Raw genomic sequence first — 43229 nt, 5'->3', positions numbered from 1 at the left:
TCGGCGAACTCCACGACCTCGTCGAACTTCTCGTCGACCTCCTTGGGCGTCATGCCCAGGGCGAGGCCCCCGATCTCGATGTTCTTCGAACCGGTCATCTGCGGCATGAGCGCCGCGTTCACGCCCAGCAGCGCCGGCTCGCCGTCGACGTAGACGGCCCCGGAGTGGGGCGGGATGAGCCCGGTGATGGCGCGCAGCAGCGTCGACTTGCCCGACCCGTTGATCCCGACGATCCCGATCGACTCACCGTGGCGGGCGGTGAACGACACGCCACGCACGGCGTGCACCTCGCTCACGGCCCCGACGTGCTGCCGCCCCGCCCCGAGCAGCCGCTTGACGATGCTGCGCTTGACGGGAGCCGCCTTCTGGACCTTCACCCCCGAGCGCTGCGCCCGCGCACGCTGCTTGCCGCCGAACACCCGGAAGACGATGTGCAGGTCGTCCACCACCAGGCAGGGATCGCCCAACGGGATGCTCTGCGCGTGCTGGCCGGCGTCGTCCTCCTCGAGCTCCATGTCGAAGTCGAGGTGGGCGTCGGCCTCGCTCACGTCCTCAGTCACGTCCGTACCTCTCTTCGCCACGCCAGAAGATGATGAAGCCCGCCACGAAGAACACGACCGCCCAGACCACGCCGAGGATCCACATGATCGGTTCCTGGACGAACGCCTCCTCCTCCATGAGGGACGAACGCCCCAGATAGAGGTAGACGGCGATCGGCTGGTACGTGAGCACCGGCTCCAGCCAGACCTGCACCGAGTCCGGCAGCCGGCTCACGTAGTGCGCCAGCGGGAAGATCACGCCGGAGCCGTACATGGCGAAGCGGAGGACGAACGAGATGATGTTGTCCAGGTCCGGCGTGATAGCCACGGCGCGCGCCATGACGAAGGCCAGCCCCATGTTGAAGACCCACATCAGCGCGACCGCGGGGATCAGCAGCAGCCACTGCCAGGTGACGTGCACCGGGTCGTAGCCGGGCAGCAGGCCCGACGCGAGGACGATGAGACCCATCACGAAGAGCGCGGGCACGAGCGTCGCGAGGTGCGACACCACGTTGGAGATCGGCAGCACCGCGCGGGGGAAGTGCAGCGAACGGATCAGGTTGGTCCGCTTGTTGATGGACTGCGCGCCGCCGTTGACCGACTGCTCGACGAACCGGAACAGGAAGACGCCGATGACGATGAACGCGATCGTGTTCTCAACCCCGCGGCTCGTCTTCAGGATGATCCCGAAGATGATCACGTACACCGTGGCGTTGAGCACCGGGTTGAGGATCGCCCAGAGCTGCCCGAGATAGGTGTTCTGGTTCTTGGCGTACGCGGTCGCCGTGCCGAGCACCCGGATGAAGGCCCACCGCGAGGCGACGTCCTTGATGTACGACCACAGGGGTGGCCGCACGCCCATCTTCGTCAGGCCGTACCGGTCGGCGAGCGCCCGCCTCTCGGCCGACGACATGGTGGGAGTGATCGGCTCCGGTGGCTCCGGCGGGCTGGGCCGCTCGTCGGGGCGGTCCGGTGTCCCACGGTCACCAGAGGTGGCCCCTGCGGTGATGTCGGTGGTCACGAAGGTTTCTTACCTGTCCTTGGGAGGTGGGGCCGTGGTCTTCCGGCCCCGTCGATCGTACCGTGGCGCCGTCGGTGGCCGACGCCGGTCAGCGTGGAATACTCGGTGTGCCCTCGGCCCCCGCCCCCTCGGAAGGAACGGATGTCCCCCGTCAGCCCGCCGCGTCGCTCGCTCGTCGATCGGGGCCGCGCACGCCTCGGCCGCCTCCTGCTCAAGGTCGGGAGCCTGGCCAACCGCCTCGTCCGGCAGTCGGTGGTCGGTGAGCCTCCGCTGTTCGACCCGGAGCTCGACGAGCTGCCCCGCTACCCCGTCGTCGTCTACTTCGCCGACCCGCCGGAGCTCGGCTACCAGATCCAGCAGTGGTTGCCCGTGCTCGAGCAGGTGGCGCAGCACCGCCCGCTCGCGATCGTCACCCGGAACTGGGCGACGACGACGCTGCTGCGCGCCTCCACGAGCCTGCCGGTGCTCTTCACGCGCAAGCTCGACGGGCTGCGCCGCATCTACGACCAGGTCGACGCCAAGACGATCATCTACGTCAACAACGGCATGCGGAACTTCCAGTCGCTCATCTACCAGCGCGGCCTGCACGTCCACGTCAACCACGGTGAGTCCGACAAGATCTCCATGGTGTCCAACCAGGCCAAGGCGTACGACCACGTCGTGGTGGCGGGTCAGGCGGCTGTCGAGCGGCACCGGCGCGCACTCATCGGCTTCGACCTCGAGCGCCTGGTCGTGTGCGGCCGGCCGCAGCTCGACCTGCAGGTCGAGCCGATCCTCGCGCCGTCCGCCGGGCGCCGGACGGTGCTCTACGCGCCGACGTGGTCGGGCGAGGACGACGCCAACAACTACACGTCGCTCGACAGCTACGGGGTCGCGATCGTGCGCGCGCTGCTCGCGCGCGACGACGTCCGCGTGATCTACAAGCCGCACCCCCGCGTGCTGACGACCGACGACAAGCCGGTGGCGGCCGCCCACAGCGCGATCAAGCGGCTCCTGGCGGAGCAAGGCCCGGCGGCCGGTCACGCCATGCCCTTCGACGCGGACATCCTCGGGCTCTTCGACGGTGTGGACCTCCTGGTCACCGACATCTCGTCGGTGGGCCTCGACTTCCTGTACCTGCGCCCGGACGCCCCGATCGTGCTGACCGACCGGCGCTCCGACCGTGAGCGCCTGCTCGCCGACGCGCCGGTCGCCGGAGCCGTGGACATCGTCGACGCCAGCACGGTCGACGACCTGCCGGCGCTCCTCGCCGCCAACCTGGCGAGCGACCCCCTCCACGAGGCCCGAGCCGGGATGCGCGACCACTACTTCGGGTTCGCTCGTGGTGAGAGCAGCCGCCGCTTCCTGGACTTCGTCGTCGGGTGCGTGGACCGCCGGGACGCCCTGCTCCTCAGCGACTGAGCTCGCGCCCGATGCGAGCGACCTCACGGTCCCGGACGGTCATGAGGTCCTCGCAGGCCGTCACGAACCGCCGCGTCGCCGCGCCGGGAGCGGTGTCCCCGAGGTAGTGCTCGCGCAGCCGGAGCCGTTCGTCACGACCCGGGTCCTCACGGAGCTCTCGGTCGACGAGATCGAGGGCCCCCGCAAGCCCTGCCACGGGCAACGCCGGGGCCAGGTCGAGCAGGGGGCTGGCGGCGATCACGGCCGCGCCGGCGGGCCGGGTGACCACGATCGGCGCGCCCGTCGCGAGCCAGTCCATCGCGACGCCGGAGACGTCGCACACGAGCAGGTCTGCGGCCGCGAACGCCGGCCCGACGTCGCGGTGGGTGTCGGTCGCGTGCGGGCTCCCGCCCGCCGGCGCCTCCGCGCCGTCCAGGAACTCCCGGATCGCTGCGTCGGCGTCGCCGTACGCGGCGTCGCGCACCCCGGTCAGCGGGTGCGGCCGGTACAGCACGCGGTAGCGGCCCGACTCGACGAGGGTACGGACCAGCCGCAGGCCGTGCGAGGCCACGGTGCCGTACTCGGCGGACGGCTGGCCGCCCTCCCACGTCGGCGCGTAGAGGACCGTCGGCACCGGGCCTCGTCGGGTCTCCGCCCGGAGCCGTAGCTGAGCGTCGAGCTGGGGCCGCCCGACCGGCACACAGCGGGCGTGGGCGTCGTACAGGGTGCTGAACCGCGCCATCCGTTCCACGGCGGCCTGGCCCGCGACGAACGAGAAGTCGTAGGCCTTCGTCTGGTTCGACACGGTGACGACCTTGTCGCTGTCGCCGTGCATGAGCGACGCGTGCACCATGCTCCCGAACCGCAGGCAGGTGAAGTTCTCGGGGTTGTGGTTCACGTACAGCGCCAGCCTGGTCGTGGAGCGGCCCAGGACGTCGTCGAGCGTCGTGTAGTGCGCCACCGTGCGGACGGCCAGCCCGGAGTCCCGGCGCACCGCGGCCGCGGTGCGCGAGTCCCGCGTCACGACGACGACGGGATGCGCGGCGTCCAGCGCGCGCAGCGCCTCGTACCACTGCTCGAGCTGGTAGAGCGCCTCCGGGGTGTCAGCGAAGTACACGAGCACCTCGTAGGGCCACGACGTGCCGAGCAGCGCCGCGTCCTCACCACGACCGTCAGGGGTACCGGCGGGCAGCAGGCCGAACCGGCGGATGATCCGGCCGCCGGCGGACCTGACGCGCCGTCGGAACGTGGCACCACGAGGGGTGGCGGGCATGGGACTCCTGAGGTCGGCTCAGCGGGGGGCGCGCCGCAGCATACCGGCCACCCGCCGGACCAGGCTGCGGTCGGCGTCCGGCGACGACGTCGCGGCGGGCGCCGACGCCGGCCGGGGGCGGCGACGCTCGATGTCGGCGAAGACGCCGGCCCACTGCGACACGACCGCCGGGGCGGAGTATTTCTGCGCCGTGTCCATCGCAGCACGCCGCATGCTCTCCATGGCGGCGTCGTCGAGCGTGACGAACCGCTCGATCGTCGCGGCCAGGGCGTCGATGTCCCCCTGCGGCACGAGGAACCCGTCCACGCCGTCGGTGATGATGTCCGCCGGGCCGTACCGGATGTCGTAGGCGATCGGCACGCAGCCCCGCGCCATCGCCTCGGCGAAGACGAGCGGGAGCCCTTCTGCGCGGCTGGTGAGCAGCAGGAACGACGCGTCGGCGAGCCGGTCGGCCGCGCCGCGGACGTAGCCGTGCATCGTCACGCCGGGCACCTTCTTGGCGAGCCGCGTCAGCTTGTCACGATCGGGCCCGTCGCCGTACACGTCGAGCGTGACGTCCAGGCCGGTCCGGGCCGCCGCTCGCTGCACGCCTCGGATGGCGTGCGGCACGCGCTTGCGCCCGTTCAGGCTGGCCAGCATCGCTCCCCGGAGCCGGTCGGGCCGCGCCGTCGTGGTGTGCGACGGCAGGTCGGTGCTGTTGGGCACCACGAACGTGTTGTCGCGCTCGCCCACGCGGTCCAGGACGTCGCGTCGCTGCCCCTCGGTGAGGAACACGACCGCGTCGTAGTCGTCGACGTGCTGCACGAGGGGCACACGTGTCCGGGAGAGCGGACCGTGCGGATCGGTCGCCCCAGCGGTCAGGTGGGCACCGTGCACGAGGTGGGCCGTGTAGATGCCCGGTCGCCGGAGCGCGGCGAAGAACTTCGTCAAGGACTTGCTGTCGACCACCACGTACGCGGGCTCGTCCGCGAGCACGTGGTCGATCCACTTGCGGTACACCGCCCAGACCGAGCTCCACGAGCGGCCCTCGCGCCCGTCGCGGGTGTACAGGGTGACCCGCCGCCCGGAGAGGCGTCGCTCGTCGACGGCCGCCAGCGTGCCGTCCCGACGGAAGTGCAGCTCGCGCAGGGAGCTGCCGTCGTCGTCCTCCTCGACCCGCACGAGCTCGCCGGGGGCTCCTTGCGTGCGGACGGTCGCGACGGCGCCCGGCTGGGGCGCGACCCGCTCGTCGGGCAGCGCGCGGATGTCCTCCCACACGTTGTGCAGCGTGACCCCCGGGACCAGCTCGCCACGCTCGAGGAGCGTGGTCTGCATCGCCTCGACGTCGAGGGTGGCGGAGAAGGTCAGGATCTGGACCGGGACCCCTGCCTCCTCGACGAAGGTTCGTGAGCGGCGCAGCAGCGCCGACGTCATGCCGCCGTAGTCGGACGGGATCGACCAGGTGGCGGCGGCGTAGCTTCCCTGCGGGAACGGGGCGTCCGTGCGGCGTCCGGAGGTTCTGGGCACCGCACCATCGTAGTGGCGGGCCGGGCAGGGCAGCACGAACGCGACCCGGGTGTTCATCCGGGCTCAACCCGCCGGCCACCACGCCGTCGCCCCTGCGTGCTTCCCTGGCCGGGTGAGCGCACTGGTCGAGTCCCCGCTGCAGCTGCTGTGCGCCGTCGAGGCGTACGCGGCCGGGCACGTCACGCCGCCCGCCGCGACGCAGGCCCGGATCGTGGCCCGCTCCGACGTCCCGACCCTCGCCACCGCCGTCGGCGCCGTCCGGGACCTCGGCCTGCCCGACGGTCTCGACGTCACCGTGGGGCCCGTGAGCCGGACGCTCGGCGGCGACCCCGTGCACCTGGTCGGCGACCCCTTCTCCGGCGTCTTCCAGACCGCCCTGGCGCGCGGCACCGCCCCGGGTCGCATCGTGGTCGTCGACGACGGCCTGGCGACGCTCGACATGGCCCGGCGGCTCGTGGAGGCCGAACCGATGGTCCGGCTGTCCACCCCGACGGGCCCCCTGCGCTACACACTCGGCGCGGTCACCACGCGGCGGCTGCGCCGCCTCGCGCGGGCCGGCCGGCTGACGGTGTGCACCATGCTGCCCCTGGACGACGGTCTCACCGCGGGGCTCACCGCGCTCGGCGTCGAGGTCGTCGAGCACTCCTTCGGATGGCTGGCTTCACGGTCCGACGCCGGCGCACCGCCCGCGATCGAGGAGCCGACCGTGGTGGTCGGCTCCGGGCTCGTCGCCGACCGGCTGGTGCACGCCGACCAGTACGCCGCCTGGCTGGCGGGTCTCGCCGCCGACGGGCCGGTCCGCTACATCCCGCACCGCCGCCACGACGCGCTGGTCACCGCGCTCTTCGAGCGGCTGCCCGGGGTCCGGGTCGACGTCCCGGGCGCCCCGGTGGAGATCCGGCTGCGCCGGCTCGGCACCGACCAGCGGGTCGTCTCCCTGCCGTCCACGTCCGCGGTGACCCTCACCCGCCTCCTCACGCCGCGCGGCGTCGCCGTGCTGCCGCAGGACGTGCCCGACTCCTGGTGGACGCCGCGGGCGACCCCTGCCCTGCGCGAGCACCTCAGCGTCGCTGCGGGCCTCGCGCGGGCGGCCGACGCCGGACGCTCCGCCGAGCGCCCGGCCCGGCCGGCCGGCCGGCCGGGGCGGCGCACCAGCCCCGTCGCATGACGGTGCGTGTCCTCGCGGTCGCCGACTCCGACTCCTACCTCAAGTGGGCGGCGTGGAGCCTGGCCCGGCTCCGGGACGACGGCGGCACCCCGGCCCTCGAACCGGCGGCGGTCGTGGTCCGGTCTCCCCTGGCACCGACGCCCGAGCAGTCGGCGGCGGCGGTCGCCAGCACCGGGCTGCCGGTTCCCCCGGTGCTGTCGCCGGGCGCGCTCGCGCGGCTCGTCAGGGCACGCCGGCCGGACGTGGTGCTCGTCGCCGCGACGGGGCCCGTCGCCGAGCTCGTGGCGCGGCGGGTGCAGCGGGCCACGCGCTCCGGACGGCGTCCGGCACTGGTCACGGGGCTGCCCGGCATGGCGCTGCCTGCCACGCAGCACGGCACCGGGTGGCGGCGGTGGGCCGACGCCTTCGTGGTGCACGGCCGCCACGAGGCCGAGCCCTACCGGACCGCGTTCGCCCGGCACGGCGCCGCCCCGCTGGTCCTGCTGTCGCGGCTGCCGTTCCTCGACGTGCCGAGCGCGCCCACCGACCACGCCCCGCGGCCCGACGCCCCGCACCGCGTGGTCCTGGCGGCCCAGGCGAAGGTGCCGACCACCCGCGACGAACGGGTCCGGCTGCTCGACGGCCTGGCACGCCTCGCCGACGACGGCTTCGAGGTCACGGTCAAGCTGCGGGCCCGCACGGGCGAGCGGCAGACGCACAACGAGCCCTACCCGCTCGACGCCCTGTGGACGGCCGAGCACCAGCGGCTGGGGCGGTCGGGCGGCGAGGTGGGCTTCGCCGTCGGCCCGATGTCCGACCACCTCACCCCGGGCACCGCCCTGCTCACCGTGAGCTCGACGGCCGGGCTGGAGTCGCTCGCGCGCGGGCTGCCGACGGTCTTCCTCACCGACTTCGGGGTGGGGCCCGAGCAGCTCAACGAGGCCTACGTCGGCTCCGGCTGCCTGGCCGCGCTGGACGAGGTCGCGGCGATCCTGCGCGCCGGCGGCCCCACGCCCGAGCCCGGCTGGTGCGAGGCCGGCTACCTGCACCGCGGTGACGAGCTGGGCCCGGCGGTGCGCGCGCTCGCCGAGCGGGCCCGGGCCGGCACGCTCGAGCCGCGGACCGCCGTCGTGCCCTGGTCGTGGCCGCGGTACCTGTGGTCGACGACGCGCTCGGCGCTGCCCGTGACGCTCTCCGCCCGGCTCACCCGCTGAGGGTCAGGCGCGGTGGTCGGCGGCCGCCCTGGCCGTCAGGCCGCGCACGAACCCGGAGCCCCAGCACACGTGCATGACCACGAGCACCACGGGCAGCACCAGCGCCGCCCGGCGGCGCAGCACCGGTCGGCGCGACGCCGCGTGACCGGCCGCGACCAGCACGCCCAGCAGGTAGGCCGCCGGTAGCGCGACACCCGCGCCCACCACCACGGCCGAGCCGACGGCGGCGCCGCACGCCACCAGCAGCAGCGACAGGCCGAGGAACAGGACGAGCACCGGTGGGGCCAGGTAGCGCAGGCCCGCCGTGGAGGGGTCCCGCCGCACGACCTCGCGCCGCCACATGCCCGTGCGCCAGAACTGCTTCGCCACCGCTCCCAGCGTGCGCCGCGGGCGGTACTCCACCACCAGCGAGGGGTCGAACCACAGCAGGCCACCCGCCCGGCGCAGGCGCAGGCAGAGGTCCCAGTCCTCCGCCCGGAAGAGGGTCGGGTCGTAGCCGCCCACGGCTTGCACCGCGGCCCGCCGGAACGCGCCGAGGTAGACGGTCTCCGCCGGACCGGCGCGGCCGCCCGTGTGGAACGACGCCGGGCCGATACCGGCCGGGTGGCTCATCGCCCGCGCCGCCGCCTCCTGGACCGTGCCCTCACCCACGGGGGTCATCACCCCGCCCACACCCACCGCACCGGTGGACCGCAGGAGCTCGATGCAGCGCCGCACGTAGTCCGACGGCAGCTCGGTGTGGCCGTCGACCCGCACGACGACGGGGTGGTCGGACGAGTCGTCGGCGCCGGTGCCGTGCTCGATCGCCAGGTTCAGGCCGATCGAGCGCGACCCCGTCGGGTTGTCCACCACGGTGATGCGGTCGTCCTCCGCGGCGAGCCCGGCGGCGATCGCGGCCGTGGCGTCGTGCGAGGGGCCGACGGCGAGCACGAGACGCAGGTCGCCGTCGTGGTCCTGCCGCAGCACCGACCGGACGGCCGCGGCGAGGTAGGCCTCCTCGTCCCGGACGCACGCGACGACGGTCACGCCGCACGTGGGCGACAGGTCCTCGGCGGCCCGCAGCAGGACTTTCTCGTCGGGTTCAGCCATCCATCTCGCCCTTCACGGCGGCGACAGCGGCCCGCAGGTCGTCGCCCGCCCCGGCGTACCGCCGTCGCACGAGCCGTCGCAGCCGGCCGCCCAGGAGGCGCCGGTCCACGGCGTCCGCCATCGCGACGACCCGCGGCGAGCGCCAGCGCGGCACGGGCAGCCCGCCCGGCAGCCCCAGCGCGGTGAGCCGCTTGCGGCGGAACCACAGCCGCAGGCTGGTGTCGTCCAGCTCGCGCAGCAGGTCGGCCGTCTCGTCGCGGAACCGCGCCAGGAGCTGCGGCTGCTGGCAGTAGGAGACGGCGCGGACCAGCCGCTGCATCGCCGCGGGGTCCGCCCACCGCCCGCCGGGTCGGCCGAGCGCGTCGATCGCGACGGCGGGGACCCGGTTGGAGTTCGGGTACGGCTCGAGGCGCTCGAGCAGCATGCGGGTACCGACGTTCTGGGTCGGCACGTCGTAGAGGGCGCCCGCCGTGGCGAGCGCCGTCGAGAAGCACGACACGACGAGGCCGGGCACCGACTCGCCGTACAGGGACTCGGCCAGCACCGCCGCCGGGGCCACCTCCAGCTCGACGCCGAGGGACCGAGCGTGCTCGACCAGCTCGGCGGTGCCCTGGCGGGGTGCCGACGGGTGCGGCTTGAGCAGCACCCGGGTGAACCCGCGGTCGGCGGCGACCTGGACCATCCGGCGGTGCAGCGCGGCCTCCTCGGCCTCGGTGAGGAGGCCGATCGCCGCCATGTACTGACCCAGCAGCAGGGCGTACGAGCCGGCGTCGGGCAGCCGCTCGGCGAGCGTGCGCGGCACGACGGCGGAGTGGCCGTTCGTCGGGCCCTCGCGCTCGGCGCGGGCGACGTCCGCCGCGACGGCGTGCTCGGTGAGCGCACCGACGATCTTGCGGAACGACTCGCCCGGCACGACGACGCCGGGGACGTCCCACTCGGCGAGCAGCGTCGGCCGCACCCCCGGCAGCAGGTCGAGGTGGAGCAGCCGCTCGATCCTCCCGCCGACCTCGTGCCGCAGGTCGAACCGGGTCGGGCCGTACACCATCAGGCCGTCGGCGTACACGGTGACGGCGGCCGAGGCGAAGATCGCGACCAGCGCACCGGTCGGGGGCGTGGCCACGGACTCCCCGACGATCTCGAGCGGACCGGCGCCGAGCTCCCACCGCTCGCGCAGGAGGCGCTCCCACAGCGGTGCGTCCGCGGGTCGCGGCTTCCACTCCTTGGGGTGGAACGGCGTCACGACGTCGTTCCAGGCGACGACGTCGTCGAACCGGTCGGCGAGCGCCGCGAAGGCCGGGCCGGCGGTGAAGGGGTCGGAGCACTCGGGTGCCGGCACGTTGTGCTGCACCACCAGGACGGTCCGCTCCCGCCGGGGCAGCACGCCCGCGTCCCAGGCCGCGGCGACCGTGGCCGCACCGAACAGCGTGGAGGCCGTCACGACCTGCGTGGTCACGTCGCTCACAACGGCACCCCCTGCTTGCGGACGGCGCGCACCCGCTCGGGTCCGAGCGCGGCGACCTGCCGGGCGACGACCTGCTTGTCGAACCGCCCCACCGTCTGCCGAGCCCGGGCGGTCATCGCGTCCCAGACGTCGGCGGGGTAGGCGCTGCGCCGCGAGACGTGGTGGTGGAGCACCGCGAGGACGTCGCGCAGCACCTTGGGCTCGTACTCGTCCAGGCCGTCCCGGCGCAGGCGTTCGAGCACCGTGTCGTAGGCCTCGAGGAAGCCGAGCTGGCGGGCGTCCCCGACGTCGGTGAGCGATCCCGTCACGGCCCGTCGGTACACGTAGCCGGGTGCGTCCACCACGGCGTACCGGTGGGTGCCGAGGAGCAGGCGCCAGGCCCACTCCCGGTCCTCCGCCGTCGGCAGGTGCTCGTCGAACACGGCCAGGCCGTCGTCGACCACCCGTCGGGAGAGGAACCGGGACGACACCTGCACGTAGTTGACCATGGTCGACCGCGAGGTGGGCATGATCCCCGTGCGCGGGTCGAGCGGCACGTGGCGCCGGGGCTCGGGTGCCCGCACCCGGCGACGCTCATGACCGTAGGCCTGCACCTGGTCGCACACGAGGAAGTCGACGTCGTACCGTTCGGCGGCGTCGAGCATCGCGGCCAGGTGGCCGGGGAAGTACCAGTCGTCCGGGTCCAGGAACGTGACCCAGCGGCCCCGCGCCTCGCGGACGCCCCGGTTGCGTGCCGCCGACACCCCCTGGGGGGTGCGGTGGTGGACCCAGCGCAGCGCCGGGAGCCGGGACGAGGCCTCCTCCAGCACCGCGAGGGTGTCGTCGGTGGACCCGTCGTCGACGACGACGACCTCCAGCTCGCACAGGTCGAGGTCCTGGCGCTGCAGGCTCCCCAGGGCGTCGGGCAGGTGCCCGGCGGCGTCCCGCGCGGGGACGACGACGGACACCTGCGGTCGTGAGACGGTCATGCGCTCGGCGTCCCCTTCGGTCCTTCGGTGCTGGTGAGGGGGGAGCTCAGGCGCCGGTGCGGCGCAGGCGCGACATCGGGGCGAGCTCGCCCGGCATGACCTTCTTCTCGCCGTCGCCCAGGGCCTCCTGGAGGATGCGGATGTCGCGCACGAGGTTGGACAGGCCCTTCGGCTCGAGCGACGCGGCGTGGTCGGAGCCCCACATCGCGCGGTCGAGGGTGATGTGACGCTCGACGGCGACCGCGCCGAGCGCGACGGCCGCCAGCGAGATCTGCAGGCCGGTCTCGTGGCCGGAGTAGCCGACGGGCACGCCGTACCGCTCCTGCAGCGTGGTGATCGTGCGCAGGTTGGCCTCCTCGGGAGGCAGCGGGTAGGTCGACGTGGAGTGCAGGATCACGAGGTCGTCGGTGCCGAGGATCTCCACGGCGGCGTCGATCTGTTCCAGGGTCGACATGCCGGTCGACAGGATGAGCGGCTTGTCGGTGTCGGCGAGCGCCCGCAGCAGCTCGTGGTCGGTCACGGACGCCGAGGCGATCTTGTGCGTCGGCACGCCGAACTCCTCGAGGAACGCGACCGAGGGCACGTCCCACGGGGAGGCGAACCACTGCACGCCCTGCGCCTTGGCGTACTGGTCGATCTCGGAGTACTGCTCGTGCTCGAACTCGACCTTGTACTTGTACTCCAGGTAGGTCATCTCGCCCCACGGGGTCTGGCGGATCTTGTCCCGCTGGTCCTTCGGGGTGGAGATCTCCGGGGTGCGCTTCTGGAACTTCACGGCCTGGCAGCCGGCGGCCACCGCGACGTCGATGAGCTGCTTGGCGATCTCGACGTCACCGTTGTGGTTGATGCCGATCTCCCCGATCACGTACACGGGCTCGCCGGTAGCCACGGCGTGCTCTCCGATGTGGACGGGACGTGCCGGGGCGGTGGAGGTGGCGGTCATGACGGGGTCCTTCCGGTGGATGGTGATGCGGTCGCAGATCTCGCGGACGGCGCCGTGGCCGCCTCGCGCTTCGGTGACGACCCGCGCGGCGGCGAGCACGTCGGGGTGGGCGTCGGCGACGGCCACGGGCCAGCCGACGACGCGCAGGGCAGGGAGGTCGTTGACGTCGTTGCCGACGTAGGCGACCCGGTCGGGGTCGAGCCGGTTCGCGGCGCACCAGTCGCGCAGTGCCGTCGCCTTGTCGTCGATGCCCTGCAGGACGTCGACGCCGAGCTTGCGGGCCCGCGCGGTGACGACGGGGTTGGTCTCCTTGGACAGGATGAGCAGGGGGACGCCGGCGGACCGGAGGTGTCCGACCCCGAGCCCGTCGCCGCGGTGGACGCGCACCTGCTCGACGCCGTCCTGGGAGACGTAGACGCCGTCGTCGGTGTGCACGCCGTCGAAGTCGGTGACGAGGGCGTCGACGTCCATCCCCTCCGGTGCCGAGCGTCGAGGTTCTGACCGCTTTGCGCGGTCAATGCGGTCAGAACCTCGACGCTCGGCGTCGGTGGGCTGGTCGAGGAGCGTGCGGGAGAGCCAGAGGTCGCGGGGCTCGTCGATCTCGACGGCCCACTCGGGGGCGACCGGCTGCAGCCCGACCGAGCCGAAGAACCGGGTGCCGTGCTCGCGCAGGCCCGCGGTCCGCATCACGTAGAAGGCCCCGGTCTCGCGGTAGTGCGGCGCGCGGTCCTGACGGCGCGGCCGGTGGTCGGTCGTGTGACCGACCGGCACGGGGCCGTCCGGGTCCATCCGCCACTGGAAGTCGTGGGTGGCCGCGACGGCGACGACGACGTCGTGGGTGCCGTCGAGCACCTGGCGCACCGCGCCGTCGAGGTCGGCCGGGTCGACGAACGGGCTGGTCGCCTGCAGCAGCACGGTGACCGCGGGCTGCGGGGCTCCGTCGGCGGCGAGACCGTCGAGGACGTGCAGCACCGCCGACTCGGAGCTGGCCGTCGCCCCGGACAGGTCCGCAGGGCGTTCGACCACCCGGGCGCCGTGCCGGGCAGCCTCGCGGGCGATCTCGGCGTGGTCGGTCGAGACGACGACGTCGGTCACCGCCGGCGCAGCGGCCGCCGAACGCACCGCACGGGCCACCAGGGAGCTGCCCCCCACCCGCTGCAGGTTCTTCAGCGGCACGCCGGCCGACCCACCACGGGCGGGGACGACGACGAGCACGGATTCGTTCATGGCGGCGACACTATGAGCCCAACACGGCGCATTCGGCCATATCCCGGAAACTGTCGAGGAACACTCCGTGACCCGTCGGTGAACACTTTCCGCTATCTGTCGCACAATGCGATCGGGCGCCATGAAGATGTCACTTCCGACGCATCGAGGGACTAACCTTCCAGCGTCCAGGACCTGGCAAGAAGGAGCCCGAAAGATGCCCGAGGCGCCCCCTCCGGTGGCCGTCCATCTCGGCACCCACCGTCCGACGGTGCGTGCCGTGCGCGCGTGGTGCGGAACGCACCGCGACGTGCTCGCCGAGCGCCACGTGACGACCCGGACCTCCTGGTCCGACCTGCGCGCGGCGGTGCCCGGGCTCGACTGGCGCTCGGACAAGGGGCGTGAGCGGCTGCGCGGGCACCTCGTGGCCGACGAGTCGGTGCTGTTCTCCTCCTCCGCCCCGCTCGGCCCCGCCTACCTGCCCCGCGGCGGCACGCTGTTCCCGCACGCCGACGCCGGCATCGACGGACTCGCCGCGGCGCTCGCCGGCGTGCCCTGGAGCGTGCAGCTCACCCTCGCCGCGCACGCCGACGTCGTCACGTCCGCCTGGGTCGCCACCGTGCGGCACGGCCACCTCGTCGACCTCGACACCTACTGGTCGGCGCTCGAGGCACCCAGCTGGGTCCCGATCGTCCAGCGCCTCGTGGCCACGGTCGGTGCCGACCGGGTCAGCGTCCACGACGCGTCCGCCGTCCGCACCGCGGGCGATCCCGCGGGGACGACCGCCGCCGTCGGGCGCTCCGTGCTGACCTCTGCGTTCGACCGCCTCACCGGCCGGACCGACGACCTGCCGCTCGCGGACGTCACGGGCGTGGCCGACACCCGCTGGAGCGCCCGCCAGATCGAGGTGGCGCTCACCGCTCTGCCGCACCTGCGCTCCCACGACGAGCGCCGCGCGCTGACGCACTTCGTCGACCGGCAGGTGGACGACGGCGGCACGCCGGCCCAGCCCCTGACACCCGACCAGGAGGCCGCGCTCGCCGCCCGCGACGAGGCCGACCTGGCTCGGGTCCGCGACCTGGTGGAGGTCCGATGACCATCGTCCAGCGCCTGCGCGGCGCCGTCGCCGCCCGCCGCCCCCTGCCGCCCGGCCGGCAGGTCGTGCTGCACCTCGGCTCGCAGAAGACCGGCACCACCGCCGTGCAGTCCTGGTGCCGCGAGCACACCGCCGAGCTCGCCGCCGCCGGCGTCGTCACCCGCACCACCCAGCCCGAGATCCGTGCCGCGCTCGACGGCTGGTACGACGTCGCCCGGCCCGGTGCCGACGACAACCTGCGCGACTTCCTCATGGCCGCCTGGCGTGCGTCCCGCGCGCCGGGGCTGTTCTACTCCTGCGAGTCCAACACCGGCCCCGCCTTCGCGCCCGGCGTCCCCGGGCTGTACCCGCGGATCACCGAGAACCTCGAAGGCATCGGCCGGGCGACCGCGGGCGTCCCCCGGCACGTGCAGTTCACCGTGCGGGGCTACGGCGACTTCCTGGAGTCCGCCTACCAGCAGCAGCTCAAGCACGGCAAGACCGTGCGCTTCGAGGAGCTGGCCGAGCGTGTCGTCGCGACCATGTCCTGGCGCGGCGTCGTCGAGGAGCTCGTGCGCGTCTTCGGCGCCGAGCACGTCACCGTCTACGACTACGACCGCGACCGCGCCGGTACCCGGCCGCTCGTCGGGCAGATCGTCACCGACGCGCTCGACCGGCTCGGGGCCACGGGCGTCGAGGTCGGCGACGAGGTGTCACGGCGCACCAACACGCGGTACACGCAGCGCATGGCCGACCTGTCGCTGGACGTGCTGCCGCTGCTGCGGGACGCGGACGAGCGGGCGGCGTTCCACCGGTTCGTCACCGACGCGCTCGGCCGCCACCCCGCACCGGGCGACGTCCCGGCGTCGTTCCTGGACGGCGGCACCGCCGCCGCCCTGGCCGAGCGCTACGCCGAGGACCTGACCGCCATCGGCTCGCTGGTGGAGCTGCGATGACCGTCGTCGTAGCCGAACACCTCCGTGAGCAGCCGCTCGCGTGCGGCCACGCGCCGTCGGGCGTCCGCGGGAACCTCGAAGGCGCCGTCGTCGTCGAGACGACGGCTCGTGTTCAGCCGGCGCTGGGCGCGCAGCGCACCCAGCGCGGCCTCGCGCGACGGGCGCCACGCCAGGTCCTCACGCAGCACGAGCGCCTCGAGGTCCTCCGTGAGCGACTCGTTGCGCAGCACCACGTCGACCACGGTGTGGCGGCGGTAGAGCGCGACGAAGTCCTCCGGGGAGGTCGCCTGACGGATCCAGCGCTTCGAGCGCGGGCTGGACAGCCGCGCCACCCGGAAGGACAGCAGGCCCGTGTGCGCCGCGACGCCCGAGCGGTGGTAGGTGCGCGGGTTGAGCGCCGGGGCGTAGGCGGGGTCGAGCACGACGTCGAGCCAGCGGTCGAAGCCCGCCGCCGTGCCGTCGTACAGGTGCCCCAGCCCGGCCTCCCGGACCGTGCCCGAGAGCCCGCCCTTGCCCTGGCAGCCGTACGAGTACAGCGAGAGGTACGTGTCCAACGGGTCCCGCACGGAGATCACGTGGACCCGGCCCGACGGCGGCCGGTCCTCCAGCTCGACGTGCTTGCGGAACGCCACCTCGTCGTCGTCCAGGAAGTCGCGCAGAAAGTGCGAGACATACGTGGAGCCGGACTTCTCGACGTCGAGATAGGCCAAGGAATGAAAAGCGTGCACGAATTCTCCGGTCGGTCGTCGAGGCGCGAGGATCGAGCGCCGAGTGAATCACATCAACGAGCGGAAAGTCGATGAAATGCTGATGAACACGTCACCAACAACGGCCGTCGACCTCGCCGCCGCCCACCGGCTCGACAACACGGTCCAGCCGTACGACTGGGGATCCCACGACCACATCCAGGGCCTGCTCGGGCTCCCGCGCGACGGCCGGCCCGCCGCCGAGCTGTGGCTCGGGGCGCACCCCTCGGCGCCGTCACGCCTCGGGACGGGCACGTCCCTGGCGGAGCTGGTCGCCGACGCCCCCGCCGAGGTGCTCGGCCGGCGGGTCGCGGACCGGTTCGGCCCCCGCCTGCCCTACCTGCTGAAGGTCCTCGCCGCGCGCCGCGCGCTCTCGCTCCAGGTGCACCCGCGGCCGCACGCCGCCCGGGCCGGCTACCACCGCGAGGCCCGTGCCGGGCTGCCCGTCGGAGCGCCGCACCGGTCGTTCCACGACACGGAGCACAAGCCCGAGATGCTCGTCGCCCTCACGGCGTTCGAAGGCCTCGCCGGCTTCCGCAGCCCGCGAGCCGTGCTCGAGCTGCTCGACGGCCTCGACGGCGAGCTCGTCGCGCGGGTGCGCGGAGCGCTGGCGGGCACGCGGTCGTCGGCCGGGCTGCGGGCCGCCATGGAGCTGATCGTCGCCGCCCGCTCGACGCCGGGGTGCGCGGACGACGTCGCGGCCACCGTCGCGTCGGTGCGGGACCGCGCCGCGCAGGTGTCGCCGTCGGCCCGCGCGGACGCGACCGTGCTGCAGCTCGACGCCGAGCACCCCGGCGACCCCGGCGCGGTCGCGTCCCTGCTGCTCAACCGGGTGTCGCTCGAGCCCGGCGAGGCGATGTTCGTCCCGGCCGGCGAGGTGCACGCCTACCTGTCCGGGCTGGGGGTGGAGGTCATGGCGGCCTCGGACAACGTGCTGCGGGCCGGCCTGACGACGAAGCACGTCGACGCCGACGCCCTCGTCGAGTGCGCGGCGTTCGCCCCCCGCCCGCCGGTGCGGCCGGACACCGTCGTCGCCGGCAGCGAGAGCCTGGTGACCAGCTACCGGGCGCCGGTCTCCGAGTTCGCGCTCATGACCGCCGACGTGCACCCGGCCGAGCCCGTCGCGCTCGCCCCCGACGGACCGCGCATCGTGCTCGTGCTGGACGGCACCGTCCGGCTGCTGACGGACGCGGGCGAGACCGAGCTGCGCCGCGGCGAGTCCTGCCTGGTGCCGGACGCCGCCGGGCCCGTCACGGCCGACGGCACGGGCCACCTCGTCTGCGCCTGGGTCCCCTGACTCCCGCCCTTGGCCGCCGAGTGTCGAGGTTCTGACCGCAATGGCGTCCCATAGCGGTCAGAACCTCGACGCTCGGCGCGCAGAGAGGAAGCGGGAGACATCGCGGCCCACCACGTCGCGGCGGACGTGCTCGGCGGCGAACCTCAGGACGTCGACCCCGTGGCGGGCGAAGTCGTTGTCCCGGTCACGGTCCCGCGCAGCACCGCGCGCGCTGCCGTCGTGCCAGTCGAACCCGTCCATCTCGACCACGAGCACCCGACCTCCGCCACGGAACCAGGCCAGGTCGCCCACCCCGAGGAGCCGGCCGTCCGGGTCGAGGACCGGGAGCTGCAGCGTGTCCGGCAGCACGTCCCACTCGTGGCACTGCCAGCGGCCCGCGGACTCCAGCGGCGAGGCCGACCTCCCGTCCGCCAGCTCCCAGGCGACGTGTCTCGCCGCGACCCCGCGCCGTCCGCGGGCGTGGTCGTGCGCACGCTCGAGCCCCGCCCGGTCGAGCGCCTCCAGCCGGAGCGCCGAGTCGAGCACCGCGAGCGCACTCGCCGGCCACAGCTCGGGCACGCTCTGGGCGAGGGCCCACTCCACCGAGGCGAGGTGGCGTCCGGCGGAGCGGTCGTCACCGAACGGGACGACCGTCATCCCGTCGTCGAACTGACGCAGGACCACGCCGGGGTGCTGACGCCGGGCGGACGCGTCCGGCAGCGTGACCTGTGGCGTGATCCTCCCCGGCACGCCCTCGATCCCGTGCAGCGCCAGCGCACTCGTGCCGACGGCGATCGCCGCGCCGCCGTAGGCGAGCAGGCCCGCCCACGCTGCCCGCCGTCGTCGGTGGTCGTGGAGCAGGTCCGCCGGCGACCGTCGGCGCAGGGCCGCTTCCCGGGCGGTGCGCGACCGTCCGGGAACGTCCTCGCTGACCAGCAACGGAGGGACCGGCCGCGCCGGGACCAGCTCGACCGTGCGCTGCGCGGGCCGGACCGCGCAGGTGTCGAACACGCCCCGCGTCACGGCCAGCCACCGCCCGGATCGCACCAGGCGGCTGCGGCGCGAGCTGCCCACACCGTGCTCGTCGCACTGGCGGCCGGCGACCAGGCCCTCCTGCGCCTCGGCGACGGCGAGCAGAGACTCCGGGATCGGCGCGAAGGTTCTCATGCACGGATGCCAGCAGAACGTCGCCGGTGGGCACGGGGCGATGGGCAGCACCTGTGGACGCCGCGCCCCGAGCGCGCCGCCCGGGCCGCCGAACGTCAAGGTTCCGACCGCTATGGCCCCGCAAACCGGTCCGGAGCTCGACGCTCGGCGACAGGAGGGGGCGCTCCGGACGGAGGGCGGAGAGAGTGGGGAGTCAGGTGAGCTGGTTGTCCACCATCGACAGGGCCGCACCGATCGCCATGTGCATGTCGAGGTACTGGTAGGTCCCCAGCCGCCCGCCGAAGTGCACGTCCGCCTCGCCGCCCATCAGCTCGCGGTAGCGCAGCAGCCGCGCCCGGTCCTCCGGGGTGTTCACCGGGTAGTACGGCTCGTCCTGGCGCGCGGCGAAGCGCGAGTACTCCCGCATGATGACGGTCTTGTCGCCCGGGTAGTCGCGCTCGGGGTGGAAGTGCCGGAACTCGTGGATCCGCGTGTACGGCACCTCGGCGTCGGCGTAGTTCATCACGGTGGTGCCCTGGAAGTCCCCGACGTCCAGCACCTCCGTCTCGAAGTCCAGCGTCCGCCAGGACAGCTCGCCCTCGGCGTAGTCGAAGTACCGGTCCACGGGCCCGGTGTAGACCACGGGCACCTGCCCCACCACGGCGTCCTTGTGCACGGGCTGCGTGGCGTCGAAGAAGTCCGTGGACAGCCGCACCTCGATGTTCGGGTGGTCGGCCATCCGCTCGAGCCACGCCGTGTACCCGTCGACGGGCAGGCCCTGGTGCCGGTCGGAGAAGTAGCGGTTGTCGTACGTGTAGCGCACCGGCAGCCGCGAGATGACCGACGCCGGCAGCTCGCGCGGGTCGGTCTGCCACTGCTTCGCGGTGTAGTGGCGGATGAACGCCTCGTACAGCGGGCGGCCGATGAGCCGCACGCCCTGCTCGTCGAGGTTCGTCGGCTCCGCGTCCCCCAGCTCGGCGGCCTGCTCGCGGATCAGCGCCCGCGCCGCCTCCGGGCCGTACGCCGAGCGGAAGAACTGGTTGATCGTGCCCAGGTTGATCGGCATGGGGAACACCTCGCCGCGGTGCGTGGTGTACACCCGGTGCTGGTAGTCCGTGAAGCCGGTGAACCGGTTGGCGTACTCCCACACCCGCTCGTTCGAGGTGTGGAACAGGTGCGCCCCGTACCGGTGCACCTCGATGCCGGTGGTCGGGTCATCCTCGGAGTACGCGTTGCCCCCGAGGTGGTCGCGGCGGTCGATCATCAGCACGCGACGGCCCGCGTGGGCCATGCGCTCGGCCACGGTGAGACCGTAGAACCCGGTCCCGACGACGACGAGGTCGGCGTTCATGGTCACTCTCCTGAGGGTGGGTGCTAGAGGTCGTCGGGGACGTAGCCGCCGCGGCTGCGGGTGTAGCGGCGGTAGCCGGCCTGGCGCACCCGCTCCGGGACGAGCCGGTAACCCGCCCGGACGACGACGTTGCGCACCATCTGCGGCGTCGACACGAACCCCTCCTCGTGCAGGGTCCGCTGCAGCGCCAGCTCGGAGGCGAGCAGGCGGCGCCCGCCACGACGGGCGTAGGCGCCGGCCCCCACGCGGTAGAGCACGAGCGGGTCGGTGATGTTCTGGGCGTGCGCGCCGGCGGCGAGCATCCGCGCGAACAGCAGGTAGTCCTCCATGAGGTCCAGGTGCTGGTAGCCCCCGACGGCGGCCACGGCGGACTTGCGGTAGACGACGGACGGGTGGTTGAACGGGTCGCGGAACCGGGCGGCCGCGGCGATGCCCTCGCCGGTGGGCGGGACGCGGACCATGCCGCGCTCGTCCTCGTCGTCCTCGAACTCCCAGATGGCCGAGCCGACGATGTCGTAGCCCTTGGCCACGAGCGGCACCTGCACGGCGAACCGCTCCGGCAGGGAGATGTCGTCGGCGTCGGCGCGCGCCACGATCTCGTGGCGGCAGACGGCGAGCCCCTCCTCCAGCGCCCGTGCCAGGCCGAGGTTGTGCGGCAGGGGGACGACGGTGACGGGGACGTCGGTCAGCTCGGGGAGCCGTTCGAGGACGGCCGCGATCTCCGCGCCGACCGGCCCGTCCCGGACGACGACGACCTCGTCGGGCCGCAGCGTCTGGTCGACGGTCGCGGACCGGAACCCGCGCTCGAGGTGCGCGGCGTCGTCGCCCCGGTACACGGGCAGCAGCACGGAGAAGCGCTGGCCGTCGAGCGGTTCGCCGGTCCCGAAGCTTCCCGTCGACGCGGCGGTGCGGTTGACGTGCACGGGGGCGGGCAACGACGCGCCCGCCTCGAGCCGCGCGACGGTGAGGGCCGCGTGCCCGACGCCGGAGAGCACCTCGGTGTCGGGGCGCGGTCCCCGGGTGATCCCGTGCCAGAACCCCCGCCACCCGGCTCCGGCGAGGGTGCGCCGGTCGCTGGAGCGGACGAACGTGCGCAGCCAGCGCCGCACCGTCGAGCCGCCGTACAGCACGCGCTCGCGGAAGGACAGCGCGTCGGACCGCGAGAACATCCAGATCTTGTTGCGCACCTCGTAGTAGAAGCGCGGGCCGGGGTCGGCGTCCGTCGCGCCGAGCTTCTTGGTGCGGTGCTCCACGACGCTGCCGGGCACGGACAGCCCGACGCGGTGCCGCAGCAGGCGCGTCGCGTACTCGAAGTCGTCGTTCCAGATGAAGTAGTCGGTCACGGGCAGCCCCGAGCGCTGCACGGCCGCGGCGTCGATCATCATCGACACGAACGACATGGACCGGACCGGGATCGCGCCGGCCTCCTGCGCCCGCTCGACCTCGGCGGTGCTCGCTCCGGGGCGGCGGCGCGGCGTGTTCATCGGGTGGTCGGAGCCGTCCGTCCACACCACCCGGCTGCAGAGTGCCGCGACCTCGCCGTCGTAGGCGTCGCGGGCCGCGAGCAGCGCGGACAGCGCCGTCGGCGTCGGGATCGTGTCGTCGTCCATGACCCACACGAGGTCGGCGCCCAGCTCGGCCACGGCCGTGGCGATGCCGACGGCGAACCCGCCCGCTCCCCCGGTGTTGCGGGCCAGCGCGACGACGTGCGGCGCGGTGGGGTGCTGCCGCGCGACGGCGAGCGCGTCGTCGGTCGAGGCGTTGTCCACGACGACGACGCGGTCCACGGGGCGGCTCTGGTCGCCGAGGGCGTCGAGCGCGGCACCGAGCAGCTCGGCTCGGTTGTACGACACGACGACGGCGACGACTACGGGGACGGACATCCGGAACATCCTAGTCGGCGTGACCAGGTGCGAAGTCCGCCCGCCAGGTCTCGGTCGAGACCAGGTCGGGGGCGGCCGCGCGCCACGTGCGGGCGAGCGAGCGCCACCTCCACGCGAGGTGGGCGTGGCCGACGACGGCGGCACCCGCCAGGCGCCAGAACCTGCGGCGGTCGCGGCGCAGCCACACACCGCTGGTGGCGTCGGCGTCGAGCACCAGCACCGAGTCGTACGCGGGCACCTGCCACCACCCGGCGTCGGTGCGCGCCAGTGCCGCGGCGGGCTCCCGGCGGGCAGCGGCCGGCACCGGTCGTAGGGTCCGGAGCAGCCCGCGCGCCACGAACGCGGCGAGCCCCAGCGCACCGGAGGGCCGTGCCCCGGGCCGGGCTGCCGCCGTCGTCCCCGCGACCGCGTCGAACGCCGCGTCGCCCGGCCGGTGCCGGACCGTCTCGGGGTGCTCAGCGCCGACGGCGCGCACCTGCCCGACGACGGTGCCGAGCTCCGGGTGCAGCCGCCCCGGCCCGGCGAGGACCTCCCGCAGCGCGCGCACGTGCAGGTCCACCGGGTAGTAGCGCATGGCCAGCAGCAGCTTGAGGTCGGTCGCGAGCAGCGCCGCAGGCAGCAGCCCGGCCCCTCGTGCGTGCACCAGCGCGGTGATCACGCGGTTGCGCACGTGCAGGTAGGCCTGCCACTCGACGGAGTCGTCCTTCTCGGTCCAGGCCATGTGCCACAGGCAGGCGCCCGGCAGGGAGACCGTCGGGAAACCCGCCTCGCCCCCGCGCAGGGAGAACTCGGCGTCGTCCCACTTGAGGAACAGCGGCATGCTGAGACCGACCTCGCGCAGGGCGGCGGCCGGGATGAGGCACATCCACCACCCGTTGAAGTCCGACTCGGCGCGCGCGTGGAGCCACGGTGTCGCGCGCAGACCGCCGGCGAGGTCGTGCCACTGGCGGTCCAGGACGGGCGGGCCCCAGTTGAAGGTGCGGCGGTGGATCACCTCGCTGAACGAGTTGAGCACCGTGGGGCGCGCCAGGTCGAGCATGTGCCCGCCCACGATCACCGGGGTGGTCGCCGACCGGTGGAACCGCACGGCCCGGAGCAGCGCCTCGGGTTCGACCTCGACGTCGTCGTCGCAGATCAGCACCGCGTCGGCGCCGGCGTCGAGCGTCTCGAGCATCCCGCGGGAGAAGCCCCCCGAGCCGCCGAGGTTCGGCTGGTCGACGATCCTCAGCCGGTCCCCCAGCGCCGCGGCGACGTCCGCGAACCCCGGATGCTCGGCGACCTTGCGCGTGCCCTGGTCCACGACCTGGACGCGGACGTCGGCCGCCGCCAGCTCCGACGAGCCGGCCAGGGTCGCCAGGGTGGCGACGCAGTACTCGGGCTTGTCCATCGTGGTGATCGACAGGAGCACCTCACCGTCGCGCCGGGGCGGCACGTCGACGGACCACTCACCACCGGCGACGACGACACCGCCCGATCCGCCGGGACCGTCGGCCGCCGCGGCGCTCACCTCGCACCACAACCAGCCGCCGTCCGGCGACAGGTCCGCCTCCAGCGGTTCGTCGAGCGACCCGGAGGCGACCTCGGTCACGCGGCCCTCGGCGTCGGACCGCAGCAGCCGGACCGTGCCCGCGCCGGACGCGTCCAGGGTGAGCCGGGCCCGCGTCGCCCCGGTCCAACGGGCCCAGTACGCCGCCGGGAACCCGTTGAGGTAGGTGCCCAGGCCCTGCGTGGTGCCGGGGGCCAGGTTCAGCGCGCCGCCGTCGAGCACGCCCGGGCCGTCCTCGACGACCAGCGGTCGCCGTGCGGGGAGGTCGGAGAGGATCAGGCGGTGGGCACGATGCACGACGGCGAGCCTAGTGGCACTCCCCTGCGCCCCGGCGCACCCGTTCGAGATGCCGCCGGCCGACGCCTGATGCACAGTGGCCGAGGGGGTTTCATCATGCAACAGCGTCACTGGTACCACCGGGCCGTCTCCGTGCTGGCCGCACTGTTCGTCACCGCCGCGGGAGGGCTCGCCGCGAGCGCACCGGCGTCGGCCGCCGACCTGCCCGAGAAGTTCACCATCTCCGGGTCGGGCTACGGGCACGGCGTCGGTATGAGCCAGTACGGCGCGTACGAGCTGGCCCGACAGGGGTTCGGCGGCATCAAGATCCTGCAGCACTACTACACCGGGGCGAAGGCGCCCTACACCACGACGCCGAAGCGCATCCGGGTGCAGGTCTACGGGCCCGACCCGTACAGCTTCTCCGGCTACGGCGACTCCGGGCGCACGACCTGGGTCACGGTCTCCGGCGGCGACTGGCGCGTCAACAAGCCGGGCAAGGGCACCGTCGCCCAGGGCAGCAGCAAGGTCACCATGAAGGTCCGGATCGGCGACCGCGGCCCGGTGCGCGTCAAGGTGAACGGCAAGGTCTACAAGGGCGACATGATGCGCATCCAGTGGTCGGGGACCAACCACTGGCGCCCGAACGGCAAGGAGGCCGTCGCCACGATCGACGGCGCGCACGGCGCCTACCGGCACGGACGGCTGACCATCGTCAACCGGGACATGACGCCCAACATCACCAACGACCTGCTGCTCAACACCGAGTACCTGTACGGCATCGCCGAGATGCCGTCCTCGTGGGGCCTCAACGGCGGCAGCCGCGCGCTCCGCGCCCAGGCGATGACCGCTCGGTCGTACGCGATCGCCAAGCACGACGGCAAGCCGGACTGCCGCTGCCACATCGTCGACGACGTCCGCGACCAGCACTTCACCGGCTGGAAGAAGGAGAACGAGGGCTCGGGCGGCCGCTACGGGGCCGTCTGGACCAAGGCGGTCGACCAGACGACCCAGGGCAAGACCCGGGCGCGGGTGCTGCAGGTCGGCGGCCGCCCCGTGACGGCCCACTACTTCTCCTCCAGCGGCGGGCGCACCGCGAACTCCGAGGACGTGTGGTCCTCCCGGCTGTCCTACGAGCGCAGCGTCGACGACCCCTACAGCCTGCGGGCGCCGGGGAACTCCTACGCCTCGTGGACGCGGACCATGACGCAGCAGCAGGCGCGGGACCTCTTCGGGCTCGGGAACGTCGCCTCCATCAAGGTGACCCGCACGTGGTCCAGCGGTCAGGTGCGCACCCTCACGGCGACGCAGCCGAACGGGCGCACGGCGACACTGAGCGGCAAGGCCGACCAGATGCGCGCGTGGGTGGGCCGCGCCACGACCCAGGGCAGCATGCCGGCGTCGTGGATCACGAGGATCCGGGCAGAGTGACCTGACGTTCATCTGACGTTCACCCCGGTCACGGGTGTGGGCGCGCCCTGGGGCGCTAGCGTCGACCGACAGCCTCGCGCTGAGGCCGTCCGACGCAAGGAGGGTTCCAGGTGACGAGACGTCGAGCGTGCGTGCTGAGGATGCACGAGGCGCAGACGAGGGTGAACTGGGGTGGACGTTCCACCAGCCTGGCTCTCGCCGAGATCCTCGAGCGGCACGCCGGACGCACGGTCGTGTCGACCATCGGCGCTCCCCACATCCTGGGCCAGCTCGGTGACACCGACGTCCGCACCGACGGCCACAGCGTGTTCGAGGTGGTCGAGGAGCTCGCCGTCGAGATCGCCGCCCCCAGGCCGGCGACGACGAAGCTCGCCGAGGTCCAGGCCGCGATCTCGGCGGCCGACGAGCTGGTCGTCAACGGCGAGGGCGACTTCATCCTCACCGAACGGCTCACGCTCGTGCGGACCATGGCGATGATGCGTGCGGCCACGCTGCTCGGCAAACCCGTCTACCTCGTCAACAGCATCTTGTCCTACGCCCCGGGACGCACCGACGCGGACGCGCTCGCGCTCGACGAGGTGGGCCGCACGCTCGCCTGCTGCGACGCAGTGGTCTACCGCGACCCCGCTAGTCTCGCGCTCCACCAGGAACTCTATCCGGACGTGTCCGCCTCGTGGCTGCCCGACGCGCTGTTCGCCTGGTCGGCACACGTCCAGGACACGCCCGCAGGTCGTAGTGGCTATACGCCGGAGACCGAGGGCCTCCCCTTGCCGGTCCATCGGCTGCTGGCCGACGGACGGCCGTACGTGGTGCTCTCCGGGACGTCGCGGTTCGGCATCGACACCGAGGTCCTCCGAGAGACGATCGCGGCGCTGCAGGAACGGCTGGCGACGGCTGGCGTCGACGTCGTGTTCGCCGGCTCCGACAAGCCGGACCGGCGTCTGGCCGACGCTCTCGAAGGCCTCCACATCCACCGGGTCGACCCGCAGATCCCGCTCAGCGCGGCGACACGGCTGCTCTGGAGCGCCTCGGCCATGGTCTCCGGCCGCTACCACCCCAGCATTCTCGCCTCCCTGGGAGGGACTCCGTTCCTGCTCATGGAGTCGAACTCGCACAAGACGCGCTCGCTGCTGGACGTGGTGGACAACTGCTGGCGACGTGAGGAGCAGCCCTTCTTCTCCGGGGGCGTCGCCCAGGCGGCCGATCTGGCGGACGCGGTGACCGAGGTCCGCAGCCACCGCGGGGCACGCTCCGTGGTACGGCGCAGCGCCGTTGCCAACGGTGTTGTCGTCTCCGAAGGGATCGCCGCCGTCCTCTCCGGCTAGCTCGGGACGGGTTGTCCATCCTGGACCGAGGCACTCGCCAGGAGGTCGACGGCGGCCTGCTCGATCGGCTCGTGCAGCATCGCCTGCAGATCCGCAACATCAGCCCGATAGCGCTGCTCGTGCTGAAGCACGTCCCTGGCCCGAACCGTGAGAGCGTTTCCCAGGTCCGGGCGGTCGACGTCGAACGCCCACTCCGGCCGGCCGATGTCCTCCAGGAAGTACCGCATCTTCGGGTGCGACACGATGCTGAGGATCGGCGTGCCCAGACCGAACGGGATCATCGAGGCGTGCCCGCGCATGCCCACCACCAGGCTGGCGCGGCGGTAGTAGGCAAAACCCTCCTCCGGGGACATGAGATTCAGGCGGTCCACCGGCAGCTCGCGTCCGTGCTGAGCCGCGATGTCGCGCACGAATCGTTCGTCGCCCGGCAGGTGCGAGGCGAACCGGACCTCGGCCCCGGACGCCGAGAGCTGCGCGATGAAGGACTCCATCCCAGCCAGGAACGACTCGTAGCCGCCGCCGAACCGCCGCGACGACCGGTCGTAGGCGGCGTTGACCAGCACCCGGCCGGTCCCGGCCTCGGCCGGTGGGAGCCCCGTTCGGGTCCGCTGCAGGACCGTCGTCGGGCACGGCACGAATCGCACCTTGTCCTGCAGGCGCGGCGGTAGCATCTCGCGCACCCGGCCGACAGACCCGTGGTTGCGCAGGCCGAGGAACTGGACCTGTTCGGCGAACGCCTCGAGGTTGGAGCGGAACAGGTCACCGTGGAAGGTCTGACCTTTGAAGAGGTTGAAGCCGACGGCGTACGCCGCCACCGGGACCTCGATGCGTTCGAGCATCGCTCGCGGGACGTTCCACTGCCAACCGGAGTTGCCGTTGGGAGAGGTGTCCGGCAGGAACAGGCCACCACCCCCGACGACGAGGGCGCGTTGGGCGTTGGTCAGCTCGAGGCGCTCTTCGTCGAAGAGTTGGTGCACGTGCACGGGCAGCCAGTCGACAGGCCCCCGGGCGTCGACGAACGCCGCCCTGACGGCGACCGGCAAGGCCAGGTCACCGAAGTTACCTCCGTCGGAGACGTAGAAAGCGGCGTGAGCAACGCCGCCCGTCGGGGCCGACGCACGCGACGGCGTGATCGGCGCCTGCACCCGGCGCAGGACCGCGTGTGCGGCTGCGTTGCCCGGGTTGGCCCGGACGGCGTGCACAGCGTGCTCGACACCCTGCTCGTACTGGTGACGGATCCAGGCGATCTGCGCGCGTTCGGTCTCGGCTCGGCTCACCAGGAACGCATCCCTGCGGAGCAGTGCGAGCACGTCGTTGGCTGCGTCGTACCGGCTCGTCGCACGGAGCACGCGGGAGAGCAGGAAGACGTAGCGCGAGCTCGCGAAGACGCCGGGCCGGCCGGCGAGCACCGCGAGAACCTCGAGTGCGCCCTCGTAGTGAGCGTCCTGCGAGAGCTCGTCGGCACGGTCGAGCAGTTCGGCGAAGGGTGCTCCGTCGGCGGTCATGCGGCGGTCCTCGTCTTCTTCATCGAGATGACATGGGCATCGACTGAGGCTGCGTGTGCCATGATCCACTCCTTCTCGGCGCTGGAGTCGTGCCCGGGCGAGTGCGGAATGGCCTTCGCGCCTTCGACGCGCAGCATCCCGGACCGATAGAAGTCGAACCCGATCAGGTCGACGACCGGGCACACGTCCAGATGCAGGAGCAGGCGGAGCAGGTTGAAACCGGCGGTCGGGAGCTTGAACGGGTCGTCCTTGCCGATCAGGCCAAGGCTCGGCGCAGGCCAGCGCAGGCTGAGGTCCCCCAGCATGCGCTGGCGGCCGGGGATCGCCCGGACCTTGACCGACTCTCTCCAGAGCGCCGTCTCCCCCGAGAACAGGATGCGGACGTCCACCGGCACCTCGAGATTGAACTCGTACTTGTGGAAAGCAACGTGGACATCGGTGCGCGCACCAGTATGGACCGGGTCGATCACGAACGAGTTGAAGCGGATCACGACGTCGTAGGAGTCGATCAGCTCGCCGAGCTCCTCCCTCAGGAGCGTCGGCGAGTTGGCGATCAGCGCCACCGACCTGCCGCGGAGGTAGTCGGCGAACCCTTCCACATCGACCCATTTCGTCTCGGTGACGAGCTCCGGTGGCGCCAGGACCACATGTTCGGCCCCGATCTGCGTCCAGGCGTCCATCAGGGGGGTCAGACCGTCGGTGAGCGCGGCGACACTCGAACGGGCGATGAACTCCTCCACGGCTCGGTCGAACGCCCAGGGCCGCAGAACCCTCGGAGCAAGTGCGACCGCTCGGCGATGTGCCGCCGCACCGGGGGCTCCGTCCTGGACGGCAGGCAGGTCAGCGGGCAGCTGGCCGATGAGTCGGCGGACCTGATGGCGAGCCTTCTCGTCGGCCACCCTGCGGCCGACGGCACCGGGGTCGCCGCCACCGCGCCGCTCCGCCGCCTCCCAGCACTCGCGCGCACCCGCCCAGTCGCCTCGCGTCGCATAGAGCCTTCCACGGAGGTGCAGGACCTTGGAGTAGCCCGGCCGGAGATCCTCCATCACGGCCAGCACCGCGTCCGCGACGTCGAGCCGACACGTGTCCACCGCAGCCTCCGCGACGGTGAACAACCGGCTCTCCACTCCCGGGAGGTCCCACCAGCTTGCTCTGCCGAGGGACAGTTGCAGCCAGAGCCGAGTCCCGTACGGGGAGACCTTGCGCACCCGCCGGGCCAGCTCGTCGCGGGATCGGGCAAGTCGGCCGGGCTCACCATCGGTCCGCTCCAGGGCGAGCTCGCGGAAAGCCGCGTTGTTGGCCGCTCGGTGTGCCGACCCGGACCCCGGCGCCACCCGCGGCAGCACCTTCGCGGCTCGCTGCCCGACCGCGCCGACGATCCGTCGCACCATTCGCCGCCGCCTGCTCACGCCATCTCCTTCGTCAGGCCCCGGTCGGGCCCTGCTCCATCGGCCACATCGTGCAGAACACGGGTCCAGCTCCGCCGGTAGCGGTCCGTCGAGAATCGGTCGACGACCTCTCGCGCGGCGTCGCTCAATCGCTTCGCCAGCGCGTCGTCACGCAGGACGGTGACGATCCGGTCGGCGAACGTCTCAACATCTCCCGCCGGGACCAGGTAGCCGTCCACGCCGTCGCGGATCACCTCGGCCGGGCCGTAGTTGAGGTCGTAGGAAATGAATGGCGTGCCGACCGCCATCCCCTCGGTCAGTGTCAGCGGCAGGCCCTCGTAGCGGGATGTCATCACCGCGGCGCGGGCCGCCGCGAAGGCGCCGAGCGGGTCGGTCGTGTGTCCCCGCATCTCGACCGCTCCGTCGAGCCCGCGCTCGGAGATCCAACGCCGGACGTCGTCCTCCTCCGGTCCCGAGCCGTAGATCTCGAGCCGCACGTCCGGCACTCGGGCGCGCGCGGCCGCGACTGCGTCCAGGAGATGCTCGATCCGCTTCTGCTCCGCCAGACGGCCGATGAAGACGAGATGTCGTTCCCGTGGCACCACCACCTGTTCGCGAGGCGTCGGCACCGCATGGTGCACCACCTCCAGTGGCAGATCGCCATACCGCTCGACGAGGTCCTGCCGCTGACGACCCGTCAGGCACACCATCCTGTCCACGTTCGTCAGGTCGTCGAAGAAGCCGTGCCAGTGCGGCTTCGTGCCCGCCGATTCGTCATACGGCTCGCCGAGGTGGGAGTTGTGCAAGACACTGACGCCACGCACCCCGGGATGGCGCATCCGCCGGAGCCCGCGCTGCCAAATGTTCTCTCCGTCGGCAAAGACGACGAGCTGGTCCCACGCGGCGAACTCCCGGTCCAGCCAGCGCGCCAGCACCGTACCCACGTCCGTCTGCTCCCCGGTGGTGTGCAGTGTGGCCGGTGCCGTGCCCAGCGGGGGCTCGTACCCGACGGTCGCCCAGCGGTACCGGCCGTCAGCGATGTAGTCGGAACGGATCCACTGCCCGGTCTCCGGATCGATCATGCTGGCCACCACAGGGACACCGTCGACGTAGAGCCAGCTCTCGGTCCTGCGTCCGTTGTCGTCGAACAGGCTCACGCGTCGCGTCCGACGCCCGTTGGCGGATGTCACCTCCTGCCGACGCAGCGTCCCGTCCACCGAGGTCTCGACCACGCGACGGGACTCGTCCGTCTCGACGTGACGGCCCCAGGGGGTGCCCGGTCTCAGCACGGCCGCGGGTGCCAGCGGAGCTCTCCTGCTGGCCTCCTGCAGGTCTTGCCACGAGGGCGCCTCGCGCAGGTAGGCGTGGACGTGCATCGCAGGGTCGAGCAGCCCGGCGTGCCGGGCCTGCGCGATGTCGTGCTCGTTGACGACGCCCGTCACGACCAGGTGGCTCGACCACCCGCTGCGAGCGAACATCCCGGCGCGCTCCAGGACGGCCCTGGCTCCACCGGCGATGCGGGCGTTCAGGCTGCGGACGAAATGGACGACAGCCGTGTCATGTCGAGGCACGGCGTGAGCGTAACCAGGCCAAACGTCAGCGGAGTATCGATTCGGTGCCCCTCGAGCGAGTTGCCAACCACTGTTTGCTCGGCGGGCACCTACGGTTCACCTGGGGGTCACGAGGACTCTTCAGAGCGCCCGCGCCTCGGTCTCCAGCAGCACCGGGATGCCGGCCCTGACCGGGTAGGCGAGCGGACGCTCGGTGTCGGTGGAGTGCAGCTCGGGCTCGCCGTCGGCGCCGAACGCGTCGACGAGTTCCGCGCCCGTCACCGGGCAGCGCAGCACCGAGCGCACCCACGGGTCCATCCACGGCGTGTCGGTCTCGCTCATGCGTCCTTCTCCTCCCGCACGAGCGACAGGACGTCGTCGCGCAGCTTGGTCATGATGTCGTCGTCGGCTGCCTCCACGTTGAGGCGGAGCAGGGGCTCGGTGTTGGAGGCGCGCAGGTTGAACCACCACTGGGGGTGCTGGCCGTCCCAGTGGGAGATGGTCATCCCGTCCAGGGTGTCCACGACCGCGTCGGGGTAGGCGCGGGTGTAGGCCTCGCGGACACGCTCGACCACCGTCGCGGCGTCGGTGACGGTGGAGTTGATCTCTCCCGAGGCGCTGTAGGGGGTGTACATCTCGGCCAGCGCGGACAGCGGGTGGGGCTGCTCGCCGAGGGCGGCCAGGACGTGCAGGGCGGCGAGCATGCCGGTGTCGGCGAACCAGAAGTCGCGGAAGTAGTAGTGCGCGGAGTGCTCACCGCCGAACACGGCGTCGTGGGTGGCCATCTCGGTCTTGATGAACGAGTGCCCCACCCTGGTGCGCACCAGGTGCGCGTCGGTGGCGCCGAGCAGGTCCGGCACGGCGCGGGAGGTGATGAGGTTGTGGATGATCGTCGCGGTGCGTCCCGCGGCCTGCTCGCGGGCGACCTCACGCATCCCGACCAGGGCCGTGACCGCCGACGGCGAGACCGCGCCGCCTCGCTCGTCGACCACGAAGCAGCGGTCGGCGTCCCCGTCGAACGCCAGCCCGACGTCGGCCTCGTGCGCCACGACCGCGGCCTGCAGGTCGACCAGGTTCGCCGGCTCGAGCGGGTTCGCCTCGTGGTTCGGGAACGTGCCGTCCAGCTCGAAGTACAACGGCACGATCTGCAGCGGCAGCTCGGCCAGCCCCGCCGCGGTGCCCAGCACCGCCGGGACCGTCAGGCCCGCCATGCCGTTGCCGGCGTCGACCACCACCTTCAACGGCCGCACGCCCGAAACGTCCACCAGGGACCGCAGGAACGCCGCGTACTCACCCAGCAGATCGACGTCGCTCACCGCGCCCGGCTCCACCGGACCGGCACCGTCACCCGCAGCACCGGCGTCGAGGAGGCCCTCGGCCAGCTCACGCACCCGCGCCAAGCCCGTGTCCTGCCCGACCGGACGCGCCCCGGGCCGGCACAGCTTGATCCCGTTGTACCGCGCCGGGTTGTGCGAGGCGGTGAACATCGCACCCGCCGCGTCCAACGACCCCGACGCGAAGTACAGCCCGTCGGTCGAGCACAGCCCGATCCGCACCACGTCCACGCCCCGCGACGTCACACCCTCGGCGAACGCCTCGACCAGACCCGGACCCGAGTCACGCATGTCATGACCCACCACCACCCGCGACCCGCCCTCGGGCACCACCACCGCCGCCGCGAACGCCTCACCGATCGCCCGCGCCACCGCCGGCGAGAGCTCCTGCGGGACCACGCCCCGCACGTCGTAGGCCTTGATGATGCTCGAAAGATCGGTCACACCGGACAGCCTACGGCGCAGCCGTGGTCATGCCGCCCGTCGAGGGGCGGCGTCGAGCACGCTTCACCCCTCCGACGCCGTGCTCCTGTGGTTGGCTGAGCCCGTGACCGCGCTGCACCCGCTCGACAACCCGCTGCGGCGCTACGACTGGGGCTCGGCCACCCGCATCCCCTCGTTGCTCGGCACGGCGGCCGACGGCCGGCCCGTGGCCGAGCTCTGGCTCGGCGCCCATCCCAGCGCGCCGAGCCGTGCGGGCGGGGTCCCGCTGGACGAGCTCGTCCGGTCCGCGCCCGACGCGATGCTCGGCCGGCGGGTCTCCGACCGGTTCGGCCCGCGGCTGCCCTTCCTGCTCAAGGTCCTCGCCGCGGACCGCGCACTGTCCCTCCAGGTACACCCCAGGCCGCACCTGGCCCGTGCCGGATACAACCGGGAGAACCGGCTCGGTCTCGCCCCGGGTGCACCGGAGCGCTCGTTCCACGACGACCAGCACAAGCCCGAGATGGTCGTCGCGCTCACCGAGTTCGACGGCCTCGCCGGGTTCCGCACGCCGCGCACGGTCCTGGACCTGCTCGCAGGGCTCGACGGTCCGCTGGTCGCACAGATGCGCGCGGCCCTGGAGGCAGACCGCTCCCCTACCGGCGTGCGCACGGCCTTCACGCATCTCCTGGCCGCCCGCTCCTCGCAGGAGTGCCCCGACGCGGTGGCGGCCACCGTCGAGGCGGTGCGCGACCGCCTGAGGTCGGGTTCGCCGTCGGCCCGGGCGGACGCCACGGTCCTGGCGCTCGCCGACCAGCATCCGGGCGACCCCGGTGCGCTGGCCTCGCTCCTGCTCAACCGGGTCACGCTCGACCCGGGCGAGGCCCTGTTCCTGCCGCCGGGCGAGGTGCACGCGTACCTGTCGGGCCTGGCGGTCGAGGTCATGGCCTCGAGCGACAACGTGCTGCGCGCCGGGCTCACCACGAAGCGGATCGACACCGCGGCGCTGCTGGAGTGCGCGTCGTTCGTCCCGCGACCACCCGCGGTCCCGGAGCGCAGCACGTCCGGCGCGCAGCAGGGCGTGCACACCTACCGCGCACCGGTGACCGAGTTCGCGCTCACCCTCGCCGACGTCGGCGTCACCGCGGGTGCCGACCTGCCGGACTCCGGACCGCGCGTCGTGCTGTGCCTGGCCGGCCAGGTCGAGCTGCACGCCGCCGCCGTACCGCGGCCGACCCCCCTGTCGCGGGGCTCCTCGGTGTTCGTGCCGCACGACGCGGGCGCCCTGCGGGTCTCCGGCGAGGGTCACGTCGTGTGCGCGTGGGTGCCCTGAACCTCAGTCCGGTTCGGCGCGCAGCACACGCAGGTGGCCCCGACGGGCGGTCTCGGTGACGTTGTCCGGTTCTCCCGCCGACGGCGCCGCATCGGTCCGGCGCCCGCGCCCTGCCTCCCGCACGGCCTCCGCGAGCGCCGAGAGGTCGTCCTTCGACGGCGGCGGCACGGCGAACTCGGGCTGCAGCCGGACGACCTCCCAGCCGCGGGGCGCGGTGAGCCGTCCGGCGTGCACGGAGCACAGGTCGTAGCTGTGGGGCTCGGCGTGCTGCGCGAGGGGACCGAGCACCGCGGTGGAGTCCGCGTAGACGTAGGTGAGGGTCGCCACAGCAGCTTCCGTGCATGCCGTGCGCGAGCACTGCCTGGTCGATCTCACGCGGGGAGAATACGTGGCCAGGAGCGTCGCCCGCTCCAGGCGCGCCGGTCGTGGATACGCTCGGACCGTGAGCAGCTTCGACCTGACGCCTCCGCGCGACTCCCCCGCCCCTCGTGGGCAGCGCCGTCGCGACCGCCGAGGCCGGGGCCTGCGCGGCCCGCTGCTCCCGCCGGGAGCCCCCGCCTCCCGGACCCGCGCCGAGCGGTTCGACGACCTGGTGCTGGACGCCCTCGCCCGGGTGGAGCGGTCGTGGCCGGCCGTGAGCGGCACCGAGCTCGCCGTGGAGGACGTGCCGCCGTCGGACCCGGCACCGTGGGAGTCGGGCGGCGTCCAGCTGGGCCGGCTCTTCCCCGCGGAGGCGGGCCAGCCGGCGCGGATCGTCGTCTACCGGCGGCCGGTCGAGTCGCGTGCCCTGGACGGCGAGGACCTCGCGGTCCTGGTGCACGAGGTGGTCGTGGAGCAGGTCGCGCACCTGCTGGCCCGGACGCCGGAGGAGATCGACCCTCGGTTCGGGGGGCACTGAACCGGCGGGACGCGAGACCGGGTCGAGGGCCCGGTCACCATGCGTCGATGCGACGCACCGCGACGCTGCCCGGGGCGACCACCGTGGGTGTCGGGTCGAGCGTCGCGACGAGCGCGTCCGCCGTGTCCGCGGCGTCCGCCGCTGTGAGACGGACGGACCAGGCCAGGGACGCGTCACCGGTCGCCTCGGTGTCCACGGTGACCGCGGTGACGGCACCGACGTCCGCGGCGGGGAGCTCGACCGTCCCGCCGACCGGCACCGTGACCTCCCGCTCGGCGGCGACCGCGCCGTCCTCGCCCAGGCCGCGGACGGTGGCGACCACCTCGCCGTCCGGCGCGTCGTCGGCCCCGCGGTCCGCCGGGACACCGGCGAGCACGAGGGTCGCGCCGTCGGCGCCACCGGGCAGCGCGACCTGTCCCGACGCCGGTTCGTCCGGTGCACCGACCGCCCGGCCCGCGCTCCACGCCACGTCGAACGGCGTGCCCTCGACGACGGCGTCCTCGCCCAGCGCGCCGGGCACGGCGAAGCGCGCGGCCCCGACCACGGGGACGTCGGCGTCCACGACGACGGTGTAGGCACCCGGTTCGAGGCCGCCCAACGGGACGCCGACGACGTCGCCGGCGGCCAGCGGAACCTCCTCGGCACCGCGCAGGGTCACCCGTCCGTCGGGACCGTAGACGCGCACGTCGGCGGCGCCGGGCTCGTCGGGGGCCAGCAGCCACATGGTCGCGGCATGGTCGTCGTCCGTCGCCTCGCCGCGGCTCAGCACCCCGCTGACGGCCAGGGTCGTGGTGGGGGCCGCACCTGCCTCGACGAGGTCGGTCCCCGCCGGGACCAGCCCGTCGATGCCCTGGCTCTGCAGCGACGTCGTCACCCGTGCACCGGTGGCCCGCACGTGCACCGCGAGGCGCCGCTGCTCGGGGGCGAGGGAGTCGAGGCGCGTGACGACCTGCTCCCCCGGTGCCACGGTGAAGGCCGACTGCCCGCCCACGGCGACCCGCCCGGACGGGCCGAACACCTCGAGCGCGACCGACGCCGGACGGGGGCTGGGGTTCTGCACGGCGAGGAGCGCGCTGGCCCCGACCTCGCTGCTGCCGCCCACCAGCCAGTGGGAGGTGCTGGGCGTCGCGCAGGAGGCGGCAGCGAGCCCGCGCAGGTCCCCGGCCGTCGTCAGCGAGGCCACCGCGGCAGAGGCCCGGAGCGGGTCGACCGCCGAGGGCTGGGCGCGCAGCACCCGCACCCCGTCGACCGGTCCGGACGCCACCGCCGCACCGGTGCCCTCGGTGAGGGAATCCTCCCCTGAGCCGTCGAGCGCGGTCAGGCCCGGCAGCTCGGTGGCACCGGCGACGGCCGCGCCCAACGTGGTCCGGGTGCGTACCGGCGCGGCGTCGAACTGGTCGTCGCCGACGTCGGCACCGTCGGGGAGCCGGACCGGCGGCGGGCAGACCTCCGGCAGCTCGGCGGGCTCGACGGGGACCTCCCGCGTGCCGGCGTCCAGCGCGGCCTGCGTCGCGCCGGTCCAGCGGCCCACCCACTGGTCGCCGACGGCGGCGGTCGCACCGAGCACCCCGACGACGGCGAGGCCCGAGACCACGGCCACGGTCGCGCGCCCTGCGCGCGCGAGCCGGGTCACCGGAGCCTCCGGCGGCCGACGGGGAGCGCGAGGAGCACGTAGGAGACGAGCACCAGGCCGGCCAGGGCGAACCAGGGCGGCCGGGAGGACGCCTCGTAGGCCACGGCGACCTGCCCGGCGTCACCGCCCAGCTCGAAGGCCTGGCGACCGTCCGCCTCGACCGCGGTGAGCCGGCGGCCGTCCAGGGTGGCCCGCCACGGCGAGCCCGCCGTCTCGGCGAGCACGAGGACGCGGTCCTCGGAGCCCTCCTCGACCTGGTCGTCGACCGCGGTGCCGTCCGCCGCGAGGGTGCGGGTCGGGGACCCGGTGGCGCCGTCGTCGGGCAGCGCGTCGAGCACCGACGCCCAACCCGGTGGCGGCGCGTCGTCGGGCCCGACCCGCCACAGGAGCACGTCGTCCTCCGTCACCCGGGCCAGCCCGGGGACCAGGTCGAGCGTGGTGACGAGCTCGGGGTCGCCGCCCGGCGGCAGCTGGACGGCGCCGACGCCCAGGGCGGCGAGCCGGGGAGCGAGGTCGGGGGCGCGGCCGACGGCCACCTGCGCGACGAGCTCGTCCAGCCCGGCGACGTCGTCGCGGGCCGGCCCGGGTGCGAGCCCTGCGTCCCGGGCCCGGACGACGACGGACGAGTCGAGCAGGCTGGAGCCGTCCGCGTGCAGCAGCGTGTAGTCGACGATGCCGTCGGCGCGGTCGAGCTGCAGCACCCGGGCGGCCCGCGGCGGGGCCTGCATCTGCTGCCCGACGGCGGGGACGACGGGATCGGCGGTGACCTGCAGGTCGGCCACGGCGGCGCCCCGCGCCTCGTCCTGCCACCACACGGCCAGGCCGGCGACCGGCAGGACGAGCGCCACGGCGGCGAGCGCGCCGACCCCGATCCGCCGGGGGCGGCCCGCTCCGGGGGCGGGCGTGGCCGCGAGCGCCGCGAGACCGAGGCCGAGCAGCAGCACGGACAGTCCCGCTCCGGGCCAGCCGTGGACGGCGGCACCCACCCCTCCGGGCGTCTCACCGGAGGCGACCGTCGTCCCGGCCGCCAGCAGCGCCGCGACGAGTCCGACCACGGCGAGCGCGACGCCCAGCCGGGAGGCCACCACCCGGCGGCGCGCGAGCAGGCCGACGACCGCGAGCACGAGCACCCCGGCGCCCAGGAGCCACGGGCCGGCCGCCAGCACGAGGGCCAGCGGGCCGTCGGCCGGCACGAGTCCCGACAGCCACGGCGTCGGTGCCGTCGGGTGGCCGAGCAGCAGCATGAGCCCGTGCGGCGAGGGGGTCGGGACCGGTACCCCGGGCTCCGCGAGGAGCGGCCGCCACCCGCCGTCCGACCAGGTCGCCACGGCGTGCCACCAGAAGGGCAGCGGGACGACGACGGCCGGCAGGAGCACGAGGAGCAGGCGCCGCCAGTGCCGCCACGTGACCGCGATCGCGCCGACGACGGCGACGCTCGCCACCGGCAGCAGGACAGGCGCCGCGCAGACGGCGACGGCGAGGAGCAGGCCGGCGGCAGCGGCGGCACCCAGCGAGCCGCGCCGGGTGGCGGGCGGACCGACCGTGTCGCGGGCGTGGGCGCCGACGGCGCGGGCGACCGCGACGACCACCCACGGCAGGGTCAGGTGCGCGAGCAGCGCCCCGACCCGCCCGGTACCGAGGCTCTCCAGGAACCCTGGGGCGGCGGTCCAGACCAGCGCGGCGGCTGCGCGCGCCCACACGGAACGGGTCACCGTCCCGGCCGCGAACCAGCCGCCCAGCGCCGCGAGCGGCAGCGCCGCGACGATCAGGACGTTGACCGCGACCTGGGTGCTGCCGCCGGCGACAGCGGTCAGGAGCGTGAGGACGAGCAGCAGCGGGTCGGCAGGGGCGCCGGTCCCGAGACCGTCCCGCACCCAGCCGGAGGTGGCGGCCTCGGCCGCCGTGGCGAGGTCGGCCGGCGCCGGCAGCAGCGCGCCGCCGACGACGCGGCCGCCGTCGGCCAGGACGCCCTGCCAGGGACCGAACGCGGCGGCGGCCACGGCGACGGCGGCGAGGAGGACCGTCGCGAGCGCCGTCCGACGCCGGCGGGCCAGCCCGCGCAGCTCGGTGCGCTCCAGGTCGCTCGGCTGCCAGACGACGCGCTGGGCCTCGGCGCGGGCGAGACGCGCGTCGCGGCGCTCGGCGGCCACCTGCCGCCAGCCCGCCTGGAGGGGACGCAGGACCCGGCGCGGCTGGGTGCGCGTCCGTGCGGCACGTCGTCGTCCGCGGACCCAGGGCACCACCCGCAGGACGGTGACGACCGGGGCGAGGAGCTCGTCCCGGGCCTGTGCGGGGCGTTTGAGGGCGAGTCGGTAGGCGGCGGCGAACGGCGCCCAGACCAGCATCGCCACGGCCGCGACGGGCAGCAGCGGCAGCGGGACACCGACCAGGCGCGCGTACAGCTGGCTGCGTCGCCGCGCGTACGCGGACGCAGCGGACGCCCCGGACCCTGCGGGCACACGGTGGCCGCGCAGGCCGCGCAAGCCACGCAAGGACGCCTGCGCATGGTGGACGACGGCGTCGGGCACGACCACGACGCGGTGCCCGGCCAGGCGGGCACGGCGGCAGAGATCGAGGCTGTCGCCGAACCGGCCGAGCTCGGGGTCGGTGCCGCCCAGGGCGGTCCACACGCCGCGCCGCACCAGCGCGCCGGCGAGCCCCACGGCCAGGACGTCCTCGCGCGCGTCGTGCTGGCCCTGGTCGATCTCCGTGTCGTCGACACCCGTCATGCGACGCCCCAGGGGCGAGACGGTGTAGCCGACCTCGACGAGCAGCCCGGGGCGCGCGGGGTCCGGCGCGGGTGCGTGCCCGTCGTCGTCGACCTGCCACCGGCGCTGCTTGCACCCCGCGACGGCGACGGCGGCCGAGTGCTCGACCGCGCGCAGCAGGCGGCCGAGGGCGTCGGGGGCGGGCACCGAGTCGTCGTGCAGGATCCACAGCCAGGTGGAGGGCGGGAGGTCGGCCACGGCGAGGGCGCGGTCGACCGCCTCACCGAGCGTCCGGGCGCCGGCGCCGCCGACGAACCGGCGCCCGCCCATGCGCAGGTCGGTGTGACCGGCCGTGGACTCGGTCGTGTCGACGTCGACGACGACGACGTCCTCCGGCGCGCGGTCCTGCGCGGCGACGGCGTCGAGCGTCGCCTGCAGGAACGGGGTCCGGCCCTGGGTGACGACCACCGTCGTGACGGTGACCGCGACCCGGCCGAACCCGGCCTGGGACGTCGCCGGGTCGAGGGCCGTGCCGTGCGGCGCGTCCTCGTCGTGCGTGGGTGCCTGGGTCAGGTGCGGAGCAGTCATCCTGTCCGCCATGATGCGGCGCGCAGGGCGGACCGCGTGGGATATCCGTCAGACGGCGCGCCGCTTCAGCTTGCGACGCTCCCTCTCCGACAGCCCGCCCCAGATCCCGAACCTCTCGTCGTTCTCGAGCGCATAGTCCAGGCACTCGGCCCGGACCTCGCAGGAGGCGCAGACCTTCTTGGCCTCGCGCGTCGACCCGCCCTTCTCAGGAAAGAATGCTTCCGGGTCGGTCTGGGCGCACAGAGCTCGTTCCTGCCACCCCAGCAGGGTCGCGTCGTCCTCGACGACGTCCTGGCCGAACAGCGGCAGGACCGGTGCGACCCGGTCCGGCTCGCTCATTACGTCAGACGGGAAGACCTCGTCCCCGTCGAGCAAGTTCCACATGGCGTGCCCCTCCATGCCGTTCTGTCGGAAACTGCATACCTGGAATTACACGCGTGTCTTTCCAGGGCGTCAAGCCGAAATGTGCTAAGTCGCCAAACTGCACGGCGTGTTCACAACTGTCTGAGGTGCCCTTGAGGTGAATCCGGGGGCCTTGCGGCTCGTAGGCTGACGCCGTGAGCACCCCACCGAGCACCGTCACCGACCTCCTCGACCGCCTCGTCGCCACGGGCGGTCGACCGGCTCTGACCTGGTACGGGGACGGCGGAGAACGCATCGAGCTGTCCGGGGCTGTCCTGGGCAACTGGGTCGCCAAGACCGTGAACCTGCTCGTCGAGGAGTTCGACGCCGGGCCGGGCACCGACGTCGTCGTCGACCTGCCCGTCGGCTGGCGCCAGGCGGTCTGGGCGCTGGCGGCCGCACGGTGCGGTGCGACGGTGGTGCTGCGCGACCCCGAAACGGACGGCGCGGAGACGGACGGGGCCGACGTGGTGGTGACCTCCCGGCCCGCGGACTGGGACGGGTCGACCGCCGAGCTCGTCGCCGTCGCGCTGCCGGCGCTGGCCCGCCGGTTCGACGGCGAGCTCCCGCCCGAGGCGATCGACGCCGCCGCCGCGGTCATGACCTACGGCGACGCCATCGGGTTCGACCCCGCCGCCGGTCGCCCGGCACCGCTCGCCGCGCTGCCGGGTGGGCGGGCACCGGCCGGCGGTGCGGCGAGCGGTGCCGGTGACGAGTCCGCGGGGCGCACGCTCGTCCGGGGTGCGGGCTCGGTGCACACGGTGCTCGGCGCGGCCGTCGACGTGTGGGCTCGTGGCGGTTCCGTCGTGCTCACCTCGGCCGCCACGGCCCGTGAGCTGACCGCGGACGGTGCCCGGCTCGAGCGGCTCGTCGCCTCGGAGCAGATCACCCGGGCGTGACCGGTCAGGCGCGGCCCAGCGCCCGGTAACGCCAGCCGGCCGCCTCCCAGACAGCCCGATCCAGCGCCTGGCGGCCGTCGAGCACCGTCCGGTGGGCCACGAGCTCCCCCGTCCGCACGGGGTCGAGATCCCGGAACTGGCGCCACTCGGTCAGCAGCAGGACCACGTCGGCGCCGCGCAGCGCCTCGTCGAGGTCCTCGGTGCAGGCCAGCTGCGGCGCACGCCGACGAGCGGTCGGCACGGCCTGCGGATCGGTGACCACGACGTCGGCGCCCGCCTCGGCCAGCCGGGTCGCGACGTCCAGGGCGGGCGAGTCACGGACGTCGTCGCTCTCCGGCTTGAACGCCGCGCCCAGCACCGCCACGCGGCGGCCGGTGACCGACCCGCCGAGCACCTCGGCGGTCAGCTCGACCATGCGGGAGCGCCGCCGGTTGTTGATGCGGTCGACCTCCCCGAGGAACGCCACCGCCTCACCCGCACCCAGCTCCTCGGCACGGGCGGTGAACGCGCGGATGTCCTTGGGCAGGCAACCGCCGCCGAACCCGAGACCGGCGTTGAGGAACCGGCGCCCGATCCGTGCGTCGTGCCCGATGGCGTCCGCGAGCTGGGTCACGTCGCCGCCGGCGACCTCGCACAGCTCGGCCATCGCGTTGATGAACGAGATCTTCGTGGCCAGGAACGAGTTCGCCGCGACCTTGACCAGCTCCGCCGTCGGGTAGTCGGTCACGATCCGCGGCATCCCCTCCGCGAGCGGGATCGCGTACACCTCGTCGAGGAGACGGGTGGCCCGCTCCCCCGCCGCGCCCCCGGGCACGCCGTACACGATCCGGTCCGGGTGCAGCGTGTCGTCCACCGCGTGCCCCTCGCGCAGGAACTCCGGGTTCCACGCCAGCACGGCGCCCGGCGCGGCGGCCGCGACGACGTCGGCGAGCCGCCCCGCCGTTCCCACCGGGACGGTCGACTTGCCCACCACGACGTCACCGGCGCCCAGGTGCGGCAGCAACGAGTCCACGGCCGCGTCCACGAACCGCAGGTCGGCGGCGGGCGACCCGGCGGCCTGCGGGGTGCCCACGCACACGAAGTGCACCGCGCAGCCGGCGATCGCACCCACGTCCGTGCCCACCTCCAGGCGGCCGCTCCGGATGACGTCGGCGAGGAGGCCGTCGAAGCCGGGCTCGAAGAAGGGGGCCTTGCCGAGCGCCAGGGCGCCGACCTTCTCCGGATCGACGTCCACGCCGACGACGTCGTGCCCCGACGCGGCGAGCGCCGCCGCATGGACGGCACCGAGATAGCCCAGCCCGATCACCGAGATCCGCATGCTCGCGAGTCTAGGCACGTGACGTGGCTCACGGGAGAGCGGTGCGCGTGGAGCCGGTGGCGGCACGATGAACAGGGCCGGAACGAACCGCGCTGGTCCGACATAGAGCCCGGGACGGACCTGCCCCTTGTCGCCCTGCGCAACCAGCCGGCCGAACGTAGCGTGCGCAGTGTGAACCGACTCACTCGCTCCAGGACCCGGTCCGCGCTCGCCACCGGGGTCGTCGGACTCCTCTCCTTCGCCCTGGTCGTCCCGCCGGGCGCCCAGGCGGCGCCCCTGGTCGAGGCAGCCCCGTCGGCCGCCTCGGCCGCTGTCGAGGCGGCCGACGAGACGGCCCCGGACCCGGCCGCCGCCGAACCCGTCGCGCCCGAGTCCGAGGAGGCGGAGTTCGTCCCGGCCGAGGAGCTCGCCGACGCGGAGGACGGCGCCGAGCCGGAGGGCGAGGACGCGACGCCGGAGGAGGACGCCCCGTCCGACGAGGACGTCCCCCTGTT

The 43229-nt window shown here is 73.7% G+C and carries 35 protein-coding genes and 1 pseudogene (1 of these 36 only partly in view); 12 read left to right on the top strand and 24 right to left on the bottom strand.

Going from position 1 to position 43229, the window contains the following annotated elements; all coding sequences use genetic code 11:
• Positions 1-560, bottom strand: a 560-nt coding sequence (locus BCL65_RS10690; RefSeq protein ID WP_258176956.1) for an ATP-binding cassette domain-containing protein, incomplete at its 3' end; no start/stop codon positions are given.
• Complete coding sequence (locus tag BCL65_RS10685; protein ID WP_243400985.1) at positions 553-1560, bottom strand: ABC transporter permease; 1008 nt, start codon at positions 1558-1560, stop codon at positions 553-555. The genes BCL65_RS10685 and BCL65_RS10690, both read right to left, overlap by 8 nt.
• 141 nt (positions 1561-1701) lie before the next feature.
• Between BCL65_RS10685 and BCL65_RS10680 the strand changes: the two genes are divergently transcribed.
• A complete protein-coding gene (locus BCL65_RS10680) occupies positions 1702-2961 on the top strand; it encodes a CDP-glycerol glycerophosphotransferase family protein (protein WP_106267818.1) in 1260 nt (419 codons plus the stop codon).
• On the opposite strand, the gene BCL65_RS10675 is transcribed toward BCL65_RS10680, so the two are convergent.
• Both BCL65_RS10675 and BCL65_RS10670 read right to left on the bottom strand, forming a co-directional pair.
• On the bottom strand, positions 2951-4213 hold the full coding sequence (locus BCL65_RS10675; RefSeq protein ID WP_106267816.1) for a CDP-glycerol glycerophosphotransferase family protein: 1263 nt from the start codon (positions 4211-4213) through the stop codon (positions 2951-2953). The genes BCL65_RS10680 and BCL65_RS10675 overlap by 11 nt on opposite strands.
• Positions 4214-4231: 18 nt before the next feature.
• Positions 4232-5719 (bottom strand): glycosyltransferase, encoded by a 1488-nt coding sequence (locus BCL65_RS10670; RefSeq protein WP_125206517.1) that lies wholly within the window; start codon positions 5717-5719, stop codon positions 4232-4234.
• Between the two features lie 112 nt (positions 5720-5831).
• Between BCL65_RS10670 and BCL65_RS10665 the strand changes: the two genes are divergently transcribed.
• Together BCL65_RS10665 and BCL65_RS10660 are read left to right on the top strand one after the other, a co-directional pair.
• Entirely contained in the window at positions 5832-6887 is a 1056-nt protein-coding gene (locus tag BCL65_RS10665) for a hypothetical protein (protein WP_106267812.1), read from the top strand.
• A complete protein-coding gene (locus BCL65_RS10660) occupies positions 6884-8080 on the top strand; it encodes a DUF6716 putative glycosyltransferase (protein ID WP_106267810.1) in 1197 nt (398 codons plus the stop codon). The genes BCL65_RS10665 and BCL65_RS10660 overlap by 4 nt, the downstream gene beginning before the upstream one ends.
• A gap of 3 nt (positions 8081-8083) precedes the next feature.
• Here BCL65_RS10660 and BCL65_RS10655 read toward each other — a convergent pair whose 3' ends face one another.
• The 5 genes and pseudogenes from BCL65_RS10655 to BCL65_RS18150 form a co-directional block, all read right to left on the bottom strand.
• Positions 8084-9169 carry a glycosyltransferase family 2 protein gene (locus tag BCL65_RS10655; RefSeq protein WP_106267808.1) on the bottom strand — a complete coding sequence of 362 codons (1086 nt, stop codon included), beginning with the start codon at positions 9167-9169 and terminating at the stop codon, positions 8084-8086.
• Complete coding sequence (locus tag BCL65_RS10650) at positions 9162-10631, bottom strand: polysialyltransferase family glycosyltransferase (protein ID WP_207767699.1); 1470 nt, start codon at positions 10629-10631, stop codon at positions 9162-9164. Before BCL65_RS10650 ends, BCL65_RS10655 begins: the two co-directional genes overlap by 8 nt.
• Positions 10628-11599: a glycosyltransferase family 2 protein gene (locus BCL65_RS10645; RefSeq protein WP_106267806.1), complete on the bottom strand. Its 972-nt coding sequence runs from the start codon at positions 11597-11599 to the stop codon at positions 10628-10630. Before BCL65_RS10645 ends, BCL65_RS10650 begins: the two co-directional genes overlap by 4 nt.
• Before the next feature lie 46 nt (positions 11600-11645).
• Positions 11646-12542, bottom strand: a complete 897-nt coding sequence (locus tag BCL65_RS18155) for an N-acetylneuraminate synthase family protein (RefSeq protein ID WP_207767704.1) — start codon at positions 12540-12542, stop codon at positions 11646-11648.
• A gap of 111 nt (positions 12543-12653) precedes the next feature.
• Positions 12654-13769 (bottom strand): annotated as a pseudogene (locus BCL65_RS18150) (cytidylyltransferase domain-containing protein); the annotation flags it as partial.
• Positions 13770-13965: 196 nt separating this feature from the next.
• Here BCL65_RS18150 and BCL65_RS10635 point away from each other — a divergent pair.
• Both BCL65_RS10635 and BCL65_RS10630 read left to right on the top strand, forming a co-directional pair.
• On the top strand, positions 13966-14844 hold the full coding sequence (locus BCL65_RS10635; protein ID WP_106267802.1) for a hypothetical protein: 879 nt from the start codon (positions 13966-13968) through the stop codon (positions 14842-14844).
• Positions 14841-15779, top strand: coding sequence for a hypothetical protein (locus tag BCL65_RS10630; protein ID WP_106267800.1), 939 nt, complete (start codon positions 14841-14843; stop codon positions 15777-15779). Before BCL65_RS10635 ends, BCL65_RS10630 begins: the two co-directional genes overlap by 4 nt.
• Here the strand turns inward: BCL65_RS10630 and BCL65_RS10625 are convergent.
• Complete coding sequence (locus tag BCL65_RS10625; RefSeq protein WP_125206518.1) at positions 15731-16507, bottom strand: hypothetical protein; 777 nt, start codon at positions 16505-16507, stop codon at positions 15731-15733. The two genes, BCL65_RS10630 and BCL65_RS10625, sit on opposite strands and share 49 nt — an antisense overlap.
• Before the next feature lie 82 nt (positions 16508-16589).
• Here BCL65_RS10625 and manA (BCL65_RS10620) point away from each other — a divergent pair, with 82 nt between their 5' ends.
• Complete coding sequence (manA, locus tag BCL65_RS10620; protein ID WP_106267865.1) at positions 16590-17822, top strand: mannose-6-phosphate isomerase, class I; 1233 nt, start codon at positions 16590-16592, stop codon at positions 17820-17822.
• Positions 17823-17879: 57 nt separating this feature from the next.
• Here manA (BCL65_RS10620) and BCL65_RS10615 read toward each other — a convergent pair whose 3' ends face one another.
• The 4 genes from BCL65_RS10615 to BCL65_RS10600 all read right to left on the bottom strand — a co-directional run bounded on the left by BCL65_RS10615 (position 17880) and on the right by BCL65_RS10600 (position 24024).
• On the bottom strand, positions 17880-18968 hold the full coding sequence (locus BCL65_RS10615; protein ID WP_106267796.1) for a hypothetical protein: 1089 nt from the start codon (positions 18966-18968) through the stop codon (positions 17880-17882).
• 193 nt (positions 18969-19161) lie between these two features.
• Complete coding sequence (gene glf / locus BCL65_RS10610) at positions 19162-20298, bottom strand: UDP-galactopyranose mutase (protein WP_106267794.1); 1137 nt, start codon at positions 20296-20298, stop codon at positions 19162-19164.
• 23 nt (positions 20299-20321) lie between these two features.
• Entirely contained in the window at positions 20322-22181 is a 1860-nt protein-coding gene (locus BCL65_RS10605) for a glycosyltransferase (RefSeq protein ID WP_106267863.1), read from the bottom strand.
• A gap of 10 nt (positions 22182-22191) precedes the next feature.
• Positions 22192-24024: a glycosyltransferase gene (locus BCL65_RS10600; protein WP_106267792.1), complete on the bottom strand. Its 1833-nt coding sequence runs from the start codon at positions 24022-24024 to the stop codon at positions 22192-22194.
• A gap of 96 nt (positions 24025-24120) precedes the next feature.
• Between BCL65_RS10600 and BCL65_RS10595 the strand changes: the two genes are divergently transcribed.
• Positions 24121-25434, top strand: coding sequence for a SpoIID/LytB domain-containing protein (locus BCL65_RS10595; RefSeq protein WP_106267790.1), 1314 nt, complete (start codon positions 24121-24123; stop codon positions 25432-25434).
• Positions 25435-25544: 110 nt separating this feature from the next.
• The gene (locus BCL65_RS10590; RefSeq protein WP_125206519.1) at positions 25545-26759 is read left to right on the top strand and encodes a polysaccharide pyruvyl transferase family protein; all 1215 of its coding nucleotides are present in this window, start codon (positions 25545-25547) and stop codon (positions 26757-26759) included.
• Here the strand turns inward: BCL65_RS10590 and BCL65_RS10585 are convergent.
• The 5 genes from BCL65_RS10585 to BCL65_RS10570 form a co-directional block, all read right to left on the bottom strand.
• A complete protein-coding gene (locus tag BCL65_RS10585; RefSeq protein WP_125206520.1) occupies positions 26756-28264 on the bottom strand; it encodes a polysaccharide pyruvyl transferase family protein in 1509 nt (502 codons plus the stop codon). The genes BCL65_RS10590 and BCL65_RS10585 overlap by 4 nt on opposite strands.
• Positions 28261-29673, bottom strand: a complete 1413-nt coding sequence (locus BCL65_RS17815) for a glycosyltransferase family 29 protein (RefSeq protein ID WP_125206521.1) — start codon at positions 29671-29673, stop codon at positions 28261-28263. The genes BCL65_RS10585 and BCL65_RS17815 overlap by 4 nt, the downstream gene beginning before the upstream one ends.
• Entirely contained in the window at positions 29670-30809 is a 1140-nt protein-coding gene (locus BCL65_RS10580; protein WP_165799984.1) for a glycosyltransferase, read from the bottom strand. Before BCL65_RS10580 ends, BCL65_RS17815 begins: the two co-directional genes overlap by 4 nt.
• A 534-nt stretch (positions 30810-31343) precedes the next feature.
• Positions 31344-31544 carry a Trm112 family protein gene (locus BCL65_RS10575; RefSeq protein WP_106267783.1) on the bottom strand — a complete coding sequence of 67 codons (201 nt, stop codon included), beginning with the start codon at positions 31542-31544 and terminating at the stop codon, positions 31344-31346.
• On the bottom strand, positions 31541-32989 hold the full coding sequence (locus tag BCL65_RS10570; RefSeq protein WP_106267782.1) for a phosphomannomutase/phosphoglucomutase: 1449 nt from the start codon (positions 32987-32989) through the stop codon (positions 31541-31543). Before BCL65_RS10570 ends, BCL65_RS10575 begins: the two co-directional genes overlap by 4 nt.
• A gap of 94 nt (positions 32990-33083) precedes the next feature.
• Between BCL65_RS10570 and manA (BCL65_RS10565) the strand changes: the two genes are divergently transcribed.
• Positions 33084-34289, top strand: a complete 1206-nt coding sequence (gene manA / locus BCL65_RS10565) for a mannose-6-phosphate isomerase, class I (RefSeq protein ID WP_243400986.1) — start codon at positions 33084-33086, stop codon at positions 34287-34289.
• 3 nt (positions 34290-34292) lie between these two features.
• On the opposite strand, the gene BCL65_RS10560 is transcribed toward manA (BCL65_RS10565), so the two are convergent.
• Positions 34293-34664 carry a DUF3499 domain-containing protein gene (locus BCL65_RS10560; protein ID WP_106267778.1) on the bottom strand — a complete coding sequence of 124 codons (372 nt, stop codon included), beginning with the start codon at positions 34662-34664 and terminating at the stop codon, positions 34293-34295.
• A gap of 67 nt (positions 34665-34731) precedes the next feature.
• On the opposite strand from BCL65_RS10560, the gene BCL65_RS10555 reads away from it, so the two are divergent.
• Entirely contained in the window at positions 34732-35187 is a 456-nt protein-coding gene (locus BCL65_RS10555) for a metallopeptidase family protein (RefSeq protein ID WP_106267776.1), read from the top strand.
• Between the two features lie 34 nt (positions 35188-35221).
• On the opposite strand, the gene BCL65_RS10550 is transcribed toward BCL65_RS10555, so the two are convergent.
• Genes BCL65_RS10550 through BCL65_RS18450 form a run of 3 tightly spaced genes read right to left on the bottom strand, consistent with a single transcriptional unit; the run spans position 35222 to position 40500 of the window.
• A complete protein-coding gene (locus BCL65_RS10550; protein ID WP_106267774.1) occupies positions 35222-36820 on the bottom strand; it encodes a DUF5719 family protein in 1599 nt (532 codons plus the stop codon).
• The gene (locus tag BCL65_RS10545; protein ID WP_165799985.1) at positions 36817-40116 is read right to left on the bottom strand and encodes a glycosyltransferase; all 3300 of its coding nucleotides are present in this window, start codon (positions 40114-40116) and stop codon (positions 36817-36819) included. The genes BCL65_RS10550 and BCL65_RS10545 overlap by 4 nt, the downstream gene beginning before the upstream one ends.
• A gap of 48 nt (positions 40117-40164) precedes the next feature.
• Positions 40165-40500 (bottom strand): WhiB family transcriptional regulator, encoded by a 336-nt coding sequence (locus BCL65_RS18450; protein WP_106267861.1) that lies wholly within the window; start codon positions 40498-40500, stop codon positions 40165-40167.
• Positions 40501-40673: 173 nt separating this feature from the next.
• On the opposite strand from BCL65_RS18450, the gene BCL65_RS10535 reads away from it, so the two are divergent.
• Entirely contained in the window at positions 40674-41417 is a 744-nt protein-coding gene (locus tag BCL65_RS10535) for a TIGR03089 family protein (protein ID WP_106267770.1), read from the top strand.
• Between the two features lie 4 nt (positions 41418-41421).
• On the opposite strand, the gene BCL65_RS10530 is transcribed toward BCL65_RS10535, so the two are convergent.
• Positions 41422-42735, bottom strand: a complete 1314-nt coding sequence (locus BCL65_RS10530; RefSeq protein WP_106267768.1) for a UDP-glucose dehydrogenase family protein — start codon at positions 42733-42735, stop codon at positions 41422-41424.
• Positions 42736-42906: 171 nt separating this feature from the next.
• On the opposite strand from BCL65_RS10530, the gene BCL65_RS10525 reads away from it, so the two are divergent.
• Positions 42907-43229, top strand: partial view of an N-acetylmuramoyl-L-alanine amidase gene (locus BCL65_RS10525; RefSeq protein WP_106267767.1) — the 5' end (the start) only. 1822 nt of this gene lie beyond the right edge of the window; only the first 323 of its 2145 coding nucleotides appear in the window; the start codon lies at positions 42907-42909; the stop codon falls past the right edge of the window.

It is taken from the genome of Isoptericola halotolerans (genome assembly GCF_003003075.1).
In the GTDB taxonomy this organism is placed as follows: Bacteria; Actinomycetota; Actinomycetes; order Actinomycetales; family Cellulomonadaceae; genus Isoptericola; species Isoptericola halotolerans_A.
This window is presented reverse-complemented; position numbering and strand designations above follow the sequence as displayed.

What these genes read in the sequence shown, in the direction of transcription:
- BCL65_RS10680 (WP_106267818.1), top strand. Translation starts at nt 1,702, where the DNA reads ATGTCCCCCGTCAGCCCGCCGCGTCGCTCGCTCGTCGATCGGGGCCGC.
- BCL65_RS10675 (WP_106267816.1), bottom strand. Translation starts at nt 4,213, where the DNA reads ATGCCCGCCACCCCTCGTGGTGCCACGTTCCGACGGCGCGTCAGGTCC.
- BCL65_RS10660 (WP_106267810.1), top strand. Translation starts at nt 6,884, where the DNA reads ATGACGGTGCGTGTCCTCGCGGTCGCCGACTCCGACTCCTACCTCAAG.
- BCL65_RS10655 (WP_106267808.1), bottom strand. Translation starts at nt 9,169, where the DNA reads ATGGCTGAACCCGACGAGAAAGTCCTGCTGCGGGCCGCCGAGGACCTG.
- BCL65_RS10645 (WP_106267806.1), bottom strand. Translation starts at nt 11,599, where the DNA reads ATGACCGTCTCACGACCGCAGGTGTCCGTCGTCGTCCCCGCGCGGGAC.
- BCL65_RS18155 (WP_207767704.1), bottom strand. Translation starts at nt 12,542, where the DNA reads ATGACCGCCACCTCCACCGCCCCGGCACGTCCCGTCCACATCGGAGAG.
- BCL65_RS10635 (WP_106267802.1), top strand. Translation starts at nt 13,966, where the DNA reads ATGCCCGAGGCGCCCCCTCCGGTGGCCGTCCATCTCGGCACCCACCGT.
- BCL65_RS10630 (WP_106267800.1), top strand. Translation starts at nt 14,841, where the DNA reads ATGACCATCGTCCAGCGCCTGCGCGGCGCCGTCGCCGCCCGCCGCCCC.
- manA (WP_106267865.1), top strand. Translation starts at nt 16,590, where the DNA reads ATGAACACGTCACCAACAACGGCCGTCGACCTCGCCGCCGCCCACCGG.
- BCL65_RS10615 (WP_106267796.1), bottom strand. Translation starts at nt 18,968, where the DNA reads ATGAGAACCTTCGCGCCGATCCCGGAGTCTCTGCTCGCCGTCGCCGAG.
- glf (WP_106267794.1), bottom strand. Translation starts at nt 20,298, where the DNA reads ATGAACGCCGACCTCGTCGTCGTCGGGACCGGGTTCTACGGTCTCACC.
- BCL65_RS10605 (WP_106267863.1), bottom strand. Translation starts at nt 22,181, where the DNA reads ATGTCCGTCCCCGTAGTCGTCGCCGTCGTCGTGTCGTACAACCGAGCC.
- BCL65_RS10595 (WP_106267790.1), top strand. Translation starts at nt 24,121, where the DNA reads ATGCAACAGCGTCACTGGTACCACCGGGCCGTCTCCGTGCTGGCCGCA.
- BCL65_RS10585 (WP_125206520.1), bottom strand. Translation starts at nt 28,264, where the DNA reads ATGACCGCCGACGGAGCACCCTTCGCCGAACTGCTCGACCGTGCCGAC.
- BCL65_RS10575 (WP_106267783.1), bottom strand. Translation starts at nt 31,544, where the DNA reads ATGAGCGAGACCGACACGCCGTGGATGGACCCGTGGGTGCGCTCGGTG.
- BCL65_RS10545 (WP_165799985.1), bottom strand. Translation starts at nt 40,116, where the DNA reads ATGACTGCTCCGCACCTGACCCAGGCACCCACGCACGACGAGGACGCG.
- BCL65_RS18450 (WP_106267861.1), bottom strand. Translation starts at nt 40,500, where the DNA reads ATGTGGAACTTGCTCGACGGGGACGAGGTCTTCCCGTCTGACGTAATG.
- BCL65_RS10530 (WP_106267768.1), bottom strand. Translation starts at nt 42,735, where the DNA reads ATGCGGATCTCGGTGATCGGGCTGGGCTATCTCGGTGCCGTCCATGCG.